General features: G+C 60.2%; 56 protein-coding genes and 1 tRNA gene (1 of these 57 only partly in view). 25 read left to right on the forward strand and 32 right to left on the reverse strand.

Annotation, left to right across the window (positions count from 1 at the left end):
* Nucleotides 1-184 precede the first annotated feature (184 nt).
* The 3 genes from treF (at nt 185) to LF252_RS20845 (ending at nt 2,880) form a co-directional block, all read left to right on the forward strand.
* The gene (gene treF / locus LF252_RS20835) at nt 185-1,762 is read left to right on the forward strand and encodes an alpha,alpha-trehalase TreF (RefSeq protein WP_226271529.1); all 1,578 of its coding nucleotides are present in this window, start codon (nt 185-187) and stop codon (nt 1,760-1,762) included.
* Between the two features lie 189 nt (nt 1,763-1,951).
* The gene (locus LF252_RS20840; RefSeq protein ID WP_226271530.1) at nt 1,952-2,353 is read left to right on the forward strand and encodes a group III truncated hemoglobin; all 402 of its coding nucleotides are present in this window, start codon (nt 1,952-1,954) and stop codon (nt 2,351-2,353) included.
* 164 nt (nt 2,354-2,517) lie between these two features.
* Nucleotides 2,518-2,880, forward strand: a complete 363-nt coding sequence (locus LF252_RS20845; RefSeq protein WP_226271531.1) for a group III truncated hemoglobin — start codon at nt 2,518-2,520, stop codon at nt 2,878-2,880.
* Between the two features lie 124 nt (nt 2,881-3,004).
* Here LF252_RS20845 and LF252_RS20850 read toward each other — a convergent pair whose 3' ends face one another.
* The 4 genes from LF252_RS20850 to LF252_RS20865 all read right to left on the reverse strand — a co-directional run bounded on the left by LF252_RS20850 (nt 3,005) and on the right by LF252_RS20865 (nt 9,577).
* Complete coding sequence (locus LF252_RS20850) at nt 3,005-3,475, reverse strand: hypothetical protein (protein ID WP_226271532.1); 471 nt, start codon at nt 3,473-3,475, stop codon at nt 3,005-3,007.
* Between the two features lie 67 nt (nt 3,476-3,542).
* Complete coding sequence (gene odhB / locus LF252_RS20855) at nt 3,543-5,201, reverse strand: 2-oxoglutarate dehydrogenase complex dihydrolipoyllysine-residue succinyltransferase (RefSeq protein ID WP_226271533.1); 1,659 nt, start codon at nt 5,199-5,201, stop codon at nt 3,543-3,545.
* A gap of 131 nt (nt 5,202-5,332) precedes the next feature.
* Nucleotides 5,333-8,179 (reverse strand): 2-oxoglutarate dehydrogenase E1 component, encoded by a 2,847-nt coding sequence (locus LF252_RS20860; protein WP_226271534.1) that lies wholly within the window; start codon nt 8,177-8,179, stop codon nt 5,333-5,335.
* A 207-nt stretch (nt 8,180-8,386) separates the two neighbouring features.
* Complete coding sequence (locus LF252_RS20865; RefSeq protein WP_226271535.1) at nt 8,387-9,577, reverse strand: SMP-30/gluconolactonase/LRE family protein; 1,191 nt, start codon at nt 9,575-9,577, stop codon at nt 8,387-8,389.
* Between the two features lie 451 nt (nt 9,578-10,028).
* Between LF252_RS20865 and LF252_RS20870 the strand changes: the two genes are divergently transcribed.
* Nucleotides 10,029-10,550 carry an RlpA-like double-psi beta-barrel domain-containing protein gene (locus LF252_RS20870; RefSeq protein WP_226271536.1) on the forward strand — a complete coding sequence of 174 codons (522 nt, stop codon included), beginning with the start codon at nt 10,029-10,031 and terminating at the stop codon, nt 10,548-10,550.
* Nucleotides 10,551-10,590: 40 nt separating this feature from the next.
* Here the strand turns inward: LF252_RS20870 and LF252_RS20875 are convergent, their stop codons facing one another.
* On the reverse strand, nt 10,591-11,604 hold the full coding sequence (locus LF252_RS20875; RefSeq protein ID WP_226271537.1) for a hypothetical protein: 1,014 nt from the start codon (nt 11,602-11,604) through the stop codon (nt 10,591-10,593).
* 159 nt (nt 11,605-11,763) lie between these two features.
* Nucleotides 11,764-12,165, reverse strand: a complete 402-nt coding sequence (locus LF252_RS20880) for a hypothetical protein (protein ID WP_226271538.1) — start codon at nt 12,163-12,165, stop codon at nt 11,764-11,766.
* Between the two features lie 152 nt (nt 12,166-12,317).
* Here LF252_RS20880 and LF252_RS20885 point away from each other — a divergent pair, with 152 nt between their 5' ends.
* A complete protein-coding gene (locus tag LF252_RS20885; RefSeq protein ID WP_226271539.1) occupies nt 12,318-14,294 on the forward strand; it encodes a WG repeat-containing protein in 1,977 nt (658 codons plus the stop codon).
* Between the two features lie 14 nt (nt 14,295-14,308).
* On the opposite strand, the gene LF252_RS20890 is transcribed toward LF252_RS20885, so the two are convergent.
* A complete protein-coding gene (locus LF252_RS20890; RefSeq protein WP_226271540.1) occupies nt 14,309-14,728 on the reverse strand; it encodes a DUF6799 domain-containing protein in 420 nt (139 codons plus the stop codon).
* Nucleotides 14,729-14,921: 193 nt separating this feature from the next.
* Between LF252_RS20890 and LF252_RS20895 the strand changes: the two genes are divergently transcribed.
* Nucleotides 14,922-15,281: a hypothetical protein gene (locus LF252_RS20895; protein ID WP_226271541.1), complete on the forward strand. Its 360-nt coding sequence runs from the start codon at nt 14,922-14,924 to the stop codon at nt 15,279-15,281.
* Nucleotides 15,282-15,369: 88 nt separating this feature from the next.
* On the opposite strand, the gene LF252_RS20900 is transcribed toward LF252_RS20895, so the two are convergent.
* A complete protein-coding gene (locus LF252_RS20900) occupies nt 15,370-16,905 on the reverse strand; it encodes a tetratricopeptide repeat protein (RefSeq protein WP_226271542.1) in 1,536 nt (511 codons plus the stop codon).
* 202 nt (nt 16,906-17,107) lie between these two features.
* Here LF252_RS20900 and LF252_RS20905 point away from each other — a divergent pair, with 202 nt between their 5' ends.
* The 5 genes from LF252_RS20905 to LF252_RS20925 all read left to right on the forward strand — a co-directional run bounded on the left by LF252_RS20905 (nt 17,108) and on the right by LF252_RS20925 (nt 20,335).
* Complete coding sequence (locus LF252_RS20905; RefSeq protein ID WP_226271543.1) at nt 17,108-17,848, forward strand: hypothetical protein; 741 nt, start codon at nt 17,108-17,110, stop codon at nt 17,846-17,848.
* 9 nt (nt 17,849-17,857) lie between these two features.
* Nucleotides 17,858-18,451 carry a hypothetical protein gene (locus tag LF252_RS20910; protein ID WP_226271544.1) on the forward strand — a complete coding sequence of 198 codons (594 nt, stop codon included), beginning with the start codon at nt 17,858-17,860 and terminating at the stop codon, nt 18,449-18,451.
* A gap of 69 nt (nt 18,452-18,520) precedes the next feature.
* The gene (locus LF252_RS20915; RefSeq protein ID WP_125417376.1) at nt 18,521-18,739 is read left to right on the forward strand and encodes a CsbD family protein; all 219 of its coding nucleotides are present in this window, start codon (nt 18,521-18,523) and stop codon (nt 18,737-18,739) included.
* 141 nt (nt 18,740-18,880) lie between these two features.
* On the forward strand, nt 18,881-19,453 hold the full coding sequence (locus LF252_RS20920) for a hypothetical protein (protein WP_226271545.1): 573 nt from the start codon (nt 18,881-18,883) through the stop codon (nt 19,451-19,453).
* Nucleotides 19,454-19,504: 51 nt separating this feature from the next.
* Complete coding sequence (locus LF252_RS20925; protein WP_226271546.1) at nt 19,505-20,335, forward strand: DUF1206 domain-containing protein; 831 nt, start codon at nt 19,505-19,507, stop codon at nt 20,333-20,335.
* A gap of 126 nt (nt 20,336-20,461) precedes the next feature.
* Here the strand turns inward: LF252_RS20925 and LF252_RS20930 are convergent, their stop codons facing one another.
* Nucleotides 20,462-21,673, reverse strand: coding sequence for an NAD(P)-dependent oxidoreductase (locus tag LF252_RS20930; protein ID WP_226271547.1), 1,212 nt, complete (start codon nt 21,671-21,673; stop codon nt 20,462-20,464).
* Nucleotides 21,674-21,849: 176 nt separating this feature from the next.
* On the opposite strand from LF252_RS20930, the gene gcvP reads away from it, so the two are divergent.
* Nucleotides 21,850-24,774, forward strand: coding sequence for an aminomethyl-transferring glycine dehydrogenase (gene gcvP / locus LF252_RS20935; RefSeq protein WP_226271548.1), 2,925 nt, complete (start codon nt 21,850-21,852; stop codon nt 24,772-24,774).
* 92 nt (nt 24,775-24,866) lie between these two features.
* On the opposite strand, the gene LF252_RS20940 is transcribed toward gcvP, so the two are convergent.
* Nucleotides 24,867-25,163 carry an SH3 domain-containing protein gene (locus LF252_RS20940; protein ID WP_226271549.1) on the reverse strand — a complete coding sequence of 99 codons (297 nt, stop codon included), beginning with the start codon at nt 25,161-25,163 and terminating at the stop codon, nt 24,867-24,869.
* Between the two features lie 213 nt (nt 25,164-25,376).
* On the opposite strand from LF252_RS20940, the gene LF252_RS20945 reads away from it, so the two are divergent.
* Nucleotides 25,377-25,988 carry a DUF4136 domain-containing protein gene (locus tag LF252_RS20945; RefSeq protein WP_226271550.1) on the forward strand — a complete coding sequence of 204 codons (612 nt, stop codon included), beginning with the start codon at nt 25,377-25,379 and terminating at the stop codon, nt 25,986-25,988.
* A gap of 59 nt (nt 25,989-26,047) precedes the next feature.
* On the opposite strand, the gene LF252_RS20950 is transcribed toward LF252_RS20945, so the two are convergent.
* From LF252_RS20950 to LF252_RS20960, 3 genes are all read right to left on the reverse strand, one after another.
* On the reverse strand, nt 26,048-26,452 hold the full coding sequence (locus tag LF252_RS20950) for a DUF805 domain-containing protein (RefSeq protein WP_226271551.1): 405 nt from the start codon (nt 26,450-26,452) through the stop codon (nt 26,048-26,050).
* 175 nt (nt 26,453-26,627) lie between these two features.
* Nucleotides 26,628-27,530: a lipoyl synthase gene (lipA, locus tag LF252_RS20955; protein WP_394370416.1), complete on the reverse strand. Its 903-nt coding sequence runs from the start codon at nt 27,528-27,530 to the stop codon at nt 26,628-26,630.
* A gap of 170 nt (nt 27,531-27,700) precedes the next feature.
* Nucleotides 27,701-28,504, reverse strand: a complete 804-nt coding sequence (locus LF252_RS20960) for a hypothetical protein (protein WP_226271553.1) — start codon at nt 28,502-28,504, stop codon at nt 27,701-27,703.
* A gap of 104 nt (nt 28,505-28,608) precedes the next feature.
* Between LF252_RS20960 and LF252_RS20965 the strand changes: the two genes are divergently transcribed.
* Nucleotides 28,609-29,016, forward strand: a complete 408-nt coding sequence (locus LF252_RS20965; protein ID WP_226271554.1) for an OsmC family protein — start codon at nt 28,609-28,611, stop codon at nt 29,014-29,016.
* 51 nt (nt 29,017-29,067) lie between these two features.
* Here the strand turns inward: LF252_RS20965 and ytxJ are convergent, their stop codons facing one another.
* The 4 genes from ytxJ to LF252_RS20985 form a co-directional block, all read right to left on the reverse strand.
* Nucleotides 29,068-29,412, reverse strand: coding sequence for a bacillithiol system redox-active protein YtxJ (ytxJ, locus tag LF252_RS20970; protein ID WP_226271555.1), 345 nt, complete (start codon nt 29,410-29,412; stop codon nt 29,068-29,070).
* Nucleotides 29,413-29,437: 25 nt separating this feature from the next.
* A complete protein-coding gene (locus LF252_RS20975; RefSeq protein ID WP_226271556.1) occupies nt 29,438-29,764 on the reverse strand; it encodes a hypothetical protein in 327 nt (108 codons plus the stop codon).
* A gap of 73 nt (nt 29,765-29,837) precedes the next feature.
* Nucleotides 29,838-30,152 (reverse strand): hypothetical protein, encoded by a 315-nt coding sequence (locus LF252_RS20980; RefSeq protein WP_226271557.1) that lies wholly within the window; start codon nt 30,150-30,152, stop codon nt 29,838-29,840.
* A gap of 168 nt (nt 30,153-30,320) precedes the next feature.
* Nucleotides 30,321-32,306 (reverse strand): alpha-ketoacid dehydrogenase subunit alpha/beta, encoded by a 1,986-nt coding sequence (locus LF252_RS20985; RefSeq protein WP_226271558.1) that lies wholly within the window; start codon nt 32,304-32,306, stop codon nt 30,321-30,323.
* A gap of 139 nt (nt 32,307-32,445) precedes the next feature.
* On the opposite strand from LF252_RS20985, the gene LF252_RS20990 reads away from it, so the two are divergent.
* On the forward strand, nt 32,446-35,073 hold the full coding sequence (locus LF252_RS20990; RefSeq protein ID WP_226271559.1) for a SusC/RagA family TonB-linked outer membrane protein: 2,628 nt from the start codon (nt 32,446-32,448) through the stop codon (nt 35,071-35,073).
* Between the two features lie 80 nt (nt 35,074-35,153).
* Nucleotides 35,154-36,431, forward strand: coding sequence for a M16 family metallopeptidase (locus LF252_RS20995; protein ID WP_226271560.1), 1,278 nt, complete (start codon nt 35,154-35,156; stop codon nt 36,429-36,431).
* 81 nt (nt 36,432-36,512) lie between these two features.
* Here LF252_RS20995 and LF252_RS21000 read toward each other — a convergent pair whose 3' ends face one another.
* The 3 genes from LF252_RS21000 to LF252_RS21010 form a co-directional block, all read right to left on the reverse strand.
* Complete coding sequence (locus LF252_RS21000) at nt 36,513-37,178, reverse strand: hypothetical protein (protein ID WP_226271561.1); 666 nt, start codon at nt 37,176-37,178, stop codon at nt 36,513-36,515.
* 222 nt (nt 37,179-37,400) lie between these two features.
* Entirely contained in the window at nt 37,401-37,742 is a 342-nt protein-coding gene (locus LF252_RS21005; RefSeq protein WP_226271562.1) for a hypothetical protein, read from the reverse strand.
* 113 nt (nt 37,743-37,855) lie between these two features.
* The gene (locus LF252_RS21010; RefSeq protein ID WP_226271563.1) at nt 37,856-38,251 is read right to left on the reverse strand and encodes an invasion associated locus B family protein; all 396 of its coding nucleotides are present in this window, start codon (nt 38,249-38,251) and stop codon (nt 37,856-37,858) included.
* A gap of 286 nt (nt 38,252-38,537) precedes the next feature.
* On the opposite strand from LF252_RS21010, the gene pheS reads away from it, so the two are divergent.
* Nucleotides 38,538-39,575, forward strand: a complete 1,038-nt coding sequence (pheS, locus tag LF252_RS21015) for a phenylalanine--tRNA ligase subunit alpha (RefSeq protein ID WP_226271728.1) — start codon at nt 38,538-38,540, stop codon at nt 39,573-39,575.
* A gap of 212 nt (nt 39,576-39,787) precedes the next feature.
* Here the strand turns inward: pheS and LF252_RS21020 are convergent, their stop codons facing one another.
* Nucleotides 39,788-40,177, reverse strand: a complete 390-nt coding sequence (locus LF252_RS21020) for a hypothetical protein (RefSeq protein ID WP_226271564.1) — start codon at nt 40,175-40,177, stop codon at nt 39,788-39,790.
* A 65-nt stretch (nt 40,178-40,242) separates the two neighbouring features.
* On the opposite strand from LF252_RS21020, the gene LF252_RS21025 reads away from it, so the two are divergent.
* Nucleotides 40,243-40,316: transfer RNA gene (locus tag LF252_RS21025), tRNA-Asn, on the forward strand.
* Between the two features lie 153 nt (nt 40,317-40,469).
* Here the strand turns inward: LF252_RS21025 and LF252_RS21030 are convergent.
* Both LF252_RS21030 and LF252_RS21035 read right to left on the reverse strand, forming a co-directional pair.
* Nucleotides 40,470-40,703 (reverse strand): integrase core domain-containing protein, encoded by a 234-nt coding sequence (locus tag LF252_RS21030; protein ID WP_226271565.1) that lies wholly within the window; start codon nt 40,701-40,703, stop codon nt 40,470-40,472.
* Nucleotides 40,678-41,004, reverse strand: a complete 327-nt coding sequence (locus LF252_RS21035; protein WP_226271566.1) for a DDE-type integrase/transposase/recombinase — start codon at nt 41,002-41,004, stop codon at nt 40,678-40,680. Before LF252_RS21035 ends, LF252_RS21030 begins: the two co-directional genes overlap by 26 nt.
* Nucleotides 41,005-41,482: 478 nt before the next feature.
* Between LF252_RS21035 and LF252_RS21040 the strand changes: the two genes are divergently transcribed.
* From LF252_RS21040 to arsB, 5 genes are read left to right on the forward strand one after another with little or no spacing between them, the layout of a single operon-like run.
* Complete coding sequence (locus LF252_RS21040) at nt 41,483-42,064, forward strand: ArsR/SmtB family transcription factor (protein ID WP_226271567.1); 582 nt, start codon at nt 41,483-41,485, stop codon at nt 42,062-42,064.
* A 37-nt stretch (nt 42,065-42,101) separates the two neighbouring features.
* Nucleotides 42,102-42,566 (forward strand): DUF6428 family protein, encoded by a 465-nt coding sequence (locus LF252_RS21045; RefSeq protein WP_226271568.1) that lies wholly within the window; start codon nt 42,102-42,104, stop codon nt 42,564-42,566.
* Between the two features lie 60 nt (nt 42,567-42,626).
* Nucleotides 42,627-43,400 carry a metallophosphoesterase family protein gene (locus LF252_RS21050; RefSeq protein WP_226271569.1) on the forward strand — a complete coding sequence of 258 codons (774 nt, stop codon included), beginning with the start codon at nt 42,627-42,629 and terminating at the stop codon, nt 43,398-43,400.
* Nucleotides 43,401-43,421: 21 nt separating this feature from the next.
* A complete protein-coding gene (locus LF252_RS21055) occupies nt 43,422-43,916 on the forward strand; it encodes a GNAT family N-acetyltransferase (protein WP_226271570.1) in 495 nt (164 codons plus the stop codon).
* 18 nt (nt 43,917-43,934) lie between these two features.
* On the forward strand, nt 43,935-45,032 hold the full coding sequence (gene arsB, locus LF252_RS21060; RefSeq protein ID WP_226271571.1) for an ACR3 family arsenite efflux transporter: 1,098 nt from the start codon (nt 43,935-43,937) through the stop codon (nt 45,030-45,032).
* Between the two features lie 330 nt (nt 45,033-45,362).
* On the opposite strand, the gene arsS is transcribed toward arsB, so the two are convergent.
* From arsS to LF252_RS21090, 6 genes are all read right to left on the reverse strand, one after another.
* Nucleotides 45,363-46,409 carry an arsenosugar biosynthesis radical SAM (seleno)protein ArsS gene (gene arsS / locus LF252_RS21065; protein ID WP_226271729.1) on the reverse strand — a complete coding sequence of 349 codons (1,047 nt, stop codon included), beginning with the start codon at nt 46,407-46,409 and terminating at the stop codon, nt 45,363-45,365.
* 93 nt (nt 46,410-46,502) lie between these two features.
* Complete coding sequence (locus LF252_RS21070; protein WP_226271572.1) at nt 46,503-46,835, reverse strand: arsenosugar biosynthesis-associated peroxidase-like protein; 333 nt, start codon at nt 46,833-46,835, stop codon at nt 46,503-46,505.
* Between the two features lie 64 nt (nt 46,836-46,899).
* Complete coding sequence (locus tag LF252_RS21075; RefSeq protein WP_226271573.1) at nt 46,900-47,727, reverse strand: SDR family oxidoreductase; 828 nt, start codon at nt 47,725-47,727, stop codon at nt 46,900-46,902.
* Nucleotides 47,717-48,742 carry an NAD-dependent epimerase/dehydratase family protein gene (locus tag LF252_RS21080; protein ID WP_226271574.1) on the reverse strand — a complete coding sequence of 342 codons (1,026 nt, stop codon included), beginning with the start codon at nt 48,740-48,742 and terminating at the stop codon, nt 47,717-47,719. Before LF252_RS21080 ends, LF252_RS21075 begins: the two co-directional genes overlap by 11 nt.
* Entirely contained in the window at nt 48,742-49,431 is a 690-nt protein-coding gene (locus tag LF252_RS21085) for a TIGR04283 family arsenosugar biosynthesis glycosyltransferase (RefSeq protein WP_226271575.1), read from the reverse strand. The genes LF252_RS21080 and LF252_RS21085 overlap by 1 nt, the downstream gene beginning before the upstream one ends.
* 63 nt (nt 49,432-49,494) lie before the next feature.
* Nucleotides 49,495-50,592 carry a BamA/TamA family outer membrane protein gene (locus LF252_RS21090; RefSeq protein WP_226271576.1) on the reverse strand — a complete coding sequence of 366 codons (1,098 nt, stop codon included), beginning with the start codon at nt 50,590-50,592 and terminating at the stop codon, nt 49,495-49,497.
* Between the two features lie 110 nt (nt 50,593-50,702).
* Here LF252_RS21090 and LF252_RS21095 point away from each other — a divergent pair, with 110 nt between their 5' ends.
* A complete protein-coding gene (locus LF252_RS21095) occupies nt 50,703-51,503 on the forward strand; it encodes a DUF547 domain-containing protein (protein ID WP_226271577.1) in 801 nt (266 codons plus the stop codon).
* A gap of 206 nt (nt 51,504-51,709) precedes the next feature.
* Nucleotides 51,710-52,294 carry a DUF6134 family protein gene (locus tag LF252_RS21100; protein WP_226271578.1) on the forward strand — a complete coding sequence of 195 codons (585 nt, stop codon included), beginning with the start codon at nt 51,710-51,712 and terminating at the stop codon, nt 52,292-52,294.
* A 47-nt stretch (nt 52,295-52,341) separates the two neighbouring features.
* Here LF252_RS21100 and LF252_RS21105 read toward each other — a convergent pair whose 3' ends face one another.
* The 3 genes in view from LF252_RS21105 to LF252_RS21115 are tightly spaced (at most 41 nt apart) and all read right to left on the reverse strand, a layout consistent with a single transcriptional unit that may run on beyond the window.
* Complete coding sequence (locus LF252_RS21105; RefSeq protein ID WP_226271579.1) at nt 52,342-52,872, reverse strand: rhodanese-like domain-containing protein; 531 nt, start codon at nt 52,870-52,872, stop codon at nt 52,342-52,344.
* Nucleotides 52,869-54,353: a cellulose synthase family protein gene (locus tag LF252_RS21110; protein ID WP_226271580.1), complete on the reverse strand. Its 1,485-nt coding sequence runs from the start codon at nt 54,351-54,353 to the stop codon at nt 52,869-52,871. Before LF252_RS21110 ends, LF252_RS21105 begins: the two co-directional genes overlap by 4 nt.
* A gap of 41 nt (nt 54,354-54,394) precedes the next feature.
* Nucleotides 54,395-55,077, reverse strand: partial view of a 4Fe-4S binding protein gene (locus LF252_RS21115; protein ID WP_226271581.1) — the 3' portion only. The gene runs 658 nt beyond the window's last position; the window shows 683 of its 1,341 coding nt (coding positions 659-1,341); its start codon lies off the right edge, out of view — the gene reads right to left on this strand; its stop codon occupies nt 54,395-54,397.

A 55,077-nucleotide genomic window follows, 5' to 3' on the forward strand; every position in this document is an offset into this window, starting at 1 on the left:
GGGGTGGTTGACAATCGTTGAACATCCACTGACGACAATCTTTAGTAATCCGTTCTGCTGGCTTCAACCACCCCTAACCCCTCCTTTCCAAGGAGGGGAACTAGACGTAGTGTCGTAGTCTGCAACTTGAGTTAGCTGACTCAGCCTGACGTTCTACGTACTCCCACCTTTCACCCTTTGCTCCATGCGTAACCTCTTCTTCGCGGTGCTGCTGGTTTTGGCTGGCACTGCCGCCGCTCAGCAGCTACCTCCTTCGCCCCGCCAGCTCTACCCGGGCCTGTTTGAGGCCGTGCAGTTGGGCCGGGTGTATCCCGATAACAAAACCTTCGTGGATGCCACGGCCAAGGAGCCGCCAGCCGACATCCTGCGGGCCTATGCTCAGCAGAAAGACGCCCCGGGCTTCGACCTGAAAGCCTTCGTGGCGGCCCATTTCACGCCCCCGGCCCCGGCCGGCGGCCAGTACCGCAGCCGGGTAGAAGCGGGCCTGCGCCACCACCTGGATACGCTTTGGACGGTGCTCCAGCGCCACCCCGACACCGCCACCCCGGGCGCCTCGTCCCTGCTGCCGCTGCCGCGCCCCTACATTGTGCCGGGCGGACGGTTCCGGGAGGTATACTACTGGGACTCCTACTTTACCATGCTCGGGCTGGCCGAAAGCCACCGCACCACGGTCATCCGGGACATGGTGGATAATTTTGCCTACCTGCTGGACACCTACGGCTTCATCCCGAACGGCAACCGCACCTACTACCTTACCCGCTCCCAACCCCCGTTTTTTGCCCTGATGGTGAACCTGCTGGCCCAGCAGGAGGGCAACCAGCAGACACTGCTGCGCTACCAGCCCCAGCTGCTGCGCGAGTATAACTACTGGATGGCCGGGGCCGAAACCCTGCGGCCCGGCACCGCCCAGGACCGCGCCGTGCGTCTGGCTGGCGGCGAGGTGCTTAACCGCTACTACGACAGCAGCGACCAGCCCCGGGAAGAGTCGTACGCCGAGGACGTGGCCGCCGCCAAACTCAGCAAGCAGCCCCCGGCCCAGTTCTACCGCAACATCCGGGCGGCCGCCGCTTCCGGTTGGGACTTCAGCACCCGCTGGTTCGGGCCCGACGGGCAGCTGGGCAGCATCCAGACTACCGATTTGGTCCCCGTTGACCTGAACTGCCTGCTCTACTACCTCGAAAACAGCCTGGCTACCACTTACCAGCTGCAGGGCAACGCGGCCCAGGCTACGGCTTTCCAGACCAAGGCCCAGAACCGCAAGAAGGCCATTCTGGCCTACTGCTGGGATGCCAAGGCCAATTGGTTTGTCGATTACAACTTCCGCCTCCGGCAACGCTCCAGCCGGCTCACCCTGGCGGGCACGTTTCCGCTGGAGTTCGGCATTGCCACCCCGCCCCAGGCCAAGCTGCTGGCCGCGGGCCTGCAACAGAACTTCCTCCAGCCCGGCGGCCTGGCCACCACCCGCAGCCGTAGCGGGCAGCAGTGGGATGCCCCCAATGCCTGGGCCCCGCTGCAGTACATGGCCATCAGCGGCTTAGAGCGTTACGGTCAACCTACCCTGGCGCGCACCATTGCCACCCGCTGGATTGAGCTGAACCGGGACGTGTTTCAGCAAACCGGCAAGCTGATGGAGAAGTACAATGTGGTGGATACGAAACTCAAAGCTGGCGGCGGCGAGTACCCGCTGCAGGATGGCTTCGGCTGGACCAACGGCGTTCTGCTCAACCTCATCAACAAATACCAGCCCGACAAGTCGTTCTAACCGTGTTCTGTGGCCGTCACGTCGGTCCTACCTTATCTTCGGGTTAGGCAGGACCGACTTTTCGTTTGCCTTGCCTCAGCCCTCCAATTTTGCTATTAGGCGTGCCCTATCATATCTGCCGCCCTTGGGCGTCTGGTTGGGAGGTACAGTAACTGCAGCAACCTTTTCATACCCTACTCAGGTTCTCCTATGGCTGACTTGTCTGTTTCCCTGCCCGATATTCAATCCGAGGAGGACGTGCGCCGCGTGGTTGACAGCTTCTATGGCCGGGTGCAGAACGATGAGCTGTTGGGGCCCATTTTTGAAGCCGTTGTGCAGGGCCGCTGGCCGCAGCACTTAGCTACCATGTATGATTTCTGGAGCGGCCTGCTGCTGGGTACCGGCCGCTACCGGGGCCGGCCCTTTCCCAAACACCTGACCCTGCCCATTGATGGCCGCCACTTCCACCGCTGGCTTACGCTGTTCGTCGAAAACGTAGAAGCTCAGTATCAGGGACCTGTGGCCGATGAAGCCATTTACCGGGCCGGTACTATTGCGGCCGTATTTGAGCACCGGATTTCTCAGGCCCGAAATCCTTTTCACATTCTCTGAAAAAAGCCGCTTACGAGGTATCCTTCGGGGTTTTGGGCCCGTACAAGCCCCACCTTTTCCCTCACCCTGATGGGCTATCGAGTAAAAAGATTTTTCGCTCATTGGCGAAATTTCCGAAACCTGCGTAAATTCGCTACGTATCCACTCGTCCTACCCCCTTTCGTATGGCTACTTTGACTTCCCTCCCCGATCTGCGCACCGAAGGCGACATCATGACGCTGGTGGATACGGCGTTCAGCAAGGCCAAAAACGACGAGCTGCTGGCTCCCGTGTGCCAGGCCGTAGCACAGGTACACTGGCCCCGGCACCTCACCTCGCTTTACGATTACTGGAGCAGCGCCCTGTTGGGCACCACCCGCTACCAAGAAGGTCAACAGATTCCGCTGCACTCGGCCTTGCCCTCCAAGTGCCTGCAGCGCTGGACGGAAGTGCTGACCAGCACCGTGCAAGAGAAGTTCTCCGGCTCTAACGCCGATAAAGCAATGCATCAGGTAGCTACGTTGGCTTCCAACTCTATCGGCGCCTAGCGCCACCCCGTTTCACCCACCCCCAATTCCCACCCGTTCTCCTCACTCATTCACCCATCCACCCATATCAAAAAGCCCCCCGGACCAGAATCCGGGGGGCTTTTTATTTGCGCGCCAAATTAGGCTATGAGAAATCATGGCGCTTTTTGCGTGCAAAATGAACATCCAAGTACTCCACTATGGACGCAAATCGGCTATACTCATAGCTAAGTAAATAGATTCGTCCACTGTCTTTGAAATCGAAGTGTAATGCCTTGCCTGCACTTCTTCTTCTCAGGTCTTCGGCAACCCACCAGCCAACTAAGGTCTGCATAGACAGATGATGCAGCACTTTGTCCGGCTCCTGTTCCATACGGAAATCCTGTTGGGTAAGCGTCAACGTACGGTGCTTTAAGGTGGATTGGTAGTACCACGGCGAAAGTACCCCGATGAGTACCACTAAAAGCAACCGCCCTCCCAGCGAATCATATATGTGCTGCCGGTTGGCGTCTATTATGATGGCAAGACAGATAACGCAGCTGACAGCTATGATAGCGTAGCAGCCTGCTTTGGTAATGAAGTGGTTTGACTCAACCTCGATAATGTCTTCCTGCATAGCCGATAAACGAAAAACCGTGCCTCCAGAGTAGAGGCACGGCTTTCAAACTTACAAATCCTGACAATTACACGCCCAGTAGCAGGCGGGTCGGGTCTTCGAGCAGCTCCTTCACGCGCACCAGGAACGACACCGACTCGCGGCCGTCGATGATGCGGTGGTCGTAGCTCAGGGCAAGGTACATCATGGGGCGAATCACCACCTGGCCGTTTTCGGCTACGGGGCGCTGCACGATGTTGTGCATGCCCAGGATGGCCGACTGCGGAGCGTTGATAATCGGGGTGCTCATCATGGAGCCGAACACGCCGCCGTTGGTAATAGTGAACGTACCGCCGGTCATCTGCTCGATGGTGAGCTTGTTGTCGCGGGCCAGCGTGGCGAGGCGCACGATTTCCTTCTCAATGCCATCAAACGACAGTTCCTCGGCGTTGCGGATTACCGGTACCACCAGGCCTTTGGGGGCTGATACGGCAATGCTGATGTCGCAGAAGTCGTTGTACACGATGTCGGTGCCATCAATCTGGGCATTCACGGCGGGCCATTCTTTCAGGGCCACGCACACAGCCTTGGTGAAGAACGACATGAAGCCGAGGCCTACGCTGTGCTTCTCCTTAAACTTGTCCTTGAACTTGTTGCGCAGGTCCATGATGGGCTGCATGTTCACCTCGTTGAAGGTGGTGAGCATGGCCGTTTCGTTCTTCACCGACACCAGACGACGGGCTACCGTTTTGCGCAGGTTGCTCATCCGCTCCCGGCGCTGTACCCGGTTGCCGCTGGCCGCCGGAGCAGCCTGAGGCGCGGCAGCAGGAGCCGCCGGCTTAGCCGGAGCAGCGGCTGGAGCCGGCGCGGCGGGCTTGGCCTGGGCGTTCTGGGCGTCTTCCTTGGTAATGCGGCCGTCGCGGCCCGAGCCTTGTACGTCGGCCGGGTTGATGCCTTTCTCACCGAGAATTTTACCGGCAGCCGGCGAAGGTGTGCCGGTGGCGTAGCTGGTAGAGGCCGAAGCAGCCGGAGCCGCAGCGGCGGGGGCAGCCTGAGTAGCGGCCGGCGCGGCAGCAGGGGCCGAAGCCGGAGCAGCAGCACCGCTACCACCCTCAATGCGGGCAATGGTAGCACCAATGCCGATAGTCTCGCCTTCCTTGGCGGCGTGACGCAGGGTGCCGGTGCCTTCGGCGGGCAGTTCAAACGTGGCCTTATCCGATTCCAGTTCGGCAATGATTTCGTCGCGCTGCACCTGGGCACCGTCCTCTTTCAGCCATTTGGCCACCGTTACCTCCGTAATGGATTCGCCCACGGCCGGGATTTTCATTTCCACGGTTCCGCCACCGTTGTCAGCAGCCGGAGCAGCGGGCGTACCGGAAGCAGCGCCGCCAGCGGGCTGTCCGCCGTAGCCAGCCTGGTCGCTGGCTTTGGGGTTTTCCTCGCCTTTGCTCACGGGGTCAGTGGCGGTAGCAGGTGCGGCAGCCGGAGCCGAGGTAGCCGGAGCAGCGGCGCCAGCGCCATCAATTTCAGCAATGGTGGTCCCGATACCAATGGTTTCGCCTTCGGCCACGCGAATTTTCAGCACGCCATCAGCCTCAGCGGGCAGCTCAAACGTGGCTTTGTCAGATTCCAGCTCGGCCAGAATTTCGTCGCGCTTCACGGTGTCGCCGTCGGCTTTCAGCCACTTGGCAATGGTAACCTCGGTGATGGATTCACCAACGGCGGGGATTTTAATTTCCAGACCCATACGTGGGAGTTTTGAGGAGTTTCGGTGGGGAATGTCGTTGAAGGCGTCCTTGCGAGTGAAGTGAGAAATCTAGAGCGGCCATTCGTAGCTACTACCAGATTTCTCACTTTATTCGAAATGACAAGCGGTGCTTAGTCCGTCTTCTGTGCTTTAGCAGCCGTTTCCTTGATGATGGAATCGGCTACTTCCTCGCGGGGCTTGTCGAAGGCGCGAGCTACCAGCTCTTTCTGCTCCTTCACGTGCACCTTGTTGTAGCCGGTAGCCGGCGAGGCCGACGGCTTGCGGGAAATAACGTCTTCCAGCTCGCGGCGCATGAAGCGCAGCAGGTAATTCCAGTAGCCCATGTTCTCGGGCTCCTCTTGTACCCAGTACACCTTGGCTTTGGGGTACTTCGCCAGCTCGGCATCCAGCTGCTTCTTGGGGAAGGGGTGCAGCTGCTCTAGGCGCACAATGGCCACGTCCTTGCGCTCTGACTTCTGCTGCTCTTCCAGCAAATCGAAGTACACTTTGCCCGAGCACAGCAGCACGCGCTTCACTTTCTTATCCTCCACGTACACGTCGCCCAGCACTTCGCGGAAGGTACCGGAGGTGAACTCCTCCACCGGCGACACGCATAGCGGGTGGCGCAGCATCGACTTCGGCGACATTACCACCAGCGGCTTACGGAACTCCCAGGTCAGCTGCCGGCGCAGGGCGTGGAAGAAGTTGGCCGGCGTGGTCATGTTAGCCACGATGATGTTATTCTCGGCGGCCAGTTGCAGAAACCGTTCGGGACGGGCGTTGGAGTGTTCCGGGCCCTGACCCTCGTAGCCGTGGGGCAACAGCATCACGAGGCCGTTCATACGCTGCCACTTGCTCTCCGACGACACAATGAATTGGTCAATCATCGTCTGGGCACCGTTGGCAAAGTCACCGAACTGCGCTTCCCAGATGGTGAGGGCCGTAGGGTTGGCCATGGCGTAGCCAAATTCGAAACCCAACACCCCGTACTCACTCAGCAGCGAGTTGTAGATGCGCAGGGTTTCCTGACCTTCCTCGATGTAGTTCAGGGAGTTGTAGGGGGCCGAGGTTTCGGCATCATGCAGGACGGCGTGGCGGTGCGAGAACGTACCGCGCTGCACATCCTGACCGCTCAGGCGCACAATGTGCTTTTCAGCCAGCAAGGACCCGTAGGCCAGCAACTCGCCGGCAGCCCAGTTGAGGGTGCGCGTTTCGAAGAACATCTTCTTGCGCTCCTCCATCAGCTTTTCAATTTGCTTCAGGGGGCGGAAACCTTCGGGCAACGTGGTCAGGGCCTTGCCTACCTTCTGCACCAGCTCTTCGCTGATGCCAGTGTTCGGCGACTGGTCGAAATCCTCAGGCTTGCTGCGGCGCAGGCTGCGCCATTCGTTTTCGAGGGGCTGGTAGTTGTAGGGCAAGGGCTTTTGCTTCACCATGTCCAGGCGGGCCTGCAGCAGCGCTCGGAACTCCTGGTCCATCTGGTTAGCCAGCTCCTTGTCCACGTCGCCGCGCTCTACCAGCATGGCATTGTACACCTCGCGGGGGTTCTGGTGCTTGCTGATGAGGTTATACAGCGTGGGCTGGGTGAACTTGGGCTCGTCCGACTCATTGTGGCCGTGGCGGCGGTAGCACACCATATCAATAAAGATATCGGCGTGGAACTGCTGACGGTATTCAGTAGCCAGCTGCACGGCAAACACCACGGCTTCGGGGTCGTCGCCGTTCACGTGCACCACCGGCGCGTCGATGATTTTGGCCAGGTCGGTGCTGTAGATGCTGGAGCGGGCGTCCTCAAAATCGGTGGTGAAGCCCACTTGGTTGTTGATGACGAAGTGCACAGTGCCGCCGGTTTTGTAGCCTTCCAGCTGCGACATCTGCGTTACTTCGTACCCGATGCCCTGGCCCGCCACGGCGGCGTCGCCGTGAATCAGGATGGGCAGAATTTTATTGAAATCGTTCTGGTAGCCGTGGTCGAGCTTAGCCCGCACGAAGCCTTCCACCACGGGGTTCACCGCCTCCAAGTGCGAGGGGTTGGGCGCCAGCTTCAGGTTCACGCTACGGCCGCCGGCATCCACTTGGCTGCTGTAGCCCATGTGGTACTTCACGTCGCCGTCGCCCATGGTCAGGTCGGGTACGGCCGTGCCTTCAAACTCCGAGAAAATCTGCTCGTAGGTCTTGCCCATGATGTTGGCCAGCACGTTCAGACGGCCGCGGTGCGCCATGCCAATCATCACCTCTTCCACGCCTAGCTCAGCCCCCTTGCGAATGATGGCGTCAAGAGCCGGAATGGTGGTTTCGCCGCCTTCCAGCGAGAAGCGCTTCTGCCCCAGGAATTTGGTATGCAGGAAGTTCTCGAATACTACGGCCTCGTTGAGCTTGCTCAGGATGCGCTTCTTGTACTCAGCGCTGGGGTTGAAGCTCAACGAGTCCTTCTCCACTTTTTCCCGGAACCAATCGAGCACCTGCGGGTCGCGGATATACATGTACTCGAACCCGATGGTGCGGGTGTAGATTTTCTGCAGGGCCGCTACAATCTCACGCAGCGTAGCCTCCGAGCCCAGGCCCAGCACCTCGCCGTTCTTAAACTTGGTATCGAGGTCGGCGTCGCTCAGGCCGAAGTCCTGCAGATTCAGGCGGGCTTTACGGTCCTTCCGCTCACGCACCGGATTGGTGCGGGCCACCAAGTGGCCTCGGCTGCGGTAGGCGTGAATAAGGTTACGCACCTGAGTTTCCTTGTCGGCGGCAACCGTATCCACGGCGCGGATGGCCCCGGCCTGGTTGGTGCTAGCGGGCGTGGTGAGTACACCTTCGCCATCGGCCTGCGGCACGCCCCCTTCAGGGTACTGCTGCGCGAAGTCGAAGCCTTCAAAGAATTTCTGCCAGCTCACATCCACCGACTGTGGATCGGCTTTGTAGGATTGGTACAGCTGGTCAAGGTATTCGCCGTGTGCGTTGGCGATGTAAGAATAAGCGTCCATGCGGTGGGAGCTGGTGGTGTCAGGGCAAATGTAACTAGTGTGATTAAGAAGTTAAAACTGATATGCGCATACTCAAATAAACTTCACTATCAACACTATACAATTAACATTCGTTTGCTTGAGAAAGGCTGTAATCTATTAAATAAATAGAAAAGCCGTTTCTGCTGGGCAGAACGGCCTTTCTGTACTGAATATCTATGGTGGAGGTTACTGGCCAACGGGAAACTTGAAGATGGTATATGGCTGGTCCTGCTTGCCCAGACCTTTGTTCCAGGTAGGCGTTTTGTGAATGGCGGAAGTTGTCACGTACAGCATCTTACCGTCGCCGGAAAAAGCGAATGTATCGGGCCATTCCAGGCGCTCGTCCTGCACCACCAGCTCAATCTTGCCAGCGGGCGTGCGGCGCTTGATGGAGTGGTCCTCAAAGGTGGTCATGTATAGGTTATTCTGGGCATCGATTTCCATACCGTCGCAGGCGGGCACTTTGCCCAGGTCTTCGATCTGCTGAGCCAGCTGCGCGTCTGACAGCGCCGGGTTGCGTAGCGCTTCGGTCTTGATGCGGTACAGGTTGTAGCTGGTCAGGGGCTTCCAGTAGAGATACTGCATATCCTGGCTTAGGGCAATACCGTCGGCGTTGAAACGGGCCTTGTTGCCGCTGGGGTCAATCAGCTCTTTGCCGTCGGCCTTGATGTTGAGGGTGGTATCGGCCAGCATCGAGGGGTGCTGGTTCAAGAGCTTGCGCGCCTTGCCCGACTTTAAATCTACCACTACTAGGCTACCCACGCCCGACTCGGTGATGTAGGCGTACTGGTTTTGAGTATCGATGCGCACATCATTGAGGTAAGACTTACGCGGGGCCACGCTTTCCGGGAAGCTGATATTCTGGACCACCTTATTGGTCTTGGGGTCAATCTTGACCAGTTTGGGGCCACCGGGCACGGTAGCTTTCAGACCGGGCGAGGCCGGGTCGAGTACCCATAGCATGCCGGTTTTATCGGCATACACGCTTTGCGGGCAAATCCAGTGCTTCTGGGGCTCATTGCGCACGGTTTCGTTCCAGATGCACCAGTTGGCATCGGGGTACCCTTTCACCGAGCCATCCGGTAATACTTCGGCCACTGGGTTTACAGGGTTATCATCCCAACGCGGAAAGTCGGCGAAGACCCGGCCATCGGGCAGTACGGCCACACCCACCATCTGGGGCTCCCGAAACTGGGCAACTACCTGCAACGGAGAATTAGCCGCTGCCTTCGGAGCCGCCGTAGCGGACGTATCAGCAGCAGCCGTGGGCGCAGAATTACTTCCTGATTCAGTAGGTGACGAACAGGCAACAACGGCTACGCCTAATACTCCCAGGGCTTGACAGCCGAGGAGTTGGCGGGAGGAAAAACCTAACATGAGCGAGGGGGTTTGGTTGTCAATACGCGCCGAGAGCTATACCACGGCAGAAGCTTGCTACTTCTTTACGCCCGATGCCGCCGCAAGTTCCTGCTCAGCTTATAACCTATGGCTGGCAGCTTGCGTAAGGCAGGGGCCGTAGCGTAAAAACGCCGCATCCTTTTTTACTAACATTATTAGCAAGCACTGAAAATATTGATTAAAAAATTATTCTTACCTTTGACCCCTCCAAAAGGACAATATTTTACAAGTGCAATTAATTATAACATTTGTCTATATTTAAACCACCCTTCATCTTCAATCGACCTGTTTTCGGCGCTTTTTGCCGCTTACTATACACCCCAAGGGCTTTTTTCAGCTGCTAACGTGGCTAGAGCCTTCCCACTAGCCGAGTCGGGCCGGCCGTCCAATCTCTCCGGACAATAAGCGAGAGTCCACGAACCCAATCGTCATGTCCATTGCGTTATTCTTACTGACTTTTCTCTTCCCTCCCCGCACCATTTCTGTTCCGGCTTTGGCGCTGCCCTCCACGGTTGCCAGCCTGAGTCCCCGCCCGGTGGCCGTTGCCATACCGGTATTGCCCGTAAAAAAGGCTCCCCAGACGCTGTCGTACCGTGTAACGGCCACGACCTACTGGCCCGAAGTGGGCCAGACCGATGATAACCCGATGGAAACCGCCGATGGCTCCATCATTCCTACGCGGCACTCCAGCAAAACCCGTTGGCTGGCCGTTTCCCGCGACATGCTCGACAAGTGGGGAGGTCCCTTCCACTACGGCGACAAAGTGCATGTACGCGGTATTTCAGATGCCCTGGACGGCGTCTACACCATTCATGATACTATGAACCGCCGCCACCGCCATTGTGTAGATGTGCTGGTGAATGAGCGGGAATGCAAAAAAGGGCTGGAAGGCCGCTGGCCCAACATCCGGATCAGCAAGGTTGCTCCCGAGCCTGCTTGGGAAGCCAGCTAACTTACTGACTCCCACCTATTACCCTGCTTTTTCTGTTATCCTAGGCTTCCGGGTACCGTAGCAAGTGCCGGGGCTCTCCATCTGCATCATACAGGAAGGAAAGGGGCTCAGCCGGGTTACTCAGAATATCCGTCAGCGGAATCTGCCACCGTTTCCACATTTCCAGCAACGACTGCGCGTAGGCACTGTTCTCCCACGGGTTGAAAATGTCGCCGGTTACGTCGTCAATCAAGGTATCCATCACCACCTCCTGGTCGCCGGGTTTTAGGGCGCGGGGGTAGTAGTCGGGTACTACGTTCAGCAGATACGCTGCATAATACACCCGGGCTTTAAACTCAGCAATCTGCACCGGGTGCAGCGGCCGGTACGCATCCTGATACACCCGGCGCATGGCCTGCCGGATTATGCCGTTATCTACTAAGCACGCCACCAGCACGGTTTCATCGAGCTTGATGCTGAAGGCAATGGTGCTCAGGTCGTCATCGTACTCAAACGGAATAGTATCTTTCTCGGGAGCGGCTTCCAGAATAAACAGGGAGCCGGGCGTGAAATCTTCGTATTCCATGGGTACCCGCAACGCCTGAAATGGCTGATAAAAGGCCTGAAAACGGCGCAGCAGCTGCGCATTTTCAGCCAGCGGGTACTGCGGCTTCGCCAACGGGTCCATTTCCGTGAGTAGCTCCGTGACTAATACGCCGTAAAACATCTTACCCAGCCACAAAAACAGCGTCTGCTCATCCAGTTGCCGGAAGCCCTGCAGCCCTTCGCGGGATGCCAGCTCAACGCGGGCCTCCAGGGGCTCTACGTGCTGAGTCCGGCAGCGCGGGCAGCAGGCAATGCGCAGGTGCTGATACTGCACAATACTCATATCCAGCAACTTAATTTGCCGCTCCTGCAAATTATAGCGCATCATCAGCCACTCGGCAAACACGGGCACGGTATCCTGCGGAGGGCTGGTAGGCGTACCACACAGGAAACACTGATGCATGCTGAAGCGCATCCCTTCAAACGGATCGTACAGTGTGAGGTCGGCGAGCGGCTGGTATTCGGACATAGCTGAGAAAATCAGAAGCGCAAAAGTACGGCGGCCGGTAGTGCGGCCGATGCGGGAAAGAGAAGAATACTACCCTGCCTGCCAATTGTTTGCCCGAAGCACAAAAGCCCTGACTACGTAGCGTAGCCAGGGCTTTTTATGTAGCTGGTACCGCGCCGGTTAGCGCGACAGGGTGGAGCCTAGCTTGATGAGTAGCTTGCCGAGCTGGGCCAGCGGGCCGCTGTAGTCATCAGACGTTTCCTCGGCTACTTTAGAGGTTTCGGCCCCCAGAGTAGCCAGCGTTTCGGCCAGGTCGTGAGCTTGGGTGTCGGAGGCTGAGAGTTGGGCACGCAGGGTGTTGAGCTCCTGGATGATTTTGGCCAGCCCCGGCCGCTCAGAAGCCCGCAGAACTTCCGTCCAGCGGTCAATTTCCGTTAAACCCTGCGGGCCCGATTTGTCGGGGGCCCCGGCGTTGAGCAGGTTCAGGGTATCATCGAGCAGGGCCGAATTTTGTTGATCGGTTACGTCGAGCGGAATGGTGGGCGTGGGCGTCGACTGCGGGGTGGAGGCAATGGAATCCATAAGTATGAGCGGCAAAAGGAGTTACTGGATAAGTATAAACGGCTATACTTGTCCAGTCCCGGAAAAGTTGGCATATCCTGTGCCCGTACCGCCCGTACAACCCCCGATATTTCCGCTTGGAAGCTGCCCGACGCAGTTTCCGCCGCTTGCTTATGCTGCACACCTATCTGTTTGCCCCCTTTTCTTCTCCACCCCGCGGTCAGCAATTTGAAGCCATAGCGGCGGCGCTACGGGCCGAAACCAACGCTCCCGCTACGTTGCTGCTGGGCAACCTAGCCCTAGCGCAGACCGGCCAGCTGGATGCTGTGGTGCTACGGCCGCGCAGCATTACTATTCTGCAGCTGCTACCCGCCAATGGCCAGCTAACCGCCCCCGATTTGCGCACGGGGCCTTGGTACCTGGATGGTACGCCCCTGGAGCTACCCGACGACCACCACACGCCCTTCACGCGGTTTGAGGAACAGCGGGTGGCACTGGCCGATTGGCTGGAGCAGTATCTGGCACCGGAGGCGGCTAACCTGCAGTTCATCAGCGGGCTGGTGGTATTTGGCGGCTCGGTGCGGTTTGGGGCGGAAATTGAAGCACACATGGCGGCCATCCCAGCCGCCTCCCAGTTTCATCTGCTGCCCGAGCCGGCCCAGTTTACCCGCCGCCTGGCCCGGCTGGCTACCCCGGAAATTGATCTAACAGAACCGGAGTTGGAGCAACTACTTGCCGAACTGGAGCAACCCAACCAAGCCGCACCCCCGACCGGCCCCGCAAGCACCAGCGACCTACTGCGCCAGAAAGCCGGGCAGTTGTGGCGGTGGCTGGGAGCAGAGGATATGGACCAGCTGGACCGGACTTCTACCGGTTACGATCTTGACCTGAATGCCCGCAGTCAGGAAAAACAGGACCTGGAGAAGCTACGCAGCCAGTTGCAGCAGGATTTGCAGCAGCAGCTGAGCGCCCTCACCGCCAGGGAAGCCGAGCGGGAGCAGCGCATTGCCGAGCTGCAGCGCCAACTGCAGGCTGCCCCCGTAGCCCCCGAAGCCCCCGACCTGCAAGCCCAGCTGGCCGCCGAAAAACGCGAGAAGGCGGCCTTGGAAGCATCCATGGGTACGTACCGCCAAGAGCTGGCTACCCGTAACGCCGAGCTGGGCCGCAAGATTCAGCAGCTGGAAGACCTGATCAGCCGACTGTCGACAGCACCGGTGCCGGCAGCGGCACCGCCAGCTGAGCCTGCTCCGGCCGAGCCAGCAGCGCCGCTGCAAGCCGCCGCACAGCGCCCCTCTCCCCCACCTCCGGTGGCCTCCCAACCAGCCGCCCCAACCGCACGGGCCCAGTGGGGACGACCAACCAGCGCAGTAAGCGGTATAGCCGGCTGGGGCCGTAAATGGCCTTTAGTGTGGCGCCGCCTCAAGCAATACGGCACAGCCACGCTCGGGGCTCTACCCTCAACCCAGGCCCAATGGCTGAAGCCAAGTTTGCTGGCCGGGACCGGAGTAGTGCTGCTCGGGGGTATTCTGCTGCGCTGCAACCGCACCGATACCCCAACCACTTTCACCCAACAAGGCCAAGTTGGACTGCTGGCCACCGATGGCGACACCCTACTGCCGGCTCGGTACGCGGCCATTGGGACGTTTGATGAGGACCGGGCAGTGGTAGAACAGGGCGGAGTATTTGGGTTCATTCAGCCGGATGGTACTGAGGCTGTAGCCCCCGCCTATGATGCCCTGTACCCGTACGCTGATGGATATGCCCGCGCCCGTGTGGGAGGGTTGTACACGTTTCTGACCAAAGATGGCCAGGAGTTCAGCACGTACTATTACGCCGCGCGGGACTTTGCCGAGGGCCGCGCCGCCGTACTCGACCACCGAGGCTGGCACTACATCAGCGGCCCCGATGAGCCGACTGACCCGGTCATTTTCCAGGAGGCGTACTCGTTTAACCAAGAACTGGCCCGCGTAAAAACTGGAGGCCGCTTCACCTTCATCAGCCCCGCGTACCTAGCCGATACCACCGAGGGCACGGCCCCGTTTGGCCGGTATACCAACGCCACCGATTTTGATGCTCAAGGCCGGGCCCGGGTAACACAGAACGGCCGCACCTACTGGCTTAACCGCCAAGGCGAGGAAGTGCAGCAGTAAGTGCGCGCCAGTGGTTAGCGGCCGTGCTTGCGGCCCTTGTGCTTACCGTGCCCTTTCCCATGACCCTTTGCCCAGCCCGGGGGTCCGGGCCACCGCATCAGCAGCACTTGCCCCCGTGGCGCTCCATTCGGGCTGGCCAATTGCAGGCGGCCATTAGTACCGCGCCCCACGGAAGCCAACTCGCCCAGCAGCGTGCATCCTTCGCCGTCGGGCAGCTCGGTGCGGCTACCATCGCGCTGCACCACAAACCCGTCGCGGGTAATCAGTCGGCCGTTAGGCAGCTGCACATCGTGGGGCATGGGGCGGATTTCGCCGTTGCGAATCAGGTACATGGTACCGTCGCGGCGCTGGAAGCCATCATTGGCCTGGGCCCAGCCCAGCAAGGGCATAACCAGGAGTAATACAGTGCAGGTGAAGCGCAGAAGCGGGAGCATACTTATCAATTAAAATGGCTACTGGAGCGCCGGCTAGCATACGGGCGCTTAGCGCGCAGGTTAGCTACCAAATCCAAAGCCAAAATTCTGTAAATCTGGGTGGGTTACTTTCCGGGTCTACTGCTCATTAAGTCCTGAACCACTTGCTAGCGTGGCCCTTTATCCCCTTTATCCCTTACCCAGTTTCTTCGTCATGAAAACCATCTTCAAATCCCTGTTTGTTGCTTCGGCCATTGCATTTGCTGCTACCTCCTGCACGGAGAAAGGCAAGGAGGATGCCAACGCCGCTGCTGCTCAAACCGAAGCTGCCGCTGAAAACGCCGGTGACGCCGCCGCTGCTGAAGCCAACAATGCCGCTGCCGCCACCGACGATGCCGTGGAAAGCGCCGGTCAGAAAATGGACGCCGCCGGCGAAAAAGCCGCTGCCAAAACCGAAGCAGCCGCCGATAAGGCTGCTGCCGAAACCAAAGAAGCCGCTGCCAAAACCGAAGCTGCTGCCGACAAAGCTGCCGGCGACGCCAAAGCTGAAATCAACGCTGCCCAGAAGCGCTAAGCGTTTTTCAGAAATCAACTGACAAAAATGCCCTCATCCATACCGGATGAGGGCATTTTTTTTGCGGCTCAATCAGCAATAGAAAGCATCAGGCAACGGGGGCTGTTTCCACTACGCCTGCCAATTCTAGCAATACCTGATAGTAGGGCCGGCGCTGAATACGGGCCCGCAGCCAGCTGAAAAAGCTCAGGGCCTGCAAATCTTCCTGTTCCAGGGCGACAAACGCCGGTAGATTATTGGCCCGTTCGGCAAACTCAGCGCGGCTAACGGCATCGGGGTCCTCAATAATATCGCGCACCAGCTGCAGGTAGCCCAGTACCGCCGCATAGCCGCCGCCCGTGGGCCCGAACCGTTCCTTAATAAGCCGCTCAATGGCGCGCAGGCGGTTAAGGGCCAAATCGGAGTTGCCGAGTTCCAGCTGAATCAGCATTTCGCCCATGTTGCGGTTGAGCACCCACTCCACCCCCATTTCCTGCTCGCACCAGTGGTCGGTGCGGCCGATGGCCAGCAGGGCTTGGTTGGCCCGTTGAAATTGCCCTTCGGCAAAGTAGTGGAAGCCCAGCCCCAGGCGGGCCGTCAGCTGCTCGCGTGGTGGCAGCGTGGTTTTGAGAATTTCCTCCAGCAGCCGGATGCTTTCCGCGTTGCGGCGCAGAAACGCGTAGTTGGCCGCTAGCAGAAACGTGTAGCGGGGCCAGAAAGCAGCGCCGCGTAAACGGGGACCTTCCTCCAGCAGCTGCCGCAGCCGCTGCAGATACTCAATCGACTCCTGGAAGCGGCGGGTACGATACAGGGCGTGCGCAATCATGTAGAGCAGGCCCAGCTGCGCCTCCCGGTGGGCCGGCTGAAACCCGTGCCGCTTTTCCATCAGGTGGTAGCAGCGCATCACGAAGGGCGCAAACGTGAGGTAGTCGCGGCGCACGAGCATGGCCGCCCGGGCAATGGACATCAGCCGGTAGAGTAGGGCCGGCCGGCGGGCAAAGGCTTCCTGTAAGTCATATTCGCGCAGCACTTCCTGCAGAATCGCATCGAACGACTCGGCGGCGCGGCCTTTCACGCGGGCTTCGCGCAGACGCTGGCGAATGAGGCTGTCGGCAATGTTGGCGCGTTCTTCCTCATCGGCGGCTTTTTTGTTGAGGTTACGGCGGCGGATAATGTCCAGCAGATCATCGGCGTATTTGCTGGCGACCTGAGCAATTTGCAGGTTATACACCGTGTTCAGGAGCTCGTATTGCTCGTTTTGCAGGGCCAGCTTCTCAGCTTTGCGCAGCACGTTCCAGGCCAGGCGCCCCACCCCTACCTCAAACAGGTATTGGGCCAGCGTGAGCAGCCCGCGCACCGAGGAGGCCGCCGTGAGATCTTGCTGGCGCTGGCGCAGCAGCAAAAAATCGGTAAGGTGGCGCATGAGGCGCTTGCGCAGGGCGTAATACGCCACGGCATTGGGCTCCTCAGGGTAGAGACGTTCCAGCAGCTCCTCGGTGGAATACTCCTTCTGGTGCAGCAGCAGGTCACAGAGGCGCACGTCCATCCGGCCCTTCTGCTTGCGCCGCTGCCGCTGAATAAACTGTCGGAACTCCTTACGGTCATCGGCCGAAAACGTGCTCAGGGTAGTTCTTAAATCATCCATGGTGGTAACGATAGATTGGCTATATACAGAAGCCCCCGGCCACATCCAACAAGTCTGATTTATTTTTTACAAACAGCTGTTATTCAATTATATATTAATCACATATTACTCCCCAATAGTCTGATAAACAACGAAACTAGTTAGGCTTTCGGCGGTGGCCCCGCCACCTTCAGGGTGTATTTCTTCCTTAGCCTTTACGCCCATGCCCCGACTTCTACTACCCCTGCTTTTACTGCTGTGCTGCCTCTCGGCCCGCGCACAGGATATTCTTACCAAGGCTTCCGGTGAAGAACTTCAAGTGAAGGTGCTTGAAATTACGCCCACCGAAGTGCGCTACAAGCGCACCGACAATCCGGACGGTCCGCTGATTAGTGTACGCCGCACTGATGTGTTTATGATCCGCTACGCCAACGGTACTAAAGAGGTGCTGGGCAACGGGCTCCCCACCGCCGCTCCGACTCCGGCTCCTACTCCCGCTATGGGCCCCCTGGTGCCTGGCGACGAGCCCCCGGCTTTCGAGGAAATTCATCTGAACGGCCCACGGCTGGGCATTACGGTGCTGGCCAGCGGAGTAGCCGCCAAAGCCGACCGGGAATTGAATGTCAATCCTTTTCTGACGCAGTTTGGCTGGCAGTTTGAAACCCGCATTTTCCGGATGCCCAACGGCACCTCGGGCCTGCTGGAAATTGTACCCCTGATTGGTGGGTTGGAGCAAGGCAAGATTTTGCCCAGCATGAGTGCCCTCATCGGCATCCGGGGGCCGAAGGGCTTCGAGTTTGGGCTGGGGCCGAACGTATCACCGGCGGGGGCGCACATTGCCCTGGCTGTGGGCACGTCCTTCCGCAGCAACGGCATCAACTTCCCGGTAAACTTCGCGGTGGTACCCGGCGACGGGGGTGCCCGATTTAGCCTGCTGTTTGGTTTCAACTCCCGCACCCGCTAAGCTCGAAGCATGTCTATTGCTACTATAATTCGTCTGTTGCTGCTGTTGTGCGGCCTGGCCCTGAGCACGCGGGCCAGTGCGCAGGATACCATTCTAATGACCGACGGGGAGGAGCTGCCCGGTAAGGTGCTCACCATCACGCCCGAAGTGATTACCTACGTGAAGTCGGCTACCGATACAATCCGCCTAGCAGCCTCCCAGGTTTTCCTGATTCGGTACCCGAATGGGACCAAAGATGTTATTCAGCACCCGCCCGCGCCAACGGCGCCCACGCTCAGCCGCGAAGCGGCCTATGCCCAAGGCCGGCACGATGCCCGTGCCCATTTTAAGGCACCGGGCGTGTTCTGGGGCACGTATGCGACTACTGTGGCTACCGGCTACGGCGGAGTGGCTACGGGCCTGGCTATGGCGCTGGTTCCGCCCGCCGAGCGCAACCTTCAGGTACCCGACGCCGCGCTGCTCCGCAACCCCAACTATGTGGCGGGCTACCGACGGCAGGCGCAAAACAAAAAATTGGGTAGTGCCGCTGGGGGCTTTGGGGCTGGCGTGGGTACCATGGCGGTGGTGCTGGCAGTACTGCTGAGTGCCTACGGCTTACACTGAACAGTAGGCAACTCGGCAGTAACCTGCACCGTACAACGTGTACAACTCACCTAACAAACCCTACCCATCATGGACGCTAACAACAACGGCATCAACGACTCGACCGAGCTGCGCGCTCGGGGCAACTGGAACGAAATCAAAGGCCAGGCCAAGCAAAAGTGGGGCAACCTCACCGACGATGACCTGAGCTACGAGGAAGGCCAGCAGGATGAGTGGTTTGGCCGCCTGCAACAGAAAACCGGCGAAACCATTGACGACATCAAGAACTGGTTCCACCGTACGTTCTAATTATCGGGCTATATAGCCCATATGTTGCAAAACGGCCTGATGCCAAACGGTATCAGGCCGTTTTTGCGTTGATGCGTAACTGCTGAGCTTATATATAATTATTAATATATTTTTTATAAATTTACTCAAGGCATTTCTCTCATGATTACGACTCTGGAAGACGTACGCACGCTAGGCAACACGGCCCTGCTGCGGCTGCCTAAAACGGCGTTTTTTTGTTCCCGAGAGTATCCGATTAGCATTGAGAAGGTAGCGTATCTATGGGCCATGGAGCAGCGGCAGCTGGGGTACTGCGTGCTGTCGGGGTTTCATTCACGGCTGGAGCAAAGCATTTTCCGGTTTCTGCGCCGGGCCGAGCAACAACCCATCGTATACGCGTTGGGTCGAGGCATCCAGCCCTTCATGGCCATGGACTACGAGCGGGATATTCAGCAGGGCCGGTTGCTATTCGTCACGCCTTTTGAGCAGGAAGTAGCCACCGTAACGCAGGAAACAGCCAGTATCCGTAACGCGCTGATTGCCGATTTGGCGGACCGGTTTTTCGTTCCCTACGTGCGGCCGGGCGGCAACCTAGAGAAGCTTCTGCGCAGCGAGGAAGTGCGCAGCAAACCCATTCTCACCCTGAACCTGCCCGAGAATCAGTCGATTATTGCGCGTGGTGCTCAATTGTACCGGCCGCCAGGGTTACTGGGGGGCGCGCGGGTTGGCCCTTAACGGCCGTATTGCGTATGGTAGGGCTCAGCACTCCACTCCTACTCTCTGGCTATGTCACTTACTTCTTCAGTGCAGCAGGCGCTGCCCACTTCTCCGTCCTCCGGCATCAAGGCGCTGGCCCGCTTTGGTTTTGCCGCCAAGGGCATTGTGTACCTGCTGATGGGCCTGCTAGCCCTGTTGGCCGCCACCGGCCAGCAGGGTGGCCAGACCGCCGATAAAAAGCAGGCCGTGCAAACCCTGCAAAGCCTGCCGGGTGGCCCGGTATTGCTTGGGTTTATTGCGTTTGGCCTGCTGGGCTACATCGTGTGGCGCTTTACCCAAGCCCTGCGCGACACGGAGAACAAAGGCTCCGGTGCTAAGGGCATTGGTCGGCGCCTGGGGTACGCGGGCAGCGGGCTACTTTACGCCAGCCTAGCCTGGTACGCCGCCAACCTAGCTCTGAAGGGCTCTGCCAGCCAGGGCGGCAACACCCAGCAAAGCCTGGTAGCCCGGGTACTAAGCTGGCCGGCCGGTGAGTGGATTATTATGTTGGTGGGGGTAATTACCATCGGCGTGGGCATTTACCAAATCGTCAAAGCCTATTCGGGCTCCTTCCACAAGCACGTCAACAGCGCCGATATTCCGGCCGGTCAGCAGAATACCGTGTACCGTATTGGGCAGCTTGGCTACACCGCCCGAGGCATTGTAATGGGTATTCTGGGCTACTTTCTGGTGCAGGCCGGGCGCCAGCACCGCGCTGCTGCCGTGGGCACCACCGATGAAGCTTTCGACCTGCTGGCCACCATGGGGCCGGCCGTATTGGGTGTAGTAGCCGCCGGGCTGATGTGCTACGGTTTGTACATGCTGGTGCAGGCAAAATACCCCGTTCTGCCTCGAATTTGAGGATTTAGATTCTAGAACTGAGAGCTTAGAAGTGAGAAGGAGTAGGTGCGTTCTGTTATCCCGTTTGGGTTGCAAAACGTATCTACCCCTTCTCACTTCTAAGCTCTCAGTTCTTGGGGCTCTCTTTTACCCCACGTAATCCTGCAGGTACTGATACCGCTCAGTAAGCTGGCCGTTGCGGGCAATGGTAGCCCGCTCAACTACGGCATCACCGCCCTCATGCAAGAGGTGAGGCAGCACGTTGTCGATGAGCTGGCGGCCGAAGTCCCGGCTGGCGTTGCGCGGCAACTCGCAGGGGAGGTTGTCCACGGCCATGATGGTGATGTTATCGGGCCGAGCGTAGGCGGGCTCCAACTCGCTGGTGGTGGGGTTGTAGTCGAAGGCCGGCTCCTGGATGGTGCTGCTGCGCTTGGTAGTGGGGATGGAGCCGTCCACGTCGCAGGTCACATCGGCAATGGTATCGAGGCGGAAGTGGGAGCGGCGGGTATCGTGCTCCGAAAACAGCCGGGGGCCCTGCGGGTGCCAGTAGGCGCAGGCTATGAGTAGATTAGTGACGGGCAGAAAGTTCTGGAACGTGCTTTCATACTCGTGGGGGTTGCAGTGAAAATCGGGGGTATCCCACACCCGGCCGTCGCGGCGGCGGTTGTAGTCGGAGCTGCGCAGCTGGCAGTACACCGGCTCGGTGAAGTCGTGGTAGAGGTAATCGTACACGCTCACGCGCCGGATGCCCATCATGTCCAGAACTTCCACCGCGCCCTGACCCACGCGGCCGGTACCGGTTACGGCTATTTTGATGGGTGGCAGGCGCTTCACCTTGAAAAATTCCTCCTGCATATCTTCCATGTCCACGCACTCGTAGGCCGGCTTTAGCTCGTAGAGGCCGTGCTTGCGGCCATAAGTCAGCAGGCCGTTGTAAGCCCCCACAATACCGGCCCAGCGCCCGAAGGCTACAATTCGCTCCCCGTTTTCATTGGTGAGCAGCTCATAGTCGATGAGGGTAATGTTCTTAGCCAGCACCTGGCGCAGCAGCTCCCGGTTGGCGGGCTGCTTTTTCACGGTGTGCGAGAAGAACAGGTAGGTTTTGTTGGGAATGAGCTGCGCCACGGGCACCTCTTTCACCCCCATCAGAATGTCGCAATCCGACACATCGGGGCGCACTTCCAGACCCAGGTTGCGGTATTCCTGGTCGGAGAAGCAGCGGATGGGGCTTTCCTGGACTACTATTTTCAGGCCGGGGAAACGGGCTTCGGCCTCGGTGCATTTTTTGGGGGTGAGCGGAACGCGTTTATCGGGCGGGGTTTTGCCTTCTCGGATCAGGCCAATGGTAACAGGACGCATGCGGTGGGAACGGGTGGGTTTCGGGGGCTAAATCTGCGGAAAATTGTTGAGTCCCACTTTGCAGCCGCCGGGCTAAACATTTGCCCACTTATCGGTTTAAGGGTGAAGCCTTTTCGCGCTACCTTTGTAGGGGCTCCGTTGGGGCCGCTTGCATTGCCACCCTCACCCTTCTCTTTATGTTGCTGAAGACCAAGCCCGCCGATGTGTTTGTGGACCGTCACAACGGCCCCGACGAAGCTGCCGTAGCGGAAATGCTGCGCGTTATCGGCGTGGAGTCGATTGACCAGCTCATCGACGAAACCGTGCCGGCCGCCATCCGCCTGAAAAAGCCGCTGAACCTGCCCGCTGCCCTCACGGAGCGGGCTTTTTTGGCGAAATTCAAAGGTATTGCCAGCCAGAATAAGCTGTTCAAGAACTACATCGGCCTGGGCTACCACGATACCCAGCTGCCCGCCGTCATTCAGCGCAACATCCTGGAAAATCCGGGCTGGTACACGGCCTACACGCCCTACCAGGCCGAAATTGCCCAGGGCCGCCTCGAAGCCCTCATCAACTACCAGACGATGGTAATTGACCTCACGGGCCTGGAAATTGCCAACGCCTCCCTGCTCGACGAAGGAACCGCCGCCGCCGAGACGCTGCACATGTTCCACTCGCTCAGCAAAAAGAAAAACGCCACCCGCTACTTCATTTCCGAGCAGGTACTGCCCCAGACCATCGATGTGGTACGCACCCGCGCCGAGCCCCTGGGCATCGAAGTAGTTATCGGGGACCACCGCACCTTCGACCTCACCGACGAGACGCTATTCGGGGCCCTGTTGCAGTACCCCGCCGCCGACGGCGCCGTGTACGACTACACCGACTTCATCTCGCAGGCCCACGACAACAACCTGTTCGTGACCGTAGCCGCCGATTTGCTGTCCCTGACCCTGCTCACGCCTCCTGGCGAAATGGGCGCTGATGCCGTGGTGGGCAACTCCCAGCGCTTCGGCGTGCCCATGGGCTACGGTGGCCCCCACGCCGGTTTCCTGGCTACCAAGGATGCCTTCAAGCGCGTGATTCCCGGCCGTATCATCGGGCAGAGCATCGACGCGGCCGGCAACAAGGCCTACCGTATGGCCCTGCAAACCCGGGAGCAGCACATCCGCCGCGAAAAAGCTACCAGCAACATCTGCACCGCGCAGGTACTGCTGAGCGTGCTGGCCGGCATGTACGCCGTGTACCACGGCCCCCAGCGCCTCAAGCAAATTGCCAGCAACATTCACGCCCTGGCCCGTACCCTGGAAATGGAGCTGCACGCCCTGGGCCTCGACCAGCGCAACGAGTTCTATTTCGATACGCTGGACATTAAGCTGGAAAGCCAGGAGCTGCAGCAGGCCATCCGCAAGGAGGCTGAAGCGGCCGGCATCAACTTCCGCTACTTCGAGGAGCATGGCTCGCCCCGGGTGGGCATCAGCCTGCACCAGAACACCGAAGCCGAAGACGTGCAGGACATTGTGGCCGTGTTCAGCAAAGTGCTGGGCCGCGACGTGCGCCAGGTAGCCCAGCCCACTGAGGTAGAGGTAACCTGGCCCGAAGCCCTCATCCGCAAGAGCGAGTACCTCACGCACCCCATCTTCAACTCCCACCACTCGGAGCACGAGATGCTGCGCTACATGAAGCAGCTCGAAAACAAGGACCTGAGCCTGGCGCACTCCATGATTTCGTTGGGTTCCTGCACCATGAAGCTCAACGCCACCGCCGAGATGATTCCGGTGACCTGGCCGGAAATTGGCGGTCTGCACCCCTTCGCCCCGCGTGAGCAGGCCCAGGGCTACGCCGAAATTTTCCGGAACCTGGAAGCCTGGCTGTGCGAGGTAACCGGCTTCGACGCCGTTTCGCTGCAGCCCAACTCGGGTGCCCAGGGCGAGTACGCTGGCCTGCTAGCCATCAAAGGCTACCACGACGCCCGCGGCGACCAGCACCGCAACGTGGCCCTGATTCCGGCTTCGGCCCACGGCACCAACCCCGCCTCGGCCGTAATGGCTGGCATGCAGGTAGTGGTGGTGAAAAGCACCGAGGAAGGCAACATCGACGTGGAGGACCTGAAGGCCAAAGCGGCCCAGTATGCCGATAAGCTGAGCTGCCTGATGGTAACCTACCCCAGCACCCACGGCGTGTACGAGGAAACCATCATTGACATCTGCGCCACCATTCACCAGCACGGGGGCCGCGTGTACATGGACGGGGCCAACATGAACGCCCAGGTGGGCCTCACCTCCCCCGCCACCATCGGGGCCGACGTGTGCCACCTGAACCTGCACAAAACCTTCTGCATCCCCCACGGCGGCGGCGGACCCGGCGTGGGCCCCATCGGCGTGGTGAAAGACCTGGCTCCTTACCTGCCCGGCCACGTGGTGGTAGATGCCGACGGCCGCACCAGCGGCGCGGTTTCGGCAGCTCCCTGGGGCTCGGCCAGCATTCTGCCCATCAGCTACGCTTACATCAGCATGATGGGTGGCGAGGGCCTGACCCAGGCTACGCGCATTGCCATCCTGAACGCCAACTACCTCAAGGCCAAGCTGGAGGAGCACTACCCCGTGCTGTACACCGGCTCCAACGGCCGCTGCGCCCACGAAATGATTCTGGAATGCCGCCACTTCAAAAAGGCCGGCATTGAGGTGGAGGACATTGCCAAGCGCCTGATGGACTACGGCTTCCACGCCCCCACCGTATCGTTCCCGGTAGCCGGCACGCTCATGATTGAGCCCACCGAATCGGAGAGCAAGGAGGAGCTGGACCGCTTCATTGAGGCCATGGTAAGCATCCGCAAGGAAATTGCCGAGGTAGAAGCCGGCCGCGCCGATGCCAAGGACAACGTGCTCAAGCACGCCCCCCACACCGCCGCCACCGTGCTGACTCACGAGTGGACCCGCCCTTACACCCGCGAGCAGGCCGTGTACCCCACCGAGTACGCCCGCGCCTACAAATTCTGGCCCACCGTATCCCGCATCGACTCGGCCTACGGCGACCGGAACCTCATCTGCGCCTGCACGCCCATTGAGCAATACGTGGATGCCGAAGAGCAGCTGGTACCCACGGACAAAGGCCCGTCTTACTAATTACGCCGGCTTAGTCTAATATGAAAGGCCCCGCAACTCGTGTTGCGGGGCCTTTTTATGTCGGTACTACAGGGACAGAGAGCTGGCCTAAGTTAGTTCTTACTGAAGCAGTTGCGGTACATGTAGCCGTTTTGGGTTTGGCCGTTGGTAGTTACGCGCACCTTCACAAAATAGGCATCTACGGTATCCATCACCTGCACTTCGTTGCCAGAGTTGATGGTAGCCAGCTGGCGCGAATCTTTCGTCATGCCATCATAGAGGATGCACTCTACCACGGTATTGTGCGGTACCGGCGTAGTATTGGTACGGTTAGAGCGGGATTCGTCTTTGGAGGCGCTGCAGGAAGCCAGGGCAGCTAGTACAAAAAGGGAGAGTAGAGTTCTTTTCATGAATACGGCAACAGGCGGTTTATTCTGCAAAAGATAGGGATATTTTGAGATGCCCCGTACTTTTTAAAGAGCAATCAACCCAATATTTCTTCGGCTTGCAGCGTTTATCCAGGGAACGAGCACCCAGCTCCTGGCGTTTAAAGTATAGCGCGCTGCACCCAGCTAGTCTGTGGTTCGAAGCGCGCTGATCTTTCCACCGATTTCCTGTCTGCAATGAACCGCATTTCCCGTTTTCTGGCTCGCCCGCTGGCCTACTCGCTGCTGGGGTTGGGCCTGCTGCTGGGAGCCAGCAGTTGCGCCACTACCGCCCGCGTGGGCGTTACTTCCGATTTTGACCATTCCGTAAACTTCCGGGCTTATAAAACCTGGGCTTGGTATCCCACGCAACCCGTTGACACCGAAGGCGGCCCCGCCAAAGGCTACGAGTCGTTTCTGGATAAGCGCATTCGTACGGCTGTAGAGCAACAACTGGCTCAGAAAGGCCTGACGTATTCTGAGAAAACCCCCGATGTGTACGTAGCCTACAGTGCCCGTGTGGAGGATAAGCAGCGTGCTACCGGCTCTCCGTACGGCCCGTTTGGCTACCCCTATGGCTACGGTTACTATGGCTACGGCAGCCTGTACAACCGGGGCGGCTACGTAACCGATTACAAAGCTGGCACCGTTATTCTCGACTTCGTGGACGTGAAACGCAAGGAGCTAGCCTGGCGCGGCCAGGGTCAGGCGCAAGTAGATCAGCAGACGATTTCGGAAGCTGAAGTACAGCGTATTGTTACCAGCATCCTGGGCAACTACCCGCCCGGCGCGGAGCAGGCCAGCCGCTAAATTCCGCCGCTATTATGCCGATTCAAGAAGAGGGCGTTGCCAGTTGCAACGTCCTTTTTTTATGCCTCCGGCGGCCCGGGCCTATCGGGCACGGGTAGCACCGGAACCAACCCGGGCCGGCCTTTGGGGTCGGGGCCGAAACGATTGGGACCGGAGGTACCATTTACCAACGGAATACCGATACTAAAGGCATTACCCAGCCAAGGCACCATGAGCAGCCACCACCACCAGCCCGACAAGCCCGTATCGTGCAGACGCTTTACCGTTTGCACAATCATCAAGAAGGTAGCAGTTAGCAGCAGCAACACAGCCAGCAACTCTGCGGTGTCAACATCGGTGGAGCGCAGCAGTACCAGCCGGCACAGTACCGCGTACAGGCCAAAGCTCACCCCATAAATACCCAGCACTCGCCCCCAATACGCCCGACGCCGCAACCGGCCCCTGAATAGAAAAAACTCTTTCACTTGCTGTTGTGTAGCTATGTATCGATAACGAGAAGGATTATACACTGGGCCGGGCATGGTGGCCGGTATAAATCTATTGGTTTGCGCCCATAATACGCAAGCCCCCCGAAACCACTGCGCCCCTGCTCGTGGGTGCGAGTAGGGGCGCAGTGGTTTCGGAAATAAGCCAGCAATCTTAGATTGGCACGTTTACGTGGCGCTCGGCGTGGTAGCTGGAGCGTACCAGCGGGCCGCTTTCCACGTATTTTAGACCCCGGCGCAGGCCTTCTTCCTTGTAGTGGGCAAACAAATCGGGGTGGATGAACTCAGCCACCTCAATGTGTCGTTTGGTGGGTTGCAGGTACTGGCCCAGCGTCAGAATGTCGAGGCCGTTGGCCACGAGGTCGTCCATGGCGCGGTACATTTCCTCCTTGGTTTCGCCCAAGCCCAGCATAATACCTGACTTGGTGCGCTTACCCGCCTCCTTGGTACGGCGGATTTGCTCCAGGCTCCGGTCGTATTTGGCCTGGGGCCGCACGAGGCGGTACAGGCTGCCTACGGTTTCCATGTTGTGCGACACCACTTCCTGGCCGCCGGCAATCATGGTATCCAGCGCGGCCCAGTTGGCCTTCACATCCGGAATCAGCGTTTCGATGGTGGTGCTGGGGCTGAGTTGCTTGGTTTGCACCACGGTTTCGTACCAGACGCTGGCTCCCCGGTCTTTTAATTCGTCCCGGTTCACGCTGGTGATTACCGCGTGCTTTACGCCCATCAGCTGAATGGCTTTTGCCACGCGACGGGGCTCATCAAGGTCATACTCGTTGGGGCGGCCGGTAGCCACGGCGCAGAACGAGCAAGAGCGCGTGCACACGTTGCCCAGAATCATGAAGGTAGCGGTGCCGGCACCCCAGCACTCCCCCATGTTCGGGCAGTTGCCCGATTCGCAGATAGTATGCAGCTTATGCTCATCCACCAGACGGCGGACGTTGGCGTAGGCCGGGCCCACGGGCAGCTTCACGCGCAGCCAGTCGGGCTTGCGTGGTTTAGCGGGAGCTGCCGGAGCGGCTGCTTCAGGCTGAATGATGGGCAGAGTCAGCAACAGGTCATCCATGCTGCAAAGGTAAGGGGAATACGTGGCGGAATAGTCCACCGTTAAGACAATTCCGGCGGGCAAGAGGTTTCAGCCACGGGCCGGGGCATAAAAAACTGCCGGCCGAAGCGCAGAGCATCGGCCGGCAGGTGAAACGCGGCTATTGGGCGGGAGAATAGCTAGTTGCGGGAACCCAGGTAAACCGTCAGGTACACCGAAGGCATAAACCGGTCGTTGAGGGATTCATCCGAAATAGTCCGCTCCCGGATAATGGGGGGCGCTTTCGTGTAAGCTTCCACCATAGCCCCTACTTCCACACCGGCTACGGCGTCACGGTAGCGGCCGTATTCAAAGCTCAGCGCCCCCCGGATGTGGGCCCCCATCTGCACTTTCGTACTACCAATGCCCGAAAACAAGGGTGCCCGGTCCAGAATCCGGTCATAAGAATGTATCCGAGGGTCATACTGCTCGTCGCGGTATTCCGTAATGGGGCCAGCGGGATTGTCGGAGTAGTTATAGCTGATGTAGTAGGGCATCAGCAGGCCTATTGACGGACCACCGCTTACCAACCCGTTTACCTGCACGCCGGAATCAGGAGCCTTCCGGAAAATGACGCGCTGTGCGCCCAGCGAAGGCCGTACCACGAAGAGGTAGTTGCTTTTCCCGCGCACAATGACCCCACCATATGGGGTCGGTATCTTCTGCTCCTTCGGGTGCTTCACTTCTACTACCTCCAAGCTCCAGAACCGGGACCAGTCCTGGTTGAGCAACCGAGTGGAGCGTACCGAAGCGCCGCCTATCAAACCGCCTCGCGTATTGAAGTTGACCCCGTAAATAAACTCCTTGCGGTACGATGGCTCGTCGTTGCTGGAGGCCAGGGTTTGGGTGGATTGCTGGGCCTGGGCCCGCAGCCCCATCCCTAAAGTGGCCACCAGCAGACTGGCACCGAAAACAAGCAGAATACGCACGGGTTTGGACGGCATAGAGAGGCGAAAAATAAACTGCTGGCTCAGCAGCCGCCAGCCGCCAACCCTGCCGAAAGTACGTAAATTTACGTGCATACCCTGCTTACCTTAATCAAGTTGCCATGAGCACAGCCACTGCCCGCTACGCCGGAAATTTACGCACCGAAGCTACCCACGTAGCCTCCGGCAATACCATTCTCACCGACGCCCCCGTGGACAACCACGGCCAGGGCGAGGCCTTTTCGCCCACCGACTTAGTAGCCGCCTCTCTGGGCTCGTGCATGATGACGATTATGGGCATCGTAGCCGCTCGCCACGAGTTGGACCTGACAGGGGTGCAATGGGAAGTAACCAAGCATATGGTGGCGGAACCGCGCCGCATCGGGCAGATTGACGTAACGTTCCGGCTGCCCGCGTCCCTGTCAGAAAAGGACCGCGCCATCCTGGAAAATGCCGCCCGCACCTGCCCGGTGGCTCTTAGCCTGAACCCGGAAATTCGGCAGGAAGTTCGGTTCGAGTATAGTGCTTAGTTGGTAATGCCTAGTGCCTAGTTACACAATCTAGGCACTAGGCACTACCAACTAAGCACCAATAACCTCCTTCACCTCGCTCAGCTTAATGGCCATGTGCGAGGAATCAAGGGTGCATTCACCGTTCTGGATAAGCAGCAGCTGCGGCGACTCGTGGTGAACGTTGAACTTCTGGGCAATTTCCTGGGAGATGGGCCGGTAGCGCAGTAAATCCAGGTAATAGATTTTGGCGTTATCGAGGCCGGCATCGGCCCATTGGCGCTCCACTTTGCCTTTGGCCATGGCGCTGATAGAGCACGTGGTACTGTGCTTAAAAATGATGACCGGCTGCTCAAACGATTCGCGGACGATATCCGTGAGCTGCTCCGATTGGGTGAGGGGTTGCCAGGGTGTCATATAATGAGGAAGAGTTCCAGGAAAATTACTGCGCGGTTGCGGCGCGCTTCTTCCGCAGACGAAAATTTAGGCGGGATGGTTCGCTCACGCGCGGCTCCCCGTTCCGGTCGAACCGGTAGCTGGCCTGGCCGGGTGGTGGGGCTTGCACCTCCTGCTTGCCGCCGCCTTGGTGTTTCAGCTCCGGCTTGGTCACCGTCAGGTGCGACTCTTTATACTGGGCGTTAAACTTCTCGGCGTCGCGCAGGGCTTTGCGATTGGCAGCCCGCTGCTGGGTGGGGCTTGTCGATTCCAGTTGCGCCCAAGCCGGGGCAGCTCCGCACAGCAATAACATACTCAGTAACAAGATGCGCATAACTGATAAAACGTAAAGCGATGGAAAAACGGAATTCAGGAGCAGAAATCAGACCGGTACACGGCCACTTGGTTTAAAACGGCAGCGTGAAACCCAGGAATTTGCGCTGTCCTACTTTATGCTTCAGCCGGCGGCGCTCCATTTTGGGCTTCTTGAGCAAACCTTGCTTATCGTAGCTGTTTTTCTGGGTTTTCACCGACTCCCTTTCTACGTCCAGGGCCCGTCCGTCGGCCGATTCGTTACCCGGATTTTTCGCCTTTTTCACCTTGGGCTGGGGTGGTCCTTTGGGGCTTGGAATGCGGTACCGGTGGCAGGCCGGCGCAGTCAGCAGCAACAAGGCGGCTACTACCAGAATAGGCAGGCGACGAAAAGCACCGGATAGTTTCATGCAATCAGAATTCAGCTGGGCAGCAGGTACGGCCGGCAAATTACGGAACAGATACCAGTAAGCCAGTAGCGCGCAGCTCCGCTTCGCGCACGAGCGAGTACCGAGCGTGTAGTGCTTACGCTCCGGTTACTCGCCCCGCTCGTGCGCGAAGCGGAGCTGCGCGCTATTCTAGTAGTTGCGCAGCTTTTCAATGGCTTCGCGGAGACGCTGCTGGGGCAGGAACTGCTTTTCTAGCGGGGGCGCGAAGGGCACGGCCGTATCCAGAGAGGCCACGCGCATAATGGGCGCATCGAGGCTGCGGAAGCAGTGCTCGGCAATCCAGGCCCCGATTTCGCCAGCCAGGCCGCCGGTGAGGGTGTCTTCGTGGAGCAGAATCACGCGGCCGTTTTTCTCCACCGTTTGGCGCACGGCCTCTTCATCCCAGGGCAGCAGGGTGCGCAGGTCGAGAATGTCGGCATCCACGCCCAGCTCCTGCACGGCGGCCAGCGCCCAGTGTACGCCCGCGCCGTAGGTAATGATGCTCATTTCCTGCCCTTCTCGCACCAGCGCGGCCTTTCCAATGGGCGTGGTGTAGTAGGCATCGGGTACGGGCGCCGAAATGCTGCGGTAGAGCAGCTTGTGCTCGAAGTACATCACCGGGTTGGGGTCCTCAAAGGCGGCGCAGAGTAGGCCCTTAGCGTCCACGGGGTTGCTGGGGAATACCACTTTCAGGCCGGGCGTGTGCGTAAACCAAGCCTCGTTGCTTTGGGAGTGGAACGGGCCGGCGGCGGTACCGGCCCCGGTGGGCATACGCACCACCACGTCGGCGTTTTGGCCCCAGCGGTAATGGCTCTTGGCTAGGTTGTTCACAATCTGATTGAAGCCACAGGTCACGAAATCGGCGAACTGCATTTCCACCATGGCCTTCTTGCCCTTAATGCTCAGGCCCAGGCCCGCGCCCACAATAGCCGACTCGCAGAGCGGCGTATTGCGCACCCGGCCCCTGCCAAACTGCTGCACAAAACCATCCGTAATCTTGAACACGCCGCCGTACTCGGCAATGTCCTGGCCCATGAGCACCAACTCGGGGTAACGCTCCATGCTCTGGCGCAGCCCGTCCGAAATAGCATCGACGTAGCGTTTATCAGTTACCGGTTGCGAGTTACCGGTTGCCAAGTTTAGGCTGGCGTCGGGCTCGAAGGAGCGGTACATATCCGTTACTTCCTGCTCCGAGGCAGTGGGCATGGGCTCGGCATCGGCTATGCGCAGGCCTTCTTCGATTTCGCGCTTGATGGTTTCGCGGAAGCGCATGCGGGCTTCTTCGTCGAGGATGCCTTCCTGTAGGAGCCACTTTTCGTAGTTCTCCACCGGGTCTTTCTGGGCCCACTGCTCAAACAGCTCCTGGGGCACGTACTTGGTGCCGCTGGCTTCCTCGTGGCCACGCATGCGGAAGGTGAGGGCCTCCAGCAGCACGGGGCGGGGGTTCTGGCGCAGGTCTTCGGCCAGGCGGCGCACGGTGTCGTACACTTCCAGCACGTTGTTGCCATCTACCTGCACGGCTTCCATGCCGTAGGCGGGGCCTTTATCCACGAAGTAGCGGAAGCGGAACTGCTCGTTGCTGGGGGTGCTGAGGCCGTAGCCGTTGTTTTCGATGATGAAGATGACTGGTAGCTGCCATACGGCAGCCACGTTCAGGGCCTCGTGGAAGTCGCCCTCGGAGGCGCCCCCGTCGCCGCTGTAGGTGACGGTTACTTTGGGGCGGTTTTCCAGCGTATCGGCTAGGGCAATGCCGCCGGCCACGGCCAGCTGCGGCCCCAAGTGCGAAATCATGCCCACAATGTGGTGCTCGTTGGTGCCGAAGTGGAACGACCGGTCACGGCCCTTGGTGAAGCCGTGAGTTTTGCCCTGCCACTGGGCAAACAGCCGGTCGAGGGGCACGTTGCGACCCGTGAACACGCCCAGGTTGCGGTGCAGGGGCAGAATATACTCGTCCGGGTCCAGGGCCAGGGTGCTGCCCACCGAAATGGCCTCCTGCCCGATGCCCGAAAACCACTTGCTCACTTTGCCCTGACGAAGCAGAATGAGCATTTTCTCCTCAATCATGCGGGGCTTGAGCAGGTTCTGGTAGAGGTGGAGCAGGGTATCGTTCGAGTAGTCCTTGCGGTCGAAGTGCATCGGGAATCAACTGTGGTTGGTGGGTGGGGCCAAAAGTACGGGTTTGGGCCGGATGGGAAATTATAGCCCCCGGTTTGTGGAATCGGCAGGCAAGCGGCATCTATCTTCGGGACCCGATTCCCGACCCTATCCTATCCGCATGATTCGACTCTACTCCCTCGGCCTATTGCTGCCGCTTTCTATTCCCGCCCTCGCTCAACAGACCGACACTGTTAGATTGCCTAGTGTGGCAGTACAGGATTCAGTCGTAATAGTCAAATCCTACTGCCCAACAGCTCAATATTTATCGAGTTATAACCGCATCCTCCCCCTCCTCCCCATCCAGGAGCAACTCCGTCAGGTAGCCGGGGTGCAGGCCACGCCATACTCGAGGGCACCGGGGGCGCAGGTGGCGGTGCGAATCCGGGGGGCAGCTAGTCTGGCCAGCAACGCGCAGCCGCTGTACGTGGTGGATGGGGTGCCGGTGTTCCAGCACACGTTCCGGCCGGGCGGGGCTACTTCCCTCACCGGAGTAGTGCCCGCCGAAGCCCAGGAGCTGGATGTGAACCCGCTGCTGAGCATCCCCAACGAGGATATTGAGCAGGTGGAAGTGCTGAAAGGAGCCTATGAAACGGCGCTGTACGGCTCCCAAGGCCTCAACGGCGTTATCAAAATTACCACGAAACGGGGCAAGCAGGGCAAGCAGGGCAAGCCGCGCCTGAGCTACCAAGGCTACGGCGGCGCCCAGCAGGCCCGAAACCGGTACGAGCTGCTGGATGCCCGGGAGTATGCCACCCTGCGCAATGAGGCGGCGGAGCGCAATGGCCAACCGGCCCCATATACTGCCGCCCAGCTGGCGGCCCTGGGCCGGGGTACCGACTGGCAGGCGGAGCTGCTGCGCACGGCGGCCGTGCAGGAGCACCACCTAGGCCTCGCGGGCGGCACGGCCGCCACCCGCTACTACGCGGCAGCCGACTACCTGGGCCAGCAGGGTGTGGTGCTGAACTCCCGCCTGCGCCGCTACGCCGCCCGCGCCGCCCTCAACCAGCGCATCGGTCAGCATCTGCACTTGGATGGTACCGCCAGCTTCGCCCAGACGGAGCAGCGCGTGCCAGCCTATTACGCGCTGGAAAATGCCTTACTCCGGCCACCCGTCCAATTATCAACAGATAATCCCAGACCAGAATTCTATACGCTGCCAACAGACTTGGCCCGGCAGAGTTACCAGAGCCCCACCCAACGTCGGTTACTGGCTCAGCTTGGGGTACGCTACGAGCTGACGACCGGCCTCACGCTGGAGGTGCGCGGTAATTTGGAGCGGGCCACCCTGCGTAGCCGCTCATACCAGCCGGCCTATACCACCTTGCCGGGGGGCGAGAATGGCAACCTCTTTTTCACGTACCGGCAGTTGGTACTAAACCCGGCTTTGCGCTACGCCCGCAACCTGCGAGGCGGGCGGCACGCTGTCACGGCCTCGCTGGAAGCCATGCGACAAGACCGCAAAACCACGACGGAACAGTACAGATACTTTCCCGGCTCCCCCTCTACTACCTTATCCGGCAACGGCAGCTTGGATAAAGCAGGTATGAACTTCTACCAGCTCACGGCGGGCTACACCTTTGCGGAGAAGTACCAAGTGAAGGGCACGTTGCGGCGCGACGGCAGCAGCACTTTCGCACTTGATGACCGGTGGAGCTGGCTGCCCGGCGCTCAAGTACTGTGGCACGCCGCCAAAGAAAACTTCTGGAATTCGGCTCCTGCCCGTTTGGATGCTTGGGTGGGGTGGGGCCGCACCTCGGGAGCGGGTAATTACGGCCGCAACTCGTTCAGCATTGGGGTACCCGGCCAGGCAAATCTTCCGCAGACAATCGCCTTCCTGCCTGAGCAAACGCAACAGCTGGATGCGGGTACTGAAGCGGATTTGTTTAATCAGCACCTGACAGCTACCGTGCAGGCGTACCACCGCCGCACCAACAGCACATTTTACGTGGGCGGTCCTCTCAGTTCACGGGGCACGTCCGAGCTCCACTCCCTCCGTAACACCGGGCTGGAGCTGACGCTAAGTGGTCGGTGGCAGGCCGGCCCGGTACAGGCCAGCACCCGGCTGGCGGCGGCCGCCAACCGCAACCGGTATACTTCCAATGAGGCCTACCTGCCCACGCCTTATACCCGCACGTTTTCCGGCTATCCAGTTGGTACGTTTTACGGACTACGCTACTTGGGTGTAGATGCTACCGGGAAGCCCCGTTTTGTTGATACCAACGGCGACGGTCAGAGCAACTACGGGGACTCTCAGCCCATAGGCAGCGGCCTACCCAAACGCCTGCTCAGCTTTAGCCAGCAGCTCACCCTGAGTCGGTTCGAGCTGCAGCTGCAAGTTGATGGCATGTTTGGGTACCAGATGCAGAATACCTCCTTGGAGAAACTGGAGTTACCTACGGGATATTACAATGCTTCCCGCCGTGTACTGGACCGGTGGACGCCCACCAATACCGCTACCGATGTGCCCGTAGCGGGCACTTATAATCTACCCTTCAGCACCTACACGCTGCAATCCGGCAACCACGCGCGGCTGTCTTCTGTCACGTTCAGCTACAAAGTGTGGGAGAAAGAGGCCCGCAGCGTGCAGCTGTGGACAAGCGGCCTGAACCTGCTGGTGTTCACCCGGTACCGGGGCTACGACCCCAACGTCAGCTCGGCCGGCTCCGATAACCAGCAGGCGGGGCTAGATGTGGGGGCGTATCCGGTGGCCCGCACCGTGCTGGTGGGCGTGCGGGCCACGCTGTAACCAAGCGGAAACTTCTGATTCCGGCAGCCGGTTATGTACCTTGCCGCCGCGCCCGGCTTTTCTACCCCTGACGCCCCTGCATGATTCACTTCGAAGAATTTACCCTTGACAACGGCCTGCGTTGCATTGTGCACGAAGACCACAGCACGCCCATGGCCGTGCTCAACGTACTCTATAATGTAGGCTCCCGCGACGAGGACCCCGCCCATACCGGCTTTGCCCACTTGTTCGAACACCTCATGTTCTCGGGTTCCATTAACATCCCGAGCTACGATGAGCCCCTGCAGTTGGTAGGTGGCGAGAACAACGCCTTCACCTCTCCCGACATCACCAACTACTACCTCACGCTGCCCGCCGCAAACCTGGAAACCGGCTTCTGGCTTGAGTCGGACCGGATGCTGAACCTGGCTTTCTCCGAGAACGGGCTGGAAGTGCAGCGGAAAGTGGTAGTAGAGGAGTTCAAGCAAAACTACCTGAACCAGCCCTACGGCGACGTGTGGCTCAAGCTACGGCCCCTCGCCTATCAGCATCACCCCTACCAGTGGGCCACCATTGGCAAGGAGGTCGGCCACATCGAGAATGCCAGCATGCAGTTGGTACGCGACTTTTTTGCCAAGCACTACTCGCCCGCCAACGCCATTCTGGTAGTAGCCGGCGACGTAACCGTGGCCGAGGCCCAACGGCTGGCTGAAAAGTGGTTTGGCCCCATTCCGGGCGGCACGCGCTATGAGCGGCAGCTGCCCCGGGAGCCGCGCCAGGAGGAAGCCCGCTTCCTAGAAGTATCGGCCGAGGTGCCGTTGTCGGCCCTCTACAAAGTGTACCACATGCCCAGCCGGGCCGAGGCGGGCTACCATGCCGCCGACCTGCTTTCTGACGTGCTGGGCCGGGGCAAATCGAGCCGCCTGTACCAGCAGCTGGTGAAGGAGCGGCCGTTGTTCAACTCCATTTCCGCCTCGGTGATGGGCTCCCTGGAGCCGGGCCTGCTGGTGGTGAGCGGCAAGTTGAACGCCGGGGTTTCGCTGAAAGAAGCCGACGCGGCCGTGGAGACCGTGCTAGCCGAGTTGCAAACCGCCGAAATCCCCACTGAGGAACTGGAAAAGGTAAAAAACCAGGCGGAAGTAAGCATTGTGTTCAGCGAGATTGAGCTGCTCAACCGTGCCATGAACCTGGCCTTTAGCAAGCTGCTGGGCAACGCAAACCTGGTAAATGAAGAAAGCGCCAAAGTGCAGGCTGTTACGCCGGCTCAGGTGCTGGAAGCCGCCCGGGAAATTTTGCGCCCCACCAACTGTAGCACCTTGTACTATCGGGCCCAAGCCGTAGCCGAACCCGTACCGGCCGTGGAAGAGGAAATTCTTTAGGTAGAAGCTTCAACACTAAAAAGCCCACCTGAACAATTCAGGCGGGCTTTTTTGATTACATAGTTACTGCGCTGCCGAATATTACCAGCCGCTGCCGCCGCTGCCCCAGCCGTCGTCGACCTTTTTCTTAGGAGCGGCTTTTTTCACGGGAGCTGCTGCTTTCTTGGTAGCGGTGGCACCACCAGCTTTAGTGCCGGCCGAGGCACCGGCCGCGCTGGCGGATGCTTTGGGGGCAGCTACTGGTTCGGCGGCTACCGGAGCCGGTTCAGGCTCGGGCGCTACAATGGGGGCCGGTGCCGGAGTGGGCGGTACAGGGTCGGAGGCGCGCACAGAGCGGCGCACGTAGGGAGCCAGCGGCCGGCCCCGGTAGTCCGTAGTCACGCGGCGCGACGGAGCAGCCGTGAAACCCGGCGCCAAGCTGGCACCAATAGGTTGCTCAGGCGCAGACGGCGCTGCAGGGGCAGCTGCCGCACCGCCACCAGCGGCGCTGCCACTAGCACCCCACTCACCGCCGGCCGGGGCAGCCGCCGGAGCTGGCGCAGCGGCCGGAGCAGCTTCAACCTTCGGGGCAGCTGCTTTGGTAGTAGTGGTGGTAGCCTTCTTGGCGGCAGGCTTAGGAGCAGGAGCGCCCCAACCATCCGAGCCGGAAGAGCCCCAGCCATCGTCGGCCTTTTTCTTTTGCGCTGCCGCCGGGGCGGCTATCAGTACGCCACCTAACAGAAGTAGCGGGAGGAATTGTCGAGTCATTGGAACAGAATAATAAGCAGCTTCTTACCGCAAAGGTACGGCACCCTGCGCGGGCCCGAAACCCTCGCCACACTTTTTGCCCAAACGTAGCTTGAACTAGGAAGTTCCCAATAGGCGGTAAAAAGCAACAACCAACACATTATTTGCCAGTTACCTCATAGCACGCCTTAAACGCACAGGCTCATTAGTTTGGTATTATATGTCTGTACAGCGCCCAGTTTTTTATGGCCGCCGTGCTGGGGTAGTGCTTCCACCTGCCGACATAGTGGTTGAACTGGTTTTGGCGGGTTTCTTTTTCAAGGGCCGGCCCATGTAGTCGGTGGTGGGCGGGCTGGGCATATTCAGCCGAAAACCGGGAGCCAGCTTCATATTTTCTTCGTCGCGGCGGTTGCTCCGGTCGTAGCGCGCGTAGGCTCCGGCCCGTGCCCGGTTGCGGGGGTTACTCGTGCGGTGGTAGGCCGCTTTGGTACGAGTACCGGGCTTGGTTTGCTGAGCTGTGGCCGTTTCCGAGGTTGCTAGCCACGTCAGACCAGCTATTACCATACAGTACACTATCGTTTTCATACACAGCACACTGAGCACCGCTTGCCCCGGCAGCCAGTATGTTGGTGCATACGAAAACTGCCCGCTGGTGGGTGTACCGAGCGGGCAGTTTTTAGCGTAGCTCAACCTTGCTGTTACCAGCCGGCGGCCATGGTGGAGTTGTCGGTAGCAGGCTGCGCTGCCACGGTGGTAGCGGCAGCCGGTTTGCGCACCGGGCGGCCGTTATAGTCGGTGCTCACGCCCCGGTACGGAGCCGTATTCATGCCTGGGGCCAGCATTACCCCCGACGACTGCATCATTGGGTCAGCAGCAGCGGGAGTGGCGGCCGTTTCTGCGCCGCGCACCTCCCAGCCCGAAGTATCCGCCGGCACGGCGTCGTTCCAGCCCCAATCATCAGAAGTAGCGCGGGTAGCTGGCGCCACGCTGGTATTTGTCGGTTTTGCGGCCGGCTTTTTGGTAGTTTGAGCCTGAACTTGGGGCGCACTGAGGAAGGCTGCGGCTATGGCCACAGCAGAGAGAAACCGTTTCATCGAAAGGGTAGAGTTAAAAGCGGAAGACTCGGCCGGCTCCACAGCAGGCCACTCTATCGGCGACTGACGGGTGGCGCCCCACGTTCAGTACAGTAAGCCGGGTGTGTTTGTCGTCTTTGCAGCAACCGTACCAACTTTTCATCAAGTCCCCGCTACCTCCTAAAATAGCTGTACCAGACCGTTTATCAGGTGGGGCAACACAGCTTGGCTACCAATTGAGCCAAAAATTTGCTGCCGGAGTCTGGTGCTTTAGAACAACCCATAATCGGGCTACCTTTGCAGTATGATGCAGGACGCCATTGCCCGCGTACGGGCCGAAATTTCCGCCTACGACCTCACCACGGCCGAGCAGCTCGACCAATTCCGGATTGCCTACACCGGCCGCAAAGGCCAACTGGCCGATCTGTTTGATCAGCTGAAAACCGTGCCGCAGGAAGACCGCCGCGCCGTGGGCCAGGAGCTAAACCAGCTCAAGCAGCTAGCCCAGGCCCGGTTTGAGGAGCGCCAGCAAGAGCTGGAAGCGGCCAGCGCCAATGCCCCCGCCGATCCTACTTTTGACTACACGTTGCCCACCGTGCCGCAGGCGCTGGGTACCCGCCATCCGCTGAGCCTGGTGCGCGAGGAAATTGTGCGCATCCTGGCCCGCATCGGCTTCAACGTGGCCGAGGGCCCCGAAATTGAGGACGACTGGCACAACTTCACCGCCCTCAACTTCCCCGAGAACCACCCCGCCCGCGACATGCAGGATACGTTCTTCGTGCGCCGGGAGCCCGGCGAAACCGAGTGGGTATTGCGCACGCACACCAGCCCCGTGCAGGTGCGCGTGATGAAGTCGCAGAAGCCGCCCATCCGCAGCATTATGCCGGGTCGCGTGTACCGCAACGAGGCCATATCGGCCCGCGCCCACATGATGTTCCATCAGGTAGAAGCTCTGTTCGTGGATGAAAACGTGAGCTTCGCCGACCTAAAGCAGACGGTATATTACTTCGTGCAGGAGCTGTTCGGGCAGGACATGCAAGTGCGGTTCCGCCCCTCCTTCTTCCCCTTCACCGAGCCTTCCGCTGAAATTGACATTACCTGCCTGATTTGCAAAGGCAAGGGTTGTAACATCTGCAAGGGCACGGGCTGGGTTGAAATTGGGGGTTGTGGCATGGTAGACCCCGCCGTGCTGGAGCAGTCTGGCATCGATTCGGAGCGGTACTCGGGCTACGCCTGGGGCATGGGTATTGAGCGCATTACCATGCTCAAATACCAAATTAAAGACCTGCGCTTGTTCACCGAAAACGACGCCCGCTTCCTGCGGCAGTTTGAAGGCGTACAGTAGACTTCCTCTTAGCTAATCTGCACCAAGCCGCTTTCTGGATATCCTGAGAGCGGCTTGTTTGTTACCACTCCCACCACGCACTATTTAGCCGGCGTAGGCGTTTCACCTCACATTCTCTTACACTTACTCATATGGCGTCTCAGGTATTGCGGACGGGAGTTGCACTCGGCTTGCTGGCAATAGGCGGCAGCGCCTTATTGGCCTGTTCATCCTCAGGCGATGCTCAGCCGCAAATACCGCTGGCGGCGGTGAATGAAGTGTTGTTTCTGACGGACCAGCAGAACAGCAACCTGCGTTTCGATAATGGAGCCGTGTACATAAAAGGTGGCGTGCGGGGCATTATTGTGGTGCGGCAAAATGCCAGCAGCTACCTGGCATTCGAGCGTAACTGCCCGTATCAACCCCTCGACACCTGTGCCCGGGTAAAAATTGAGCCCTTCCTCCGGCTCGTTGACCCCTGCTGCAACTCCCAGTTTAGCCTGCAGGGCCAGCCGCAGGGTGGGCCGGCGGGCCGGCCGCTCCGCCAATATAGCACGGCACTTTCCGGCAACACTTTGACAATCACCAATTAGAGAAATCGCCAAAAAAATTTCGAAATACATGTTTGCAGCTTCCGAAAGTTTGCCCTAATATTGCACCAGCAACGGCAAAAAACGCCGCCATAACCGCTTCCTTAGCTCAGCCGGTTAGAGCATCTGACTGTTAATCAGAGGGTCCCTGGTTCGAGCCCAGGAGGGAGCGCACAAACAGGAGAAGCCCGCCGATAATCGGTGGGCTTCTTCGTTTTTAGGCCATTCTAGGCTACTTCTCGGAACCTAGGCAGACTGGCATTGAAGGCAGTAGAGGTACGAAAACCAATTTGAAAACCGGTACGGTTAGGATCAGGTGGTCCCGCTAAGCCGGACACTTATCGGACGTGGTTTGAAGCTGGGTTGCGAAGTGGTTGGGTGAGCGGTACGCGAGGGCGGAGTGGCGCCGCTCGTCGTTGTAGCAGGCAATGTAGTGCGCGAGTTCGGGGCGGGCTTCTTCCAAGCCGGGAAATCGGCCGCCGTCGAGCCACTCGGTCTTGAGCCGGCTCCGAAAGGATTCATCCTGCGCGTTGTCATAGCAGGTGCCGCGTCGGCTCATGCTCGGCGTCGCGCCGGGGCGAGCCAGCAGGCTGGCAGAAGCGGGTGGCCGTGTACTGGCTGCCTTGCTCGGCGTGCACGATCAGGCCCGCCGCCGGCGGGCCCACCACCAGCGCGCGGCGCAGGGCCTCGCTGACCAGGTCTTCGGGCATCGACTCCCGCGCGTCCCAGCCGACGACCTTGCGTGAGCAGGTGTCCTGCCCGCTGGCCAGGTACAGCCAGCCGCCGCCTTGCTTGGGCAAGCAGGTGCTGTCGCCGACCCAGACCTGGTCGGGGGCGGCGGGGCGCGGCGGGCTCAGCAAGCGGGGGGGGGCCAGGCGCCGGCCATGGCCCGAATCGGTGGGGCGCGGCACGAACGAGCGCGGCGGCTGGGCCCGCAAGTTGTGCGCAAAGTTTCGGCCTTGAACGCGTCGTCGTATTTGCGCCGCTTATCCGGCGTGCGTGCGTGCGTGCGTGTTGCCATGACAAAGGGATAATACGTCCTTATCCTGCCCAGCCTCGCTAGACCTACTCACCGCCACCCTGTAATTAAGCCTATGGACTGGGTCAACACCACGCAGCTGAGCAGCTGCATTATCAGAATAGCTATCAGGTACTACTGATAGAAGCCCTTTCAGAAAACGGAATAAATAGCACGTTAAAGAAATTGATCGAAAGTTTGGTATAAAACTACCGGCATACGAAGAAGAAAACAGGTGCAACGTGAACATACTTCATACAATGTCGTATATTTACAACATACTTCATGCTTTGCTACCTGCTGCTATATCTCCCCCCGATATGTCGGCTCAGCCATTGCTGCGCGTTGTGCTCGAACGGGTGGTGCGCACTGCATGCCTGGTACCAGAAAGCCTGCGCCTGCAAATCCAGGATGGCTACAACCGCCTGCCGGGCGGTGGCGATGAGCAGCGGCTACAAACGACTGATCAACACGTCTCCCTACTTAACCATTTGTTGGCGGCTACCACAGCCCCGGCCGTTACTTCACCTCCCCTCTTCCAGCTCCCGACAATGACCTACGCTAAAACCGCAGCCTTCACTGAAGAGCAACAGTACCTGTCTCGCGTGGCCAAGGCCCTGGCCCACCCGGCGCGGGTGGCTATCATTCAGCTGCTGGCCAGTAAGCAAACTTGCATTTCCGGCGATATTGCCGCCGAGCTTCCCCTATCCCGCACCACCGTTTCGCAGCACCTGCAGGAGTTGAAAGCCTTGGATTTGATACGCGGCGAAATCGAAGGCCTCACCATCTGCTACTGCCTCAACACGGAGTTGCTGCAACAGGTGCATCAGCAGTTCACCGCTTTTTTCCTGGAAGCCACGAGTGGAGCGGTCTGCGGCCCCGACGATACCTGCGCCTGTTAGGCTCACTCCCTTTTTACCCTCCTCACGAAGCAATGCCATGAAAATCTCTGAAATCAAGCAGGCCCTGGCCGAAGTCAAAGCCGTCAATTTTCGCCTACCCACGGGCGAGTACCTGCCCGCCCATTTCCACGTAACGGAAGTTGGGCTGGTGAGCAAGCATTTCATTGATTGCGGCGGGGTGGAGCGCCGCGAAACCGTGGCCAATTTCCAGCTCTGGGAGGCCGGCGACTACGACCACCGCCTCGCTCCGCAGAAGTTCCTGCACATCCTGGAGTTGTCGCAGCGCATTCTGGGTGCTGCCGACCTAGATATTGAAGTGGAATACCAACAAACCACCATCGGCAAGTTTGGACTGACGCGTGAAGGCAATGACTTCGTGCTGACTACGAAGCAGACGGCCTGCCTGGCCCAGGATGCCTGCGGCATTCCGGCGGCCCAGCAATTCGTACTGCCCCAGCTACAAGCGGCCGGCGGCTGCACCCCGGGCGGCGGGTGCTGCTAGGCTGAGAACCGGTTCTTGCGAGTTGCACCGGTTGAGTTCTCCATTCCTTCTTCTCATTCAATGACGATTGCCTTTTTCTCCGACGTGCACGGCAATCTGCCGGCCCTGGAGGCGGTGCTGGCCGATATGGAACAGCGCCGGCCCGATATGATTTTCTGCCTCGGTGACTTGGTAGGCTACGCGCCCTGGCCCAACGAGGTGGTGAACGAAGTGCGCCGCCGCGGCATCCCCACCTTGGCTGGCAACTACGACCAGGGCATTGGCTTGGCCAGCAGCAACTGCGGCTGCGCCTATAAAACCGACACCGAGAAGGACTTGGGCGCACAGAGCATTGCCTACACTAACCACGCGGTGGGCGAAGACGAGCGGCGCTACCTGCGCCTGCTGCCTAAGCACATGCGCCTGGATTTCCAGGAGGAGCCCTGTACGCTGAGCTTGCTGATGGTACACGGCTCGCCGCGCAAAATCAATGAGTACCTTTTTGAGGACCGGCCCGAGACCAGCTTCCTGCGCGTACTGGCCGAGGCCAACGCTGACATCCTGCTGTTTGGCCATACCCACAAGCCCTACCACCGCACCTTCGCCTACGAGCGCGAGGGCGAAACCCGCTACCGTCACGCCCTGAACATCGGCTCGGTCGGCAAGCCCAAGGACGGCGACCCGCGGGCAGCGTATCAGTTGCTGTACCTCGATGAGAATACCACGCTAACCGCCCCCAATAGCGTGCGCTCGGAGTTGATTCGGGTGGAGTACGACGTGGAGAAAGCGGCGCAGGCGGTGGAAGCCTCGCCACTGCCTAACGAATACGCTCACATGCTTCGCAACGCCTATTAACCAACTAATCACTTTGTTCTTATGACTCTGCAACCCATGACGGCGGCACACTGGCCGCAGGTACGCGCCATTTACGAAGCCGGAATGGCTACCGGCAATGCGACCTTCGAAATCAAGGCACCGGAATGGGAAGCTTGGGATATCGGGCACTTACGCCACAGTCGTCTTGTGGCTGTGGATAATGCTGGCCGCGTGCTCGGCTGGGTCGCTCTTTCCCCCGTGTCGGGGCGCTGCGTGTACGGTGGGGTGGCTGAAATCAGCATCTATGTTGCCGCCGAAGCGCGGGGGCAAGGGGTCGGCCGGCAGCTACTTCAGGCGTTAATTCAGGAATCCGAAGCGAACGGCATTTGGACGCTACAGGCGGGAACCTTCGAGGAAAATACAGCCAGTATTAGCCTGCACACCCAAGCTGGATTTCGGGTTATTGGACATCGAGAGCGAATTGGTCAGCATCAGGGCGTGTGGCGCAACACGGTGCAAATGGAACGCCGCAGTCCGACCGTGGGCGTCGCTTAACCGGTATCCTCCTTTTGTATGTCTTCTCCATCCCTCCCCGCACCGCTTCCAACGGCGCTTGCCCAAAAGAAGCTCTCCGGCTTGGACCGGGGACTGACGCTGTGGATATTCCTGGCTATGGCCCTGGGCGTGGGCCTAGGCTACTTCGTGCCCGGCATCAACGAGGCGGTGAACTACTTCTCCGTGGGCACCGTGAACGTGCCCCTGGCCGTGGGGCTGATCCTGATGATGTACCCGCCGCTGGCCAAGGTGAAGTATGAGGAGTTGCCCAAGGTCTTCAACAACACCCGTATTATCGGCCTCTCGCTGGTCCTGAACTGGATAGTTGGGCCGCTGCTGATGTTCTTGCTGGCCATCTGGCTACTGCCCGACAAGCCCGACTACATGATGGGGCTGATTCTCATTGGTATTGCCCGCTGCATTGCCATGGTGCTGGTCTGGAACGATTTGGCCGACGGCTCCCGCGAGTACGCGGCAGGCCTCGTGGCGCTCAATTCCATTTTCCAAGTGCTGTTCTACTCAGTGTTGGCGTGGCTGTTTATCACGGTGCTGCCGCCCTACTTCGGGCTGAAAGGCTATGCCGTACATATCGGTATCGGGGACATTGCGCAGAGCGTACTCATCTACCTGGGTATTCCCTTCGCCGCCGGCTTCCTCTCGCGCGCCGTGCTGCGCCGCTTGAATGGCCATCAGTGGTATGAGCAAGTGTTCATTCCGGCCATTAGCCCCATCACGCTCATTGCCTTGCTGCTTACCATCGTGGTGATGTTCAGCCTCAAGGGTGCAACCATTGTGCAAGTGCCGCTGGACGTACTACGCATTGCGCTGCCGCTGGCCATCTACTTCGGAGTGATGTTCGTGCTCAGCTTCGCGGCCGGCAAGTGGCTGGGAGCCGATTACGCCGAGAATGCCAGCATTGCTTTCACGGCCACCGGCAACAACTTCGAGCTGGCCATTGCTGTGGCCATTGGCGTGTTCGGCCTAAATTCGGGCCAGGCCTTTGCAGGCGTCATCGGCCCGTTGATTGAGGTACCCGCCCTGATTGCGCTGGTTAACCTGGCCTTCTGGTTCCGCCACCGCTGGTACGGCGGCAAATCGGTGGCTACGCCAGTATAAGTCTGTAATTATAACTTCCTATCCACATACCTGAAAAAAAGAACACCTTGGTGCCGGGTACCGACAACTCCTGCCGCAGCCAGTAACAGCGCAGGTCTAGCTTCCAAGCTCGGGCCGACTGACGGGCAGTGAGCAAATTATTGACAAAGTAGTACGCTACCACGGTCTGTTCCGGCCTGACGCAAGGTTAGAAGCGAAGCCTGAGCTACTTCAACCCTTACCCCGTCAGGTGGAACCGACGTGATTTATACCCGCTGGCGGTATTTTACAACGGGGGTTTGAAAGAATTTTATCCCTACCCCTACTCTGCAAAAACCTAATTGCAACGCGCTACGCCACTGTGCCGCCGCAGCTGGAGCCTGCGCCGGCCGTGCAGCCGTAGCAGTGTTGGTTGACCACAATGGGGCGCTGTGCCAGGGCTGCGGCGTCGAAGTCGCGGATGTGCTGGCTGGTGCTGGCCACGTGCAGGTCGAGCATCTGGTTAAAGTCGCAGTCGTAGAGGCCCCCGTCCCAGCTCACCGAAATGGTGTCGCGGCACATCACGCCGGCGGCGGCGGCGGGGTTGAAGGCCGTCACGAGCTTTTCCATGTAGCCTGCATAGTTGCCCGACTCCACCAGGTAGTCGAGAAAGCGGCTCACCGGCAGGTTGGTAATAGCAAACAGACTGTTGAACACAATGCCGTGGTCTTTGAGCAGGGCCTGCTTAAACTGCCGCTCCAGCGCCACCTGCGGGCCGGGCATAAACGCGCCGGCCGGATTGTACACTAGGTTCAGCACCAACCCGGTGCCGGGCTGGCCGTAACCCACGGCGTTCAGCATTTTCAGAGCCCGGATAGAATCGTCGAACACCCCGTCGCCGCGCTGGCGGTCGGTTTTATCGGCCGAGTAAAAGGGCAGTGAGCTGACGACTTCCACGCCGTGCTTTTTGAAAAACTCGGGCAGGTCGTGGTACTTCTTGTTGGCTACGATGATGGTGAGGTTGCAGCGCACCAGCACCTTACGGCCCAAGGCCGAAATCTGCTCCACAAACCACCGGAAGTCGGGATTCATCTCGGGCGCGCCGCCGGTGAGGTCTACTGTGGGAATGTCGGTGGCGGCCAGCGCATCGAGGCAGAGCTGCATCGTTTCGCGGGTCATGATTTCCTTGCGGTCGGGGCCGGCATCCACGTGGCAGTGCTTGCACACTTGGTTGCACATCTTGCCCACGTTGATCTGCAGCACCGCCGGGGCCACCGGCCGCAGTGGGAACAGGCCCACTTCCTTCATCTTGATGTGGAAGGGCGGCAGGTGCAGCACGTCCACCACTTCCTGGCGCAGCACGGTGAGCTGAAAAGCCGGGTCGGCGAGCTGGTTGCCCGTGGCTTTGAGGGATTTTATCATAGCAAAGAAGTGGCGCGTACGCGGCGTAGGCGTGCGTAGGCCGGGTGGAAATCAGTTGGCACGCGGCGCCGGAGCAGCCGCGCTACGCTTTTACATCGAGAGGTCTTTCACCTTGTTCATCATCTGCACGCCGTGCACTAGGGTGGCACCACCGCGGATGGCCGCGGCCACGTGCACGGCTTCCATCATTTCGGGCTCGGTGCAGCCCTTTTCCAGGGTGTCCGAGGTATAGGCATCAATGCAGTAGGGGCACTGCACGGCGTGCGCCACGGCCAGGGCAATGAGTGATTTTTCGCGGGCCGTGAGGGCCCCTTCGGTGAAAACGGCGCCGTAGTAGGCGAAAAATTTATCGGCAAACTCCTTCTGAAAGTCACCGATGTTGCCAAATTTCTTGAGGTCGGCGGGGTTGTAGTACGATTCCATGCGTGGGTTTAAGTTGAGATACGAAGAAAGACTAAAATCCAGATTGCCGGAAGGCCATTCAAAGCTATTCATAGAAATTGCGCAGCCGGCGCTGGGAAGTCAGCACCACCCAGTCGCCGAGGCGGGGCAGCAGCGCGTGCACCACCAGAATAAGGTGGCCCAGGCCCGAAATAACTGTGCGCCGCCGCCGCCGCCGCACGTGGCGCAGGATGATGGCCGCCACCTGCGCCTGCGACTTTTGCCAGCGCGGCGGGCGGTGGGCAATGGGCACAGGCTGGCCGGCCGCGTTGAGCACGCGCTTGTCGGGGTCGTTCTGGGTGAAGCCGATGTGCACTACCCCGAAATGCACGCCGGAGGCCGCTAGTTCCAAACGCAGCGTGTGCGCCAGGTTGGCCAGCGCGGCCTTGCCGGCGCAGTAGGCCGAGCCGCTGGGCATTCCGTTAAGGGCCGAGATAGAGGAAATGAACGTGACGCTGCCCCGGGCCTGGATCAGGTGGGGCAGCGCCGCCTTGAGCGGGTACACTGAGCCGTACACGTTGCTGTCGAGTACCTGCCGGAATACGTCCGGCTGCATATCGGCAAAGTAGGCCCGCTGCGAAATACTGGCGTTGGTAATCAGGATGTCCAGCCGGCCGAATGCCGCAATGGCCGTGGCCACGAGCCGCTCGCAGGCGGCGAAGTCCGTTACGTCGGCCACGCAGGCGGCTACCTGGTAGCCCTCGGCGGCCAGGGCCCGGCGGGTGGCTTCGAGGCGCTCGGCCTGGCGGCCGTTGAGCACGACGGCGGCTCCCTGACGACAAAAGGCCCGGGCCGTTTCGCGGCCGATGCCCGACTCGGACCCCGTAACCAGGGCCACTTGGCCGGCCAGGGGAGTAGAATTCTTATTGAACATACCCGTGGGTGAGAAACCAGTCGAAAGCCTCGGCTACGGCTTGGTTGATGGGGGTTTGGGGCAGCCCTAGCTCGGTGCGGGCCTTTTGGGCGGTGAAGTAGTGGCCGTCGTTGGCGACGGCCGTCATGGCCGCATTCACCGGCACCGGGCGGCCGGTGAGCGTGGCTCGCCAGTCGCAGACCCGCCCGTAGAGGTTTGCCAGCGGCGGCAGCACCGGCCAGCGGGGGGGCGCTACCCCGAGCACGCCGGCAATCAGCCCGAAGACTTCTTTGTAGCTCAGGTTTTCATTGCCCAAAATGTACGACTCCCCCACCCGGCCCCGGGTAAGGGCGTTAACGGAAGCCACGGCCACATCCTGCACGTGCACGTAGTTCTTGCCCCCCAGCGGATAGCCGGGCAGCTGGCCCGCGTGCAGCGCCAGCAGCAGCGCGCCCGAGGTGGGCCGGGCATCACCGGGGCCCAGCATAAACGTGGGGTGCACCAGTACGGCCGCCAGCTGCTCGCGGGCGGCCGCCGCCAGCACGAGGTCGGAGGCGGCGCGCTTGCTGTCCATGTAGTCGAGGCCGTAGCGGCGGCCGGCGTAAGGCCGGGTTTCGTCGCCGGGTTGGGCCTTGGTGCCAAAGCCGTGCACGTTGGCGGTGCCCACGTACACGAAGCGGTCTACGCCCGCAGCAAGCGCCAGCCGGAGCAGGCGTTCGGTGCCGCCCACGTTGGCCGCCAACACGGCCGGATCCCGGGCCGGATTCACTTGGGCTAGGGCCGCGGCGTGGATGACGGCGCCACAGCCGGCAAGCAGAGTCTCGGAATCGGTTTCTTTATCAGGTTGGGCGATATCAAACTCCGCTACCTCGATGGGCAGCGACGACAAGGGGGGCAGCGCCGGGCTGGTAGTGCCGCCCGGCCGCACCAGCGCCCGCACGGGGTAGCCGCGGCGCAGTAGCTCGGCCACGAGGTGGCGTCCCAAAAAGCCGTTGGCACCCGTAACGAGCACGCGGGGAAGCGGGGATGACGGCATTAGCGGTAGTTGAGCAGCGCCTTGTAGGTGCGGGCAATACGGGGCGGCGGCAGCTTGAGAAAGTACATGGCAAAGGCCGTGAGATTAGCCAGCTGCACGCGCAGCCAGCTGTTGGTTTCGTACTTGCGGGCCGACACCACCACGTCGAGCGGCACAATGTGAAAGCTGGCCACCCGCCGGATGCGCTGGATAATCTCGAAGTCTTCCATAATGACAAACCGCTCATTGAACCCGCCCAGCTGCTCAAACAGCGCCCGCGTGACAAACAGCGTCTGGTCGCCCCCCCGGCTCATAATACCTTTGAAGCGGGTGCCGTAGCTATTGAGGCGCAGCAGCGGGTGCGGCGAATCGAACCGGAAGCGGTAGCAGCCCGCCGCGTGGCCCTGCGCTACGGCCGCCGCAATGGTGGCCACGTAGCCGGGGTGAATGCCCACGTCGGCGTGCACGAAGTACAAGACCTCGCCGCGGGCCTGGCTGGCCCCGTAGTTGAGCTGGGCGGCCCGGCCGGGCTTGGGCGCGGCCAGCACGGTGGCCCCGGCGGCGCGGGCTACCTCCGCGGTACCATCGGGGCTGCCCGCATCCACCACTAATATTTCTACGGTGCTGGCCGGGGCGTGGCGGAGCAGGTCGGTCACCAGCCGGCCGATGTTGGCCGCTTCGTTGTACGTAGGAATAATGACGCTAAGCATAAGGACGGAATTGGCTACGGAGCCGCAACTTCTGAATTAAGTGGTGAAAAAGAGCGAGCTGGTTTAAAAGGCCTCGCCCACGGTAAGGTAAAAGCCGCTCGACTGCCGGCCCAGCCCGTAGTCGAGCCGCACGTTGAGGTGGTCGCGGCGGTTGGCCGTAAAGCGCAGGCCCGCCCCGTACGCACCTTTCGGCTGGCCGAGGCGCAGCAGCGCCTGCCCATCGCCCAAGGTACCCACGCCGCCGAATACCACCGCACCCAGGCGCTTGTACACATCGAAGCGCACCTCCGCCTGCGCCAGGGCCGCGTTCTGGTCGCGGTAGCGGCCCTCGTAGTAGCCGCGCAGCCGCCGCGAGCCGCCCAGCAGTGAGAGGGCATTGAATGGGGCCGTGCCCACGATAAAGCTGACGTAAGCGTTGGTGGCCAGCACCGCGTGCTTCCCCAAGGCCCGGTAGCCCGACACGTCGGCCACGTAGCGGTCAAAACGGGTGGTCTCGCCCGCTGCGCCGGCACCCGCGGCCCGGTTGCGGACAAAGGCGCAGAGGTCGGCCACCACGCCTTTGGCAGGAAAAAAAACATTGTCGCGCGAGTCGTAAAACAGGCCCAGCCCGCCCCCCGTGAGGCGGCTGCCGAGGCCGCCGGGTACGGTGCCGCTGGCCAACTGCCCGCCCGCCTGCACGCTGCTCACGCGGTAATCTTCGTACTGATAGCGCAGGCCCGCGTAGAGCTTGCCCGCGCCCATCCCGGCCCCCACGCGCCGGAACGCGTTGACCCGTACCCGGGGGAAATTGACGCCGAACAACTCACGCGGCACCTCGCGCTGGCCCACGCCGTAGAAGTAATAGTTGTAGCGGTAGTAGCCGACCTCGCCGTACGCGTAGTAGCGGTTGTGGTCGTAAAACACCTGGAAGGGCACGTACAGCAGCAGCTGCCGGTTTTGGGTGTAGGCCAGGGCCAGGGTGAACTGAGAAGGCCGGGCCGCGGCAAAGCCGTCGTCGCGCTGGAAACGCACGGTGGCCGTGGCCGCCACGCCGTAGGCCAGCCGGGTTTCGGGCGTGTAGTACACCAGCGGCACGGGCAGCAGGGCCAGGCGCTTGGTGGGGCGCGCCGTATCGGCGGGAGCCAGCCCGGCCAGGACCAGCAAAGTGGTGGATAAAAGCACAGAGGCAAAACTACTTTCCAGACCCTACGAAATTGCGGGGCCCGGAAGATTGCCGCCCGGCAAACTTTACCGCTCATCTTTGCCGTATGTAGCTTTCAATGAACAACCTCATGAAAACCTCGACCCTAGCCGCCCTGGTGCTGGCCGCTGGTACGCTCACTGCCGCGGCCGTAGTGGTGCCCGGCTTCAACCCCGTGCCGACGCCCACCTACGCCGAGGCCGCCACCGGCACCTTAGTCGACCACAGCGCCTACGACAAGCTGCTTAAAAAACACGTCAACGCCCAGGGATTGGTTAATTACAAGGGCTTTAAGGCCGATGAAGCCGCTTTCAACCAGTATCTGGCGCAGCTAAGCAAAAACCCGCCGGCCGCCAGTTGGTCCAAGGCCGACCAAATGGCTTACTGGATTAACGCCTACAACGCTTATACGATCCGCCTCATCCTCGACCACTATCCGGTGCAGAGCATCAAGGACATCGGCTCGAAAATCAAGATTCCGTTCGTGACCACGCCCTGGGCGGCCAAGTTCTTCAGCATCGGGGGCGAGAAGATGAGCCTCGATAACATTGAGCACGGCATTTTACGCAAGAAGTACGATGACCCGCGGATTCACTTTGCGCTGGTGTGCGCGTCCATTTCGTGCCCGCGCCTGCGCAACGAAGCCTACACCGCCGCCCAGCTGGAAAAACAGCTCGACGAGCAGGGCCGCGACTTTCTGAACAACCCGGCCAAGAATAAGATCAGCAAGGCGCAAGCCCAGCTTTCCAAGTACTTTGACTGGTACAAGGGCGACTGGGAGAAGAACAATCAGTCGGTGGTGAAGTGGGTCAACCGCTACTCCACCACTAAAATCGACGCCAGCACCAGAATTACCTACCTGGACTACAACTGGAACCTGAACAAGCAGTAGTCCCGGCAGAAAGTGCTGCCTTTATCTTCGTCACGCGGCCTCACCGGCAATCTGCGCTGACTCGAACCCGTTGCTATGACGGCGGCGGGGGCGGCTGAATCTTCATTTTACCGGTCAGAAGCGAGCCTCACGCGGGCCTGCTTTGTGGCTTATACCTCAGCTAAATGAAGGTCCCAGTTCTTCTTCTCCTTCTTACCGTTCTGCCTATGGTTGCCGGGGCGCAAGTGCCCAAAGCCGCCGGAAAGACCGAAGTGCGGCGCTATGGCATTGAAGTAGCGGGCCTACGGGTGGGCACGATGACGGCCACCCGCCTGGCCCCGGTGGGGCCCGAGGTGACGTACTCGCTTGTAAGCGACGTACAGGTGAATTTTTTATTCTATCACCTTAAGATCTACTACCAGGTGACCAACCGCTTCCGCAACGGCCAGCTGCTGCTCTCCACGGTGGAGGCGCACACCAATCAGGGTGATTTTACTTCGCGAACCGAGTGGAAAGGCGACCATTACGACATCGTGGCCGACCAGTACAAGCATCATTACCAAGCTACCGAAACCATCCCCATTCGCTACGCCGTCACCAACATGTTTTTTGCCGAGCCCCCGGTCGGCCAGGCGCGGGCGTTTGCCGAATATTTCGGCGACTACTTTGCTCTTGGCCGGCCCAAAGCCGGCAACTGGCGGGCCGTACGCGACGGACGCGAAGATGAATACCAGTACGCCAACGGCCAGTTGGTGACCATTGTCAAAAAGAATCCGCTCAAGAACTTTATCATCCGGTTGCTACCGGAATGAATGGCTACGCAACGGCCTGGTCTGCCAAAGTAATGGGCACCGGTCACTTAGTACACCGGCTCCCCATGCCGGAGCCAGACGCCCCAGGTGCGCGAGTAGGCGTGCACGCGGCTGGTGGGCTCATCCGCAGCCTGCACGACGGGCTGGCCTTCGTTGACCCATTCAAAAATGCCGCCGTACAGGTTGCGCACGTTGGTAAAGCCCGCCTGCCGTAGCTGCGCGCCGATTTTCTCGCTACGCACCCCTACCGAGCAGTATACCACAATGGGCGCATTTTTAGGCACATCGCGCACCGTCGCCAGCGAAAAGGTAGTGTAGCCCACCAGCCGCGCCCCGCGTAAGTGGCTGACGGCAAACTCCGGGGCTTCGCGGGCATCGAGCAGCACGGGGTTGGGTAGCTGCCGCAGCTGCGCCACGCTCACAAAGGGTACCGACTCGCGGAGCAAGCCGCGGAGCATGGCCGAGTACAGGGGATTAGTAGTGGAGGGTGCCGCGGGCCGGCGGTGGTACCAGGCCACCAGCAGGCCCGTCAGCAGCAGCCCGCCGCCCAGCCACCGCCCGAAAGAAGAGAAGTTCATATAATCACTACGCAGCGGGCTAACCGGTGGCTGCCTTGGTGAAGCCGCTCGTGCCAGGCGTAGCCGGTGAGTGTGCCAAAGCCCGCCACCAGCAGCCCGTGGAAGGGCAGCAGCCCGTAGCTATGGTAGTAGAAATCCGCCGCCAGTCCTACCAGAAAGTAAAGTGTCAGCCCGCTCTGCGCCAGGGGCCGCTCTGCGGCCGTTCCCTCGCGGTAAACCGCCCCGAGGCCGGAGGCCCCGGTTCCCAGCTTGGGCGTGCGCACGAAGGGCGAAGCTCGGCGCAGCCAGCCCTGCACCACGGCGCGGGCATTGTGCAGGGCCAGCCCCATCGACAAGGCCAGAAACTGCAGCAGTGTTATACTAAACCAGCGGCCGGGTGGCTCCGCTCGCCGCCAAGCCACGTAGTAGTAGCTGGCCAGCGGTACCAGGGTAAGCACAAAGCCTGTAGCCAGCCGGAACACCAACTCAAAATCGGGCCGGTGCGCCCGCACGAAAACCAGCGGTACACTCAGCAGCGCCATAAGCAGAATGACGGCAAACACCGAGCTGTTGAGCAGGTGGAACGTGGCGTGCAGGCGCGTTGCCAGGGGCAGGCCCGGCGTGCGCCACACCCGGCCAAGGTGTTTGCGGGCGGTTTCGGCGGCTCCCTTGTTCCAGCGGTGCTGCTGGGCCTGCAGGGCACTCAGGTCGGCCGGCAGCTCGGCGGGAGCCACCACCTGGGGCAGATACCGGAAGCGCCAGCCGCGCAGCTGGGCGCGGTAGCTCAGGTCCAGGTCTTCGGTGAGGGTATCGGCGTGCCAGCCGCCGGCATCCTCGATGCAGGCGCGCCGCCACACCCCGCCCGTGCCGTTGAAATTGAAGAAGTGTCCTCCCGCCTGCCGGCCCACCTGCTCCACCAGAAAATGCGCGTTCAGCCCAAAGGCCTGCAGGCGCGTGAGCAGCGAGGCGTGCTCGTTGAGGTGGCCCCAGCGGGTTTGCACCATCCCGATGTCGGGGCTGGTGAAGTAGGGAATGACGCGGCGCAGAAAATCCGGCGCGGGCAGAAAGTCGGCGTCGAAAATGGCGACGAATTCGGCATCGGTTTCGGTAAGGCCGTGGGCCAGGGCACCGGCTTTGTAGCCCTGGCGGGTGGGCCGGCGCATCAGCCGGATGTTCACCCCCCGGGCCTGGTAATGGGCCACGCGGGCGGCGGCCAGCGCCAGGGTTGCGTCAGTCGAGTCGTCGAGCACCTGGATGAGCAGGCGGTCGGCCGGGTAGTCGAGGGCGGCGGCGGCATCGAGCAGGCGCTCCACCACATTCTGCTCGTTATACAGGGGCAATTGCACGGCCACCAAGGGCCAGGTAGCCGGCGCGGGTGGGGCCGGCAGGGGCCGCGCCCGGCTCGCCAGCCAGGCCAGCTGCCCCTGCGTGAGGCTGAACCCGAGCATAAAGACCAGGCAGAGGCCGTACACCACGACCAGGCCGGCTTCCAGAAAAAACATGTACCAGGCTTACGGTGAAAGGATTACCGACGGCAACGATCTTATAAAATCCGGAGCTGATCGGCGTGAATGAAGGGGGAGCCGGCCAGCCGCCCTGCACGGGGACCATTTTCCAGGTTGAGCACGCCCCGGGGGCAGGCCGTGGCGCAGAGGCCGCAGCCCACGCAGGCCGCCCGCACGATGGGCTCACCGCGCTGGGCGTACTGCTTCACGTCGATGCCCATCTCGCAGGCGTTGGAGCAGTTGCCGCAGGAGATACACTGCCCGCCGTTGGTGCTGATGCGGAAGCGCGAGAAGTGCTTTTGCAGCAACCCCAGATAAGCGGCCATCGGGCAGCCGAAGCGGCACCACACCCGCGCGCCCATGAGCGGGTAGAAGCCCACCCCGATTACCCCCGAAAACACGCTGCCAATCACAAAGCCGTAGAACTGGCCCAGCGGCCCCGTAACCCCATCCAGCGCGGGCACTGCGCCCGAGGCCCCCAGCCAAAGCAGCACCGTGAGCAGGGTTATCAGCCCCAGAATGGGGTATATGAGGCGCACCTCCCAGCGCCAGGCCTGCCGGCTTTTGTCGGAGAGGTGGCGGTAGGCATCACCGGCGGTTTCGGCCAGGCCGCCGCAGCCGCACACCCAGGAGCAGTACCAGCGCTTGCCAAAAAAGTACGTGAGTATCGGCGTAGCCACGAAGGTCATCACCACGCCCCAGAATACCATGAATACGCCCA

The sequence above is a fragment of the Hymenobacter pini genome (assembly GCF_020421205.1).
GTDB lineage: Bacteria > Bacteroidota > Bacteroidia > Cytophagales > Hymenobacteraceae > Hymenobacter > Hymenobacter pini.

Excerpts from the sequence above, each read along its gene's own strand:
- treF (WP_226271529.1), top strand. The coding sequence starts at position 185 with ATGCGTAACCTCTTCTTCGCGGTGCTGCTGGTTTTGGCTGGCACTGCC.
- LF252_RS20840 (WP_226271530.1), top strand. The coding sequence starts at position 1,952 with ATGGCTGACTTGTCTGTTTCCCTGCCCGATATTCAATCCGAGGAGGAC.
- LF252_RS20845 (WP_226271531.1), top strand. The coding sequence starts at position 2,518 with ATGGCTACTTTGACTTCCCTCCCCGATCTGCGCACCGAAGGCGACATC.
- LF252_RS20850 (WP_226271532.1), bottom strand. The coding sequence starts at position 3,475 with ATGCAGGAAGACATTATCGAGGTTGAGTCAAACCACTTCATTACCAAA.
- odhB (WP_226271533.1), bottom strand. The coding sequence starts at position 5,201 with ATGGGTCTGGAAATTAAAATCCCCGCCGTTGGTGAATCCATCACCGAG.
- LF252_RS20860 (WP_226271534.1), bottom strand. The coding sequence starts at position 8,179 with ATGGACGCTTATTCTTACATCGCCAACGCACACGGCGAATACCTTGAC.
- LF252_RS20865 (WP_226271535.1), bottom strand. The coding sequence starts at position 9,577 with ATGTTAGGTTTTTCCTCCCGCCAACTCCTCGGCTGTCAAGCCCTGGGA.
- LF252_RS20870 (WP_226271536.1), top strand. The coding sequence starts at position 10,029 with ATGTCCATTGCGTTATTCTTACTGACTTTTCTCTTCCCTCCCCGCACC.
- LF252_RS20875 (WP_226271537.1), bottom strand. The coding sequence starts at position 11,604 with ATGTCCGAATACCAGCCGCTCGCCGACCTCACACTGTACGATCCGTTT.
- LF252_RS20880 (WP_226271538.1), bottom strand. The coding sequence starts at position 12,165 with ATGGATTCCATTGCCTCCACCCCGCAGTCGACGCCCACGCCCACCATT.
- LF252_RS20885 (WP_226271539.1), top strand. The coding sequence starts at position 12,318 with ATGCTGCACACCTATCTGTTTGCCCCCTTTTCTTCTCCACCCCGCGGT.
- LF252_RS20890 (WP_226271540.1), bottom strand. The coding sequence starts at position 14,728 with ATGCTCCCGCTTCTGCGCTTCACCTGCACTGTATTACTCCTGGTTATG.
- LF252_RS20895 (WP_226271541.1), top strand. The coding sequence starts at position 14,922 with ATGAAAACCATCTTCAAATCCCTGTTTGTTGCTTCGGCCATTGCATTT.
- LF252_RS20900 (WP_226271542.1), bottom strand. The coding sequence starts at position 16,905 with ATGGATGATTTAAGAACTACCCTGAGCACGTTTTCGGCCGATGACCGT.
- LF252_RS20905 (WP_226271543.1), top strand. The coding sequence starts at position 17,108 with ATGCCCCGACTTCTACTACCCCTGCTTTTACTGCTGTGCTGCCTCTCG.
- LF252_RS20910 (WP_226271544.1), top strand. The coding sequence starts at position 17,858 with ATGTCTATTGCTACTATAATTCGTCTGTTGCTGCTGTTGTGCGGCCTG.
- LF252_RS20915 (WP_125417376.1), top strand. The coding sequence starts at position 18,521 with ATGGACGCTAACAACAACGGCATCAACGACTCGACCGAGCTGCGCGCT.
- LF252_RS20920 (WP_226271545.1), top strand. The coding sequence starts at position 18,881 with ATGATTACGACTCTGGAAGACGTACGCACGCTAGGCAACACGGCCCTG.
- LF252_RS20925 (WP_226271546.1), top strand. The coding sequence starts at position 19,505 with ATGTCACTTACTTCTTCAGTGCAGCAGGCGCTGCCCACTTCTCCGTCC.
- LF252_RS20930 (WP_226271547.1), bottom strand. The coding sequence starts at position 21,673 with ATGCGTCCTGTTACCATTGGCCTGATCCGAGAAGGCAAAACCCCGCCC.
- gcvP (WP_226271548.1), top strand. The coding sequence starts at position 21,850 with ATGTTGCTGAAGACCAAGCCCGCCGATGTGTTTGTGGACCGTCACAAC.
- LF252_RS20940 (WP_226271549.1), bottom strand. The coding sequence starts at position 25,163 with ATGAAAAGAACTCTACTCTCCCTTTTTGTACTAGCTGCCCTGGCTTCC.
- LF252_RS20945 (WP_226271550.1), top strand. The coding sequence starts at position 25,377 with ATGAACCGCATTTCCCGTTTTCTGGCTCGCCCGCTGGCCTACTCGCTG.
- LF252_RS20960 (WP_226271553.1), bottom strand. The coding sequence starts at position 28,504 with ATGCCGTCCAAACCCGTGCGTATTCTGCTTGTTTTCGGTGCCAGTCTG.
- LF252_RS20965 (WP_226271554.1), top strand. The coding sequence starts at position 28,609 with ATGAGCACAGCCACTGCCCGCTACGCCGGAAATTTACGCACCGAAGCT.
- ytxJ (WP_226271555.1), bottom strand. The coding sequence starts at position 29,412 with ATGACACCCTGGCAACCCCTCACCCAATCGGAGCAGCTCACGGATATC.
- LF252_RS20975 (WP_226271556.1), bottom strand. The coding sequence starts at position 29,764 with ATGCGCATCTTGTTACTGAGTATGTTATTGCTGTGCGGAGCTGCCCCG.
- LF252_RS20980 (WP_226271557.1), bottom strand. The coding sequence starts at position 30,152 with ATGAAACTATCCGGTGCTTTTCGTCGCCTGCCTATTCTGGTAGTAGCC.
- LF252_RS20985 (WP_226271558.1), bottom strand. The coding sequence starts at position 32,306 with ATGCACTTCGACCGCAAGGACTACTCGAACGATACCCTGCTCCACCTC.
- LF252_RS20990 (WP_226271559.1), top strand. The coding sequence starts at position 32,446 with ATGATTCGACTCTACTCCCTCGGCCTATTGCTGCCGCTTTCTATTCCC.
- LF252_RS20995 (WP_226271560.1), top strand. The coding sequence starts at position 35,154 with ATGATTCACTTCGAAGAATTTACCCTTGACAACGGCCTGCGTTGCATT.
- LF252_RS21000 (WP_226271561.1), bottom strand. The coding sequence starts at position 37,178 with ATGACTCGACAATTCCTCCCGCTACTTCTGTTAGGTGGCGTACTGATA.
- LF252_RS21005 (WP_226271562.1), bottom strand. The coding sequence starts at position 37,742 with ATGAAAACGATAGTGTACTGTATGGTAATAGCTGGTCTGACGTGGCTA.
- LF252_RS21010 (WP_226271563.1), bottom strand. The coding sequence starts at position 38,251 with ATGAAACGGTTTCTCTCTGCTGTGGCCATAGCCGCAGCCTTCCTCAGT.
- pheS (WP_226271728.1), top strand. The coding sequence starts at position 38,538 with ATGCAGGACGCCATTGCCCGCGTACGGGCCGAAATTTCCGCCTACGAC.
- LF252_RS21020 (WP_226271564.1), bottom strand. The coding sequence starts at position 40,177 with ATGTATTTCGAAATTTTTTTGGCGATTTCTCTAATTGGTGATTGTCAA.
- LF252_RS21030 (WP_226271565.1), bottom strand. The coding sequence starts at position 40,703 with ATGAGCCGACGCGGCACCTGCTATGACAACGCGCAGGATGAATCCTTT.
- LF252_RS21040 (WP_226271567.1), top strand. The coding sequence starts at position 41,483 with ATGTCGGCTCAGCCATTGCTGCGCGTTGTGCTCGAACGGGTGGTGCGC.
- LF252_RS21045 (WP_226271568.1), top strand. The coding sequence starts at position 42,102 with ATGAAAATCTCTGAAATCAAGCAGGCCCTGGCCGAAGTCAAAGCCGTC.
- LF252_RS21050 (WP_226271569.1), top strand. The coding sequence starts at position 42,627 with ATGACGATTGCCTTTTTCTCCGACGTGCACGGCAATCTGCCGGCCCTG.
- LF252_RS21055 (WP_226271570.1), top strand. The coding sequence starts at position 43,422 with ATGACTCTGCAACCCATGACGGCGGCACACTGGCCGCAGGTACGCGCC.
- arsB (WP_226271571.1), top strand. The coding sequence starts at position 43,935 with ATGTCTTCTCCATCCCTCCCCGCACCGCTTCCAACGGCGCTTGCCCAA.
- LF252_RS21070 (WP_226271572.1), bottom strand. The coding sequence starts at position 46,835 with ATGGAATCGTACTACAACCCCGCCGACCTCAAGAAATTTGGCAACATC.
- LF252_RS21075 (WP_226271573.1), bottom strand. The coding sequence starts at position 47,727 with ATGTTCAATAAGAATTCTACTCCCCTGGCCGGCCAAGTGGCCCTGGTT.
- LF252_RS21080 (WP_226271574.1), bottom strand. The coding sequence starts at position 48,742 with ATGCCGTCATCCCCGCTTCCCCGCGTGCTCGTTACGGGTGCCAACGGC.
- LF252_RS21085 (WP_226271575.1), bottom strand. The coding sequence starts at position 49,431 with ATGCTTAGCGTCATTATTCCTACGTACAACGAAGCGGCCAACATCGGC.
- LF252_RS21095 (WP_226271577.1), top strand. The coding sequence starts at position 50,703 with ATGAAAACCTCGACCCTAGCCGCCCTGGTGCTGGCCGCTGGTACGCTC.
- LF252_RS21100 (WP_226271578.1), top strand. The coding sequence starts at position 51,710 with ATGGTTGCCGGGGCGCAAGTGCCCAAAGCCGCCGGAAAGACCGAAGTG.
- LF252_RS21105 (WP_226271579.1), bottom strand. The coding sequence starts at position 52,872 with ATGAACTTCTCTTCTTTCGGGCGGTGGCTGGGCGGCGGGCTGCTGCTG.
- LF252_RS21110 (WP_226271580.1), bottom strand. The coding sequence starts at position 54,353 with ATGTTTTTTCTGGAAGCCGGCCTGGTCGTGGTGTACGGCCTCTGCCTG.